The organism is Neobacillus sp. S1115, from assembly GCF_055385565.1.
The window spans coordinates 518529-576199 of record NZ_AP038275.1 but is presented as its reverse complement, the minus strand read 5'-3'; the positions used below and the strand labels follow the sequence as shown (position 1 = coordinate 576199).

Here is a 57671-nt window from a genome sequence, read left to right as displayed (position 1 = left end):
TTCAACCAGCTGTTTAATTCCAGACGGGTTGTGACCGGACGAACACATTCACTTTTACCAAAATCACCTATCGTGTCGATGGCATATACTCGATAGTTTTGGGACCAAACGGGAGCATTTGCAAACCACATTGTCGAACTCACGGTCATGCCGTGAAGCAGCACAACCGGCTGGGCATCCGTAGGCCCGCAGGCAATCACATGTGTTTTCCCAAAAGCCGTTTCGATATAAAAAGTCTCTACTTCCATGTTCCATTTTTTTAGCGAATGGTCATATTGCTTGTAATATAACTCTCTCTTGACCGGATCTGGAAAGGTCAAATTTTTCATGTTTCACCTCATAATTTTTTAGGCCTTTTCTAATAGTTTGATGCTTTCAATCTGGAAATTGGGAATATTAATCTTTCATAACGACCGGGGCGTTGATTTCCCCATATGATCGGGCGTTATAAACTTCCCATAACGACCGGGGCATTGATTTTTCCATATGTTCGGGCGTTATAAACTTCTCATAACGACCGGGGCGTTGATTTTTCCATAAGTTCGGGCGTTATAAACTTCCCATAACGACCGGGGCGTTGATTTTTCCATAAGTTCGGGCGTTATAAACTTCCCATAACGACCGGGGCGTTGATTTTTCCATCTGTTCGGGTGTTATAAACTTCTCATAACGACCGGGGCGTTGATTTTCCCATAAGTTCGGGCGTTATAAACTTCTCATAACGACCGGGGCATTGACTTTCCCATATGTTCGGGCGTTATAAACTTCTCATAACGACCGGGGCATTGACTTTCCCATATGTTCGGGCGTTATAAACTTCTCATAACGACCGGGGCTATCGCTTTTACAGTAGTTCAGTCGTTTTGAACCTCCCATAATGACCGAAGCAACATGACACGATCCATCCCCAAGAAATCCTACCTCAATTTCCACAAAAATGTAGTGCGGTACACAAGAAACACAACAAGATTCACGAGCCCTGCCAGAAGAAAAATCGTGGCAGCCCCCCAAACATTTATCACCCAGCCCGACAGATAGACCGTGACCGGCATCCCCACTCTGAAAAACGTTCCGGTTATTCCGCTGATCCTTCCAATCAGTTCGGGAGACGTTTGTTCAAGCCTGAACGTATAAGCACAAACAGAGTAAAATGATGTCGCCATTCCGCTGATAAATAGTGCTATAATCAAGATATGGTAATTATTCGAAATATACATCAACAAATAGGCAGCCGAGTGGAGAATTGCGGATACGCCAAACAACACACCGAGCCCCCACGACTTTCGAAGCTTACTAGATAACAAACTGCCCGCCATTCCGCCAATCCCGACAGCCGAGATTACCAGCGCCACTTTTGATGAAGCAAGGCCAAGGTCTATTTTTGCAAAAATAACCACTGTTGTCTGGACCACGACCATGGTCGAATTTAATAACATGATAAACATGGTCATCATCCAAAGAGCTTTGTTTGCCCTGAAGGCATCCCATCCCTCACGAAAATCGGCCAGGAAACCGGAACTTGCCAGACGGGGAGTTTCCAATTGATGCGATAATCGGGACATGATGACAAAGCAAAGTACATATGCAAAAGCGGTCACCAACACGCCATTATAGAAAAACGGCAGCAGCAGCATTAACCCCGAAATGACCGGTCCCATCACACTGACAAATGTCTCAATGAACGAAAACTTGGCATTCGCTGAATTAAAATATTCGGGCGGGATGTTCATTTTCACAAGCCCAACCTGAGCATTGAAATAACCGTAATTACAGGTCATCAGCAAGAATCCAATTAGGTAATAGGACGCCAGCCAAGCGGTTTCTATTTTCAGCATATAGGCCAAACACAAAAGCAGCCCAGCTTGCAGACCAATTGACCAGAGGGCAAGCTTCTTTTTATTCAAGCGGTCCACGAACACGCCAATAAAGATGCCAAACAGCAAATTGGGCAATAACTCCGCGGTCCGCATCGTGGTGACAGCAACTGAAGAATTCGTCAATTCTAATAGAATCAATGGGAGCAGCAGTTCATAGATACGATTGGCAACGCTAAGTAAAAAAGTGGAACTCAGCAGAATGAGGAAGGATTGATTCCTCCAAATAATCGCTGTTTTTTTGTTCACCTTCACAGTTGATATCGACACGATTCCATCCCCTTCCGATCTTTGCTTTTATTGTAAGGGGAGTTTTCAATCGTAAAAATAGAAGAAATGATACGGTTTTATTTCGAGTTTTTAGGAGGGAGAAAATGAGATTAATCGAGGACTACAAAGCCATTCGTGATTTTTACCAGCATCACCCCGACCAAGCACCCTTTCCAACCACGATGGAAGAACTCGCAAACATTCTGTTTTGTTCACAGCGTAATGTAAAGTTTATCCTAACAAAGCTGGTGGAATCAGGCTTTTTATCCTTTTCACCCGGCCGCGGGCGTGGGAACAAGTCTCATCTCACCTTTTTAAAATCGGTTGACGAAGCTGTTTTTGCTGAAGCGGTTGTTCTTTTTAAAACCGGACAGATTACGGAGGGCTTGGAGCTTGCCGCACGTTTCGGCACTCCTGCTTTAAAAAACCGGCTTTTGCAATGGCTGACTCATTTTTTCGGATACGAAAAACAAGAAGTGAAGGATATCATCCGGCTTCCGATGTTTCGCACCTTCAATTCCATGACTCCATCAAAAGCTTTCTTTGACTTTGATGTCCATCTCATTAGGCAGGTCTATGACACGATTGTTGAATATGATTATTCTTCTGAAACAGCGGCAGGAAAACTGGCCCATTTTTGGGAAGGCAGCGAGGATAAGACTAAGTGGACGTTCTATCTAAAAAAAGGAATTCTGTTTCACAACGGCAAGGAGCTGACTTCGAGTGACATATATGACACGTTTTCAATGCTTACCCGACCGGATTTTAAACAATTCTGGCTTGTCGAGAATATCCATTTCATCGAATGTTTGGACCCGTATGTAGTGCGATTCCATTTGCACAAACCCAATGCCCTGTTCCTGCCCTTCCTCAGCTTTCCGGCTCTTTCGATAGTTCCCTCGGGAAGTTCAGGCTATATCGGAACCGGTCCTTTCATGGTTCATACATACAATAAAAATTACTGCGTTCTCGAAGCCAATCCCCATTACTATGAGGGAAGGCCCTTCGTCGATCGGTTTGAGATTTTGAATGTGCCAAAAGAATACGAGAAAGAATTGTTGGAGGATAAAAGCAGTATTTTTGTCAACACAGGCGAAAGCCATTACTTTGGCAAATCGGGCCATGAACTAATAGAAGGAAGCTATGAAGGTAGCAGCTTGTTTACATTCAATTTGCGAAAAAGGACCGGGCCTCAGCAAAACATTTATTTTCGGCAAGCTTTAAACAAATTGATTGACCGAAAGAAACTGATTGCGGAGCTTGGACCGCCTAGGATGATCCCTTCCTATAGTTTTGAAATACACCAATCTCGGGTTAAGGCTTTCGATAGCGTAGAAGATCAGGAATTCCAGGCTCTTTTGCAGTCATCAGGTTATCTCGGAGAAACTGTTCACCTTTTCACCTACGACCGTCACCGATCCGATGCGGAATGGCTCAAGGCCGAAGCAGCCCAATATGGAGTCTTGATGGATGTCGCGATTCTCGGCTGGAATGAAATACTGAAAGAGGAATACATCGATCAAGCGGACTGTATTTTATTTGAGGCCGTGTGGGGAGAACAAGAATTGTCGAAACTCGAACTCTACCAATCCGATTATAGCTTTTTACGGAGGCATCTTAGCCAGAGCACCGCTGATTTGATTGATCGAAAAATAGATGCCATCCTCTCAACGCCAAAGGGAAAGGACCGTTCGCTTCTTTTTTCAGAAATGGAGTCACTACTCCATTCAGAACAGGCAGTCGTCTTTCTGGTCCATAAAAAAATCGAGTCATCCTTTGATTCATCCATTAGAGGAGTACAGTTAAATGCCCATGGACAAGTCGATTTTAAAAATATCTGGATTAAACCGGAGCTTGCGAAAAAGAGGAAATAACTACAACCATTATTTCGTCTTTTTCTTGGTCGGTTATAGATATACTTATTTTGAATGGAAAATAGTCACTTTCAAAATGACAGGAATCTGAAAATGATTATCGAGGAAATTGAGGGGTCTTTTTGGATTAAAGTAGGTTCACGGGGACGGTTCTCATGCATCAATTTATGTCTTTTGACGAAATGATGGAGCAGAATCGTCCAAGAGCACTGAAAAAATACACCTTATTTCATTTATTAAAGACAAGACAAAACCGCTTTTGTATATGGGAGAAATGTCTTTTAAACGCCTTATTAAAGACAAAATCGCTCCTGTGTATGGTCAAAATGTCCTTTAAGCGCCTTATTAAAGACAAAATCACCCTTGTGTATCACAAAATGTCTTTTAAACACCTTTTCAGAGACAAAAATCACTCTTGGGTATCGAGGAAATGTCTTATATGCGCCTTACATCTTTTCTCGCTGGGCAAAAATGAGGCATGAGAACCGTCCCCATGCCTCACTTACCTTATGAAACCGCCGCATGAAGTGCGTTTGCATTTACCGCCATCAGTACCAGCTCTGATATATCAACCACTTTGATCTGGTCCTCTACGCCAAGGGAAGCGACTGCTGCTGTATACATAACCATATCTTTTGGACAACTTACAACAAAGTGAGTAACCCCTGGTAATGTTAAGGCTTCTTTAATCCGGCTTTCTGAGGGGCGCTCTTGGACTCCTGATTCATTCATCCACATTCGTCCGCCGCCAGCGCCACAGCATAAGCTTCCTCCGCGATTCCGCGGCATATCTACAACCTCAACGCCGCAACGATTTAGGACTTCCCGCGGCTGTTCGAATATTCCATTCCACCGCCCGATATAACAAGGATCATGGTACGTTGCCCGAATTCCAAGCGGGGACTCAACGGAAAGTCTTCCCTCATTGAATAATTCTAAAAATACCTGGCTGTAATGATAGACCGGCTTATCTAGCCCAAGCTTTTGATAATCGTTAGCAAGCGCGTTGAAACTATGAGGGTCTGTAGTAAGAATCCGATCAAAGTTTGCTTCTTTTAACGAAGCCATGTTTTGATTTGCCAGCTGTTCAAAAAGCCCGATTTCCCCCATGCGAAGTGCATCATTTCCTGAGCTTACCTCACTGTCAAATAACAAGCCTACATTTAAATCGGCCTTTTTAAGCACTGAACTTACTGAATGAATCGAATTTAAAACACCCGGGTCCGTCTCAAAGGATGCTACATCTCCCAAAAACCACAGCCAATCCACCTTTTCATTACGGGCGTCCTTGAAGCAGTAATCAACCGAAGCAGCCCAGGCTGGTCTCAGCTTATGGTCTTTTCCATACACATTACCATGATCAATGAGACCTTCCAGCGTTGCTTGTGCCCGTTCTTCTAAGAATCCATTCTCAACCAATGAAGCACGCAGCCCGACAATTTTTGGTACATGTTCAATGAATACCGGACAAGCCTCCTGGCATGCACCGCAAGTGGTACATGACCAAAGCGTTTCAGCGGAAATCACATTTCCGGCAATTGCCCAATCTTCATTCATTGCCGGCTTATCTCCATGCAGCTGTTCTAGATGAGCATCCCTTAGGTTTAGGATAAGCATCTTCGGTGATAAGGGAGACCCTGCTGCATGGGCAGGACATACGTCTTGACAGCGTCCACATTCCGTACAGGTATATAAATCCAAAATGTCTTTCCATGTAAAGTCTTCATATGTTTTAATCTCCTCCAAAGACTGATTTGAGTCATCTTGTGAGACTAATTGGCCGGGCGGGTCCATTTTCCGGAAGAAGATCGCCGGTACTGCAAAAAAGACATGCAGGTGTTTCGACGTTGGCAAGTACATCATAAAAGCAAAGATGATTCCGATATCCATTAAATAACCAATTGTATAACCAATAGCGGGTATATTGGTTTGATCCAGACCTAGGGCAATCCAAACCTTAGAAAGCATAATCCCAAGAAAATGGCCATCTTTCATTTCATCAATCCCGTATAACGAGTCTGCGACAAGCGGAAAAAACGATGTATGGATCACAATGCCAATCATAATAGCGGAAATCATTCCAAGGATTATTTCTCCATCGCGCTCATCTGACCCTTCATAGCGCTTCGGACGGATGATGCGGCGCTGGTAAATAGCCAGAACAACGCCAGTCAAAACTAGTAAAACCCACAAATCGATAACAGCTTGAAGTACCACCCCTACTGAAAATGTTGGGGAAATGACTTGCCCAATCGCTTCAATAATATCCAGCATCAGGATAACAAAACCGCTGAATATAAATAGGTGGATAATCCCCGCCAAACGGTTGCGCAACAGCCGTTTATGTCCAAATACCTGGACTACCATCGAGGAAAGCCGCTTACCTATCTGATCCATCCGGTAAGTATGCCGGCTCCGGCGCATTGCCAGCAAAATAGGTTTCAGTCTTAGAAGCATCAATACTATCGAAAAGCTCGCCAACAAAATGGTCAGCAGGCCTAAAAATTGTTGTAGAGTCATTCGTTTCACCATCCCCTCGCTGTTCAATCTAAATAGATAGACAGATAGTCTTACAGAAGTTTTTCAGGAAGCAGTTCCTTCTTCTTCAGAAATTCAAAAATCTCCCGAACAGCCTCTGACGGTGCCGCTTCCACCATTTTTTTATCCTCTTCCTTCCCCGCTTTTGCAGTTTGTGCGGGGCCGCCGCCCCTTAGGAATTTTAATCGGTCAGCCGCACTTTGACTTGAGTCGATAGCAGTCCGTTTCGTCCGCGGTTTCGGCGCTTCCACCGAGATTACCTTTGTTCCCGGCAGCCCGTCCCACTCCGGATTTACCACTTTGATCTGGACATGATTTTGATTGGCCCAGTTTCTGCGTTTGACGGAAACATATTTGACAGGAAAGTATCCAGGCTGGACCGATAGCAATGCCGGCATGCTTACCGAAAGTATTTGACGCCAGCCACCTTGGAGGCGCTGTCTCACTTCTAGGGTTTTCATGTCCCGTTTTTTGACGAAATCCACACGTGGTATACTTGGCATGCCGAGATAGGTTGCCAGTATCGCCGGCAGTGTTCCGGTACCGCCAGCATTACCGCATATAATCAAATCAAACGACTGCTTCCTTAGCCAATTAGCGAGAATAGTAGCCGTAACCGTAGAATCCTGCCCGACGAGGCCTGGAATTCTACTAATCTGAACAACCGAGTGAACCCCGTAAGCTAACGCATACTCCAAAGCCGCTTCACTAGATTCACCGCCAAAGCTAACGGCAATCAATTGATCATCTTTCCCACAGAGTGAACTTGCCAGCTGGATTGCCGCAACACTCGATGGTTCAATCATATATTTGACTGATGTTTGTTCATCGAAATACGTTTGTTTCACAGTCTCCAGTGTGGTACTTTGCAGCGATAAGAACGAATCGATGCATACAGCCACCTTCATATGTCATCCCCCACTTAATTGATCAAACTGACAGCTTTCGGCCTTTTGTCCGCAGCCTGTGATTTCCCGCCCGTTTCTAGTTCAGCTATTAATCCCCTTATGATGGTATCGGCATCACCGACAATTCCTAAATGGGCGATCTTAAATATATTTGCGTTCTTATCCGTATTAATGGCAATGATCACCTCAGAATCACGCATCCCATCGACATGCTGAGAAGCACCCGCTATCCCAGCGGCGATATACAAACGGGGTTTGACAATCTTCCCCGTTTGCCCCACCTGTCTAACATAAGGAACCCAGCCTAAATCTACCGCTACCCTGCTTGCACCAACTGCCGCCTCAAGAAGAAATGCCAGTTCTTCCAGGGCTTTAAAGCCTTCCGCTCCCTGAATGCCGCGGCCTCCGGCCACAATCCGTTCTGCCTCAACCAGATCAAGCTCGCTTGGGTTTGGCGGTAATAACTCTACCGTTTGAACGATCTCTGTTTGCTTCTTGCTAACATCCTGGCGCAGGATTTGTGCCTTTGCCTGCGGTTTCGTCTTTCCAAGGCCGGCTACTCCAGGCTTCAGACATACGCACCATGGATGATCGTCAGACATGCTGATTGTCATTTGTCCTTTGTTTTGCCATATGGATTGAATGACCTCAAGCTTGTTATCTGGAGTAAGTTTAAAACTGATGGCATCACGGGCGATTACTCCATCCCAAGCACCGATCAGACGGCAAGCGCATTCAACCCATAGAGGGGTGGACGGACACAACAACAGCCGGGGGGATTGACCATTCATGCTGTCAAGCAAAACCTGGCTATACCCCATAATTGAGCCTGGTTTGCCAAATTCCGCATGTTGTAAAACAAGAACTTTATCCGCCCCATTTGCAGCTAATTGATGGCAATCTTGATCCGAGATCATCTCAGACTTTCCAAACACAATCGCCAGTGTTTTCCATCCAGTCTTTTTGGCCAGCACCTGGGCATCTTGAAGTAATTCCAATGTGATAGTATCCCACTGCTTTCCCGTCCGTTCAGCAAGCACCCAAATCTGTGAATCCTCCGCGAATCCGATGCTACTTGTTTTTTCAGGCACAAATCCCACCCCTTTTCACTTAAATCTGTCTAGCGACCCTTGTACCTTCTAATAGCGCATTATTTAAACCGCGTGCAGCAACGGCATCGCCAACAAGGTGAAGATCAGGCACTTTTCCTTTCAGTTCTTTCCATAAGCCGTCATTTGCAACTCCTTTTGCAGCAACTACCACAGTATCGTATGGTCCCATTTCCCATTCACGGTGTGATAGATAATGTTCAACTAACACGGTTTTGTCCTCATTGATTTCTTTGGCATTTGTTACAGGAGTAATCTGTACACCCAGGCCATCCAAGCGGGCATATAAGTCAGGACGCATCGTTCCGTCAATTTCTTCCCCTACAACCCAAAGGCGTGAAATCACTTCAACAACATGTCCTCTTTCAGCAAGGAACTCCGCTACAGATAAACCTTCTTGATGGTGATGTTCATCAATAAACAATACTCGTTCTCCGATTTGGGCGGTTTCGGCCAAGGCTTCTCTGGCTGTAACAACAAATGGTAAATCCGTTCCCGGAATATCGAGCCTTCTAGCTGTCGAACCAGTTGCCACAACGACGGAATCAGCACCAAATGCTACTACATCGTCTACAGTAGCGGTTTTACCCAGTTGCACCTCAACACCTAACTTGCGGCACTGCCCTTCCAACCAGTCAACGGAACTTGCCCAAGCTTCACGATTAGGGGCTTTAGCTGCCAAACGAATTTGTCCGCCCAGCTGGCCGCTTTGTTCCCAAATTGTTACATTATGTCCTATCTCTGCAGCCATACGTGCCGCTTCTAATCCGCCTGGGCCTCCGCCAATGACTAATACTTTTTTCGCAACCTCTGCAGGCTTCCATTCCAGCAATTCGCTTTCACGGCTGATGAGAGGATTTTGGACACAAACCATTGGTTTGCCGATATAAATTCTGCCGATACAGCCTTCATTGGCCCCCATACAAATTCTGATATCATCTATTTTGCCTTCCTGTGCCTTCTTAGGAAGGTCAGGGTCTGCGATAATGGCACGGTTCATTCCGACAAAATCCGCTTGCCCTTCTTCAAGAACTTGGTTTGCCTGCAGCGGGTGAACAATTCTTCCACAGGTTAAAACCGGTACATCACATCCATTTTCCTGCAAATAGGAGCGGATGGCCCCGGCAAAACCGGTAAAGATTCCAAGAGGATAGTTCATCGATGGAACGGTCAATGCTGTGTGATATTGTGTCGCACCCACGGACCCGATGACATTGAGCAAGTCAATTTTTCCACTCTTCACACTTCGAAGCGCAATTTCCTGCATATCTTCATTGGTAAGACCGCCTTCAATCAGTTCATCACCTGTGATCCTTAACGCCACTAGGAAGTCATCCCCGACGGCGTCTCGAACGGCGTCAATCACTTGATTGCCAAATCTCATCCGGTTTTCCAAGATACCGCCATATTGATCGGTCCGGCGATTAGAAATAGGCGACCAGAAGTTATCAATCATATGCCCGTGGGCTGCCGAGATTTCAACTCCATCAAATCCGCCTTTTTTCAGTCTTAATGCTGCCTGAACATAGGCATCCACTAACCAATCAATATCGTCAGGCTGAACAATATGCGGCATATGATAATGGTTTGGTTCCGGTATATCGGACGGGGCATAGGTTGGGAGCCATGTAACATCATTCCAAGTACGGCGCCCACGGTGTGAAATCTGGGCCATCAGTACGGTGCCATATGGTTTAATTTTTTCTGACATTTTTTTGAAATAAGGAATTACACTATCATCCCAGTTGTGAATTCCGCCCCAGTCGGAGTTCGGAGAAGTAGGATGGACGGAAGATGATCCCATCGTCATCAGCAATCCTACACCACCCCGGGCTTTGGCTACATTGTAATCGATGAATTGATCAGACGGATTACTTGTAGGGTTAAAAGCGGTTGCATGCGCGGTAACCGCAATCCTATTTTTGATTTCAATGTGACGAATTTGTTTTGGGCTAAACAGCAGATCCAGATTTTCCATTTTCTCATCTTCCTCCCTGAATGTTTCGTAATTTTTTTAATTTTATAAATTCCTTACTTGGTTTTAATTATAAAAATTCTCCCTGTTCTTTTCTTCGTATAAAATACAGAAAAAAAAGAGGCAATTTTTGCAAAAATACACAAATGCCTCTACGTTAAAAATTTTTCAGTTTTTAGGTCAAAATAAAGAATTAACTTTTGCATCGGATCCATTAAATCGATTTCCCCGATTTCCTCTATTCTCTTTAAGCGGTAATTAAGAGTATTGATATGAATATGCAGCGCACTTGCGGTTTCTTTAATATTGTCATGTTTTAAATAGATTTCTAGCGTTTTCAGCAAATTAGAATTTCCTTGCTGGTCATATTCGCCGATTTTCTGCAGAGCCTGATTCTGATAGGCTTCATCGGCATTTTTTTCTAAAATGGCGGGGATAAATCGAAAAAAACCTAATTGAGGATAATGGAAAATACCTTTTGTTTCCTCTGGAAGCTTTCGTTTGATCCCAATTACTGTTAAGGCTTCTTGGTAGCTGGTTTGGATTTTCCGATAATTGGAATAGACACACCCACAGCCCCCGATAAACCCCGAAGCCCCTAGTTTTTCCGTCATTTGCGAAATCGCACTCGAAATAAAGCTGCTGCAGTTTTTATTTGGAGTACCTTTCCGGGCATCAGGATTGACTAAAAAAATAAGCCTTTGGCCCTCATTACTACTCATGATGACCTGCACCGATTTGAAAGTGTTCGCTAAATAAGCAATTTGCCTGTACATGCTTTCACTTATTTCTTCTGGAGATTCAAATACAATGACACTAAATTCGGAAGGAAGGGAGACTTTTACTTGGAGCGCCCTCTCCTTAATTCTTTCCTGAGTATTGATCTCACCCGATAGAATCTGCTGGAAAAACTTATGGTATCCTTCGTGTTCATTTTTTCTTCTAGACCGAAGCTGCAATAGTTTGATGCCCACTGCTTCTGCAGCCTCTTTCAGCAATTGGGTCTGCCACTCTTCATCAGCATGTCCGGAGCCAATCACCCAAATATGGCCCAACAGATCATTTCCATTCCTTACAGCAATCGCAATTCGGCTGCCAAAACCGGCCTCGTCGATGGGAGAAACACGAATGGGATTGTCACTGTTTTTCAGTTGTTGAATGACACCATCCCTCCATAAACCATTAATGATAATTTCCGGTACTTGGCGATTAATGATCGTCGCAATCCTGCCGGCGTCTGTGACCTTTTCATGCGAGCTATAGGCAAGAAGCCGGAAATTGACATCCTCCACCGTAACGGGACAACCAAGCAGATCACTAATCGTATCCACCAATTCTTCGAGACTATCAATGTGAACAAATGAATTACTATCTTTCCCCATCTACCTAACCCCTTTTTAGTCGAATTCTATCATTACCCGCTAAGGAAGTTTTCCAATCCCTATTTTATTTAAACCATGTTTAACTGTTCCCTACCAATGACGAATATCACATATTCGCCCTTATTTTTCCATCAATTGCGAATTATTTGAAAAATAAAAACCCTGGCTAGGCCTAGGGTTCAAAATAGAATTTGTTTATTTTTCCAGCCACTCAGTATGGAAAATACCTTCTTGGTCAACACGCTGATACGTGTGTGCACCAAAGTAATCACGCTGTGCTTGAAGGAGATTGGCCGGCAATGTTTCTGAACGATAACTATCATAGTAGGCAATCGCGCTCGAAAAAGCGGGAACTGGAATACCGGACGTAATGGCCACTGCCACTACCTCTCGTAACGAAGATTGATAGCTTTCGACAATCTCTTTAAAATAAGAATCTAATAATAGATTCGTAAGTCCTGGATTCCGGTCATATGCCTCTTTAATTTTTTGTAAGAATTGCGCCCGAATAATACAGCCGCCGCGGAAAATCATGGCGATATCGCCATAACGGAGGTTCCAATCATATTCTTCTGACGCAGTCCGCATTTGGGCAAATCCTTGTGCATAAGAACAGATTTTACTCATATACAAGGCTTTTCTTACCGCATCAATGAAATCCTCTTTTTTGCCTTCAAAGGCAGTTGCTTTTGGCCCCTTTAACAATTTGCTTGCCTGCACACGCTCTTCTTTCATAGCAGAAATAAACCGGGCAAATACCGATTCAGTGATAATCGGAAGCGGAACTCCCAAATCCAGGGCATTCTGGCTTGTCCATTTACCAGTGCCTTTTTGTCCGGCCGAATCCAAAATGACATCGACAAGCGGTTTGCCGGTTTGTTCGTCCACTTTTGTAAAAATATTCGCCGTGATCTCAATTAAATAACTGTCTAATTCTCCTTTATTCCACTCTAAAAATACTTCGTGAAGCTCCTGTGCAGTTAAACCCAACAGCTGCTTCATAATAAAATAGGCTTCCGAAATTAACTGCATATCACCATATTCAATACCATTATGTACCATTTTGACATAATGTCCGGCCCCATTTGGTCCGATATATGTGCAGCAAGCATCTCCTTCTACCTTTGCGGAAATCGCCTCCAAAATGGGTTTCACCAATTCATAGGCTTCTTTCTGGCCGCCAGGCATGATGGAAGGACCCTTTAATGCACCTTCTTCTCCTCCTGAAACACCTGTACCAATAAAATGAAGGCCTGCTTCCGCTAATTCCTTATTCCGTCTAATCGTATCCTGGAAAAACGTATTGCCGCCATCAATAAGTATGTCCCCTTCTTCAAGATACGGTTTTAAAGATTGGATCGTTGCGTCTGTGGCCGTACCCGCTTGAACCATTAACAAAATTTTCCGGGGTCTTTCTAATGAATGTATAAACTCTTCCACACTATATGTTCCGACAATCTTTTTACCTGCTGCTTCTTTGGTTAAAAAAATTTCTGTTTTATCCGAGGAACGGTTGTAAACCGAGACGGAATATCCCCGGCTTTCAATGTTTAATGCAAGGTTTTTCCCCATTACAGCTAAACCAATTACACCAATCTGTTGTTTTGGCAAAATATTATTCTTCCTTTCTAGTTAAGATTAAAGCATATGGCAGAGTGATTCCAATCCCTTTCATCTCTATGCCAATTACCTTTTACCTAAATTGGCAGCAGCTGAACCTGTTTATTTTTCTCCAAATTCTGAACCATCACATACCATGAGATTGGTTTGTTTGGTAAAACGGTATAATATCGTTTTAAGAATTTCACAATAAGGTTTGTAGGCAGTTCTTTCAGATTGCCATCGGTCGGAAGAAAGCAAAGATCGAGGCCGGTTACAGGCTCGCCGTCATTATTCCAGGATGGATGGACATAAGGAAAATCAAGGCGTTTATAGCCGAGATGCGCCAATACCTCGCGGCGGACATAGGGATCCATCGGCTTAACACCGCCGAATCCATAATCGTCTACTTGGTATGGATCATAAACTTCGGCAAACATACCATATAATTCTTCCCCGTTTTCTGCCGCTAAAGCTTTCAAATCTGCAAACCTCTTATTTGCCAAAAAAGGACCTATCCCCAGCCCGGCTTGACCAATAATGGTAAAATCAGTCATCGCAATATTAAAGTCTTTATAATAACGATATTCCGTCGCTCCTACTACTTTATTATTTTCAACTGCCACAAAAACCCGTATATCTGGGTCTTCCAAAGGCTCTTTCCACAAATTAAATTCTAGTACTTCTTCCGGCGGGAACACTTCTCCCATCAATTGATGCAACTGTTTAAAATACGGATCTACTATATTTGTTATTCGATGGTATTCCACTTTTTCTTCACCCCTATTATTGATTTAATCAGCTTTTGCCAACTACAAATAAAAAAGATTGAAAGATTATTTTTATTATTAAGTACAGATTGAGTTTTAACAAGTACACACTTTTTTGTTAGATAGTGAGAAAAAAAACACCTAATTTGTAAGATGGTGCCAAGATTTAAGGCAGGTTCAAAGGTCTTTTCGGCACGTTTTTACAGTGTCATTTTTAACACTATATGAAAAAAAAGTGCATACTTTGTTTTTGGAAAATTGCAAATTATAATGAACATTGTAGCAACCAAAATATTAAAGGAGGAACAAAAAATGGAATTACAATTAGCTCTAGACCTAGTAAATACTGAAGAAGCAATTAAATTAGTGGAAGAAGTTAAAGACTACATTGATATCGTAGAAATCGGTACACCAGTAGTTAAAATTGAAGGTCTTCAAGCAGTAAAAGCAGTTAAAGAAGCATTCCCACAATTAAAAGTACTAGCTGACACGAAAACAATGGATGCAGCAGGTTACGAAGTTTTAAAAGCAGCCGAACATGGTGCTGATATCGTTACGATTCTAGCAGTTGCTGAAGACGAGTCGATCAAAGGTGCAGTTGCAGAAGCGAAAAAACAAGGCAAAAAGATTCTTATTGATTTAATCGCTGTTAAAGATATTGCCAAACGTGCCGCAGAAGTTGACGCAATGGGTGTAGACTATATCTGTGTTCATACAGGTTACGACCTGCAAGCAAAGGGCCAAAACTCCTTTAAGGACCTTGAAACACTTAAAAGTGTCGTAAAAAATGCAAAAACTGCCATCGCAGGCGGCATTAAATTAGAAACACTTCCAGAAGTTCTTAAATCAAACCCTGATCTTGTCATTGTAGGCGGCGGTATTGCGAACCAAGCTGATAAAAAAGCTGTTGCGGCTAAAATGCAAGACATGATTAAGCAACATGCTTTAGTGTAAGAAGGGTATTTCCATTATGACAACTCTTAAATATGCTTCAGAAATTGTAAAAGAGGTAGATCGGACAATTGGCCAAATTGCCGAAGAGGATTCTGAAAGATTAGTAGACAGAATTCTTGAGGCCAGAAAAGTATTTGTAGCCGGGGCCGGAAGATCTGGATTTATGGCCAAATCTTTTGTAATGCGCTTGATGCATATGGGGTTAGATGCTTATGTTGTAGGTGAAACGGTAACCCCCAGCCTGCAGGAAGACGATATTTTAATTATTGCATCTGGATCGGGTGAAACCAAAAGCCTCGTCTCAATGGCAGAGAAGGCTAAATCAATCGATGCCACGGTTGCAGTTGTTACCATTTCTCCGGAATCAACGATTGGCAGATTAAGCGATGTAGCCATTAAAATCCCGGCCAAGCCAAAAGCTGGTGCGGATGGTGATTACAAAACCATTCAACCGATGGGCTCATTATTTGAGCAGACCCTCTTACTTTACTTCGATGCGACCATCTTAAGGATCATGAGCAAGAAGGGTTTAGAATCTGGCGTTATGTATGGCAGACATGCAAATTTGGAATAGAATTCAAAACAGCTTCACCATCCGGTGAAGCTGTTTTATTTCACTAAGTAAACAGCGATTTAAAGTTAATTTCAACTACCTTGATTTGACAATGATTCAAGGTCGAGCGCGACCTTAATCCAAAATTGACAGCTCGTAGATGACAGGCTGTCCCCGATGAGTTCCTCAATCCGTTCAATTCGATACCTCAAGGTATTCCGGTGAATATGCATGGCTTTAGCGGCACTTTCCCGGTTGTACTCAAGCGAAGCGAGACATTTTAGCGTCTCATAGAATATGAAACCACGTTCGGTAAGCAATTCCTTTGGCAGGATTAAGTTCCGTAATTGCTCAGCCCTGTCCGAACTCATTGCTCCATAAATAAGCAGCTCACGCCTAAATCGGCCGGCAAAATATGGCCCCTCTGATTGACTTTTGTATAAAACGATGGGCACTAAAGCTTTGGCCTCACGGTAGCTTTCAGCAAGAGATGACACGTGCTGCTTTGTTTCCCCCAATATAAGTACCGGGGCTGCTTCTTGACTGCTTTTATTTATGTTGTGTTGTAAGCGCTTTAGTTCCTTTTCGATTAAATTCTGATCTCCGCTAAAAGACAGGATTAAGACAAACTGATTCTCATATATCTCGCATAATCCGTCAACTTCAGCTGTATCCTCAATCCATTGTTCACATTCAGCCAGCAGCTTGTCCATATCTTCCCGCTCCCGAGGTCCATGCTTATTTTCATCAAAGAGAATCAGACCCGCAAGCCAATTTGTGCTCCGTGAAAAACCCAGCTCTTGTACTTTTTCTTCCATAATGGCGGGGGCTTCTTGCGGATTTTCGATTAGAAACTCCAGTAATTCCAAACGTAACTGTCTATTTTTCAGCTCCGTTTCCTTGTTATGTAGTACCTGATCGATAAGGAGAGCTGCCGCAAATTCGAGGATAGGAAGCTGTTCCTCCGTCAAGTCATTACCTGAGGGTAAAAGCCAAAGAGCTCCCCAAAAATCCCCTTCTATTTGAAGAGGAACAACAAAAGCATCCGTTTGTTCGCTGATTACCTGTACTTTAGTATCTATCGGTCTATCGTCAAGCAGACAATCAGATAAACCTTTTTGGAAGATTGGAATAAGGGAACCAAATACTTCTGGCAGGTTCATGCTGGTTTCTTTTGGAACTGATTGTTCTAGTACTTTGTTCGCAGAATCAGTAATGACGGCTGGACAGTTCAAATGTTCACTCAAAAGCTCGCAAACTTTTATTCCGCTATTTGCCTCTCCTAATTCATTTGCAAGTTTACTAGGCAGTTGTGCGGCTAATTCTCTTTTTTTAATTTTGCGGTTCATAATTTCAATATGAATCGCATGGGTTATTTTCACAAATGGTACATGATAGGGTGCTTCTAAAACAGGAATCGCATATTTTTCTCCAAATTCCAAGGCAGCCGGAGGACATTCTGTTAAGTAACGCCCGGTCGCAAATAGAATGCCTGAAATTTGATAACTCAAATATCCTTCAAGAAGTTTACTCTCCAATTCCTTATCTTTCGGCCAGCTTTGTCCGCTAGTTAAAAGCAGTTCCCCTCCCTCCAGGAAATGCTGCACATCATCATATTCAAAAGCGTGAGCCCAGCGTACTCTTCGATACAGTCCTTTTTGCCCTGAACGGACGGTTATACTGCTCAACTGCGACAGCTGTAATGCCTCTTTAACTGTTAACACGCAGTTTTCCCCCTTTGTGCCAGATGTATAGAAAATTCTAAATTTTATTACAATATTTTAGCATTATAGTACAATTGTGCAAAATATTAAATAATGCTAATCTTATTAAGCTACTATTTTATGATAAAATAGTGTAGAGCAATCTAGCTTTATACTTGTAATTTTCCCAATCTTTCGATAATACTTACATATCTATTCTATCACTTTAATAAGTTTTCTGCACTTTCAGACCCCCTGATATGAAAGCGCTATATATATGAAATTAAATAAAGGAGGATTGCTATGATTACAATGAGAGAAGTCTTACAATTTCCTGAACTCCAGAAAGCGGTGGTCCATGCCGGAAAAGGCGGTTTAGGCCGTAAGGTCCGCTGGGTTCACGTCATGGATACTGAGGACGTGGGCCTCTTTTTAGAGGGTGGAGAATTTCTGTTGACGTGTGGACAAATATGGCCGCAAAATAAACAAGCGGAAGAAAGACTTCTCAACTCCTTTCTTCGCAACCAAATTTCTGGTATTCTCTTTGCCACAGGACGATACTTAACTGGATGCCCTGCCGCTGCATTAGAATTTGGTGAAAAAAACTCCATTCCTGTAATCGAAGTTCCATATAATGTCCCGTTCGTGAAAATTACCGAACAAATTCATCTGGAAATCATAGACCGACACTATAAAAAAGTGGAGCGATCTGCACGGGTTCCAATTGAACTTAGGGATAAATTACAATCTTCTCCCAGTTACTCGTCCATTTGTGAAATTCTTGCCGATTATCTTCATTGCCCAGTTGCGATAACGGATACTGCCAATCAAATCTATGTAAAGGCGTCTCCAAACGGAGGAGAGCGTGTTAATTTTCAAAAGTGCATCAATACTTTTATTCAAAACAAGCAGTCCCATCAGCTGATGAATAATACAAAAACCGTTTATTTATCTGATAATCCCCCATCCTATATTATGAACGTTCCGATAAAGATAGAGGGAATAAAAAGGGGTGCTCTTTGGCTGATCAGTCCCGGGCAAGAAGTAAATGAAGAGTTTGCTTATAGCCTCGATTTTGCCGCAGACCTCCTGGTTGATATCGTTTTAAATAAGCAAGATCTCGAAGCAAGAGGCAGACAGCTACGTCTTGAATTACTGGAACTTCTGCTTGAAAATCCTGAAACAGCCTCTATCATTATTGAAGAAAGAATTCAGGAGCTTAGAATCGAACAACAAAAGCATTGGCTGGCAGGACTGATTCTTGTCGGGGTAAACAATCTTACCTCTCCCCTATCAATTGGGATGGAGTCAATTCGTGATGAATGTAAAAAGTGGATTGATGAAACCGAAGGGCTAAACGGCTTTTGCGAGATCTATAAAGAGCAGTTAGTGCTTTTTCTAGCATCTAATCTGGATAAAGCTTCTATTAAACAAGCAGTCCATCATTTACAAGATAATGTAAGAAATACAACAGCTCACACAGCTCCAGTCGTGGTTTTAGGAGAGATTAAACAGCATGTTTTGTCTTTTAAAGAAAGTTACCAGGAGGCTAAAGCTTTGGCGCCTTTAGTTATTCATCAAAGCCATTCGGGGGGAGCCTACTTTTCGGAGCAATTGAAACGTGAAATGTTTCTTTATGGGGGGCTAAGCCCCAAGAAAGCAATGGAATTTAGAAATATCATCTTACCAAAGGAATTACTGACTGAACATGGAACCACCCTATACGAAACGTTAAAATGCCTTGCATTAAATAACTATAATCGCGATAAGGTAACAAAAGATCTTCACATCCATCTTAATACTTTACGCTATCGTATTAAAAGAATTGAACAACTTTTTGAAGAAAGTTTAACGTCGCCACGGTGCCAATTTTGGATTCAGGTAGCGCTTGATCTTGAATCATTGGCCACTGAATACAAGGAATCGGATCTGAAGAACGAATCAGAAGGCGATATAGCGATAATTTGAAAAAAGGTCTAATGGCGACTCCCATTAGACCTTTTTCACGCTAATCCAGCTTAGTTATTTCAGGCTTAAGAATGTTGGCATTAATTGAATTTTTCTTGGATATGTTCGTTTTAATAGCATATAAGATGACTACTACAATGGCACTAAGGATGCTTAAGGTAAACTGAGACCGGGTACTAGCGTTAAAAGCCATTGTCGTGATGACCGCGATGATTGATAAACTGGCCAAAATTGTCAGATACGGGTATGCCCACATCCGTAATTTAAGACGCTCAGGCGCTTCACGCTCGATCTTTTTGCGAAGTATTAGCTGCGAAATTGCGATTAATAAGTAGACGAACAGCGCAATAGCTCCAGAAGAGTTCAATAAGAATTGAAACACTGTATCTGGTGATACGAAAGCCATAATAACGGAAATGAATCCAAATATCGTACATGTCAGGATTGCTTTTAACGGGACTCCTCTTTTTGTCACTTGTGTAATCCATTTAGGAGCGTCTCCTTTATCCCCCAGAGCAAATAACATCCTCGAAGCAGTGTATATGCCGGAGTTCAAACATGAAAGGACGGCTGTTACAACAACTAGGTTCATAATCGTATCCGCGTATGGCATCCCCATTACTTTAAGTGCACTAACATACGGATTTGTAAGTGCTTTTGCATCATTCCAAGGAATAACACTTACGATAATAAAGACGGACCCTACATAGAATGTCATGATCCGGACAATAACAGAGTTGACCGCTTTTACGACTGCTTTTTCAGATTCAACTGACTCAGCTGCGGCAATTGTTACGATTTCGGAACCAACGAAGGAAAAAATAATGGTGGCAACAGCGATAAAGACGATTCCAGGTCCTTTAGGAATAAATCCGCCATGTGCCGTCAAGTTAGATAAGTGCATTTCTGTACCAGGCAATAAACCAAAAATGTAGGCACCACCAAGGGTAAGGAATAACGTGATAGCAACAATTTTTATCAATGAGAACCAATACTCAAATTCACCATAGGCTTTAACTGAAAAGATATTCGTGACCGTTAAGGCTACAAGCAAAATGAGATTTAATGCCCATAAAGACATATTAGGAAACAACCAATCTCTTAATATTTGAGCACCGGCAATGGCTTCTACTGCAATAACAATAACCCAGAAATACCAGTACAGCCAGCCCACGGTGAAACCCGCCCAATTCCCCAGCGCCTCACGTGCATAATCAGAAAATGATCCTAATGATGGCTTAGCAACAACCATTTCCCCGAGCATTCTCATAACAAGGATGACTAAGATCCCCGCCAATAATGCTGTAACGACAGCAGCCGGTCCTGTCATCTGAATGATGGCCCCGCTTCCGACAAATAAACCCGCACCGATTGAACCGCCAAAAGCAATCATTGTTAAATGCCTAATCTTTAGGCCTTTTTGCAGTTGTCCTTCCTGACTCATAAAATCTCCCCTTATTAAAGATTATTTTTTGTTCAGATGTAAAACAAACAAATGGAGACTATTTAAAAGTGACCAAATCTAAGGAGAATTCTTTTTTCAAAAAGGAAACGATTGTTTTTGTTGCATCTTCTACGATTAGTTTCCCTTTCTCAGCAGAGCTGGATCGTGCTGAATGCAAGCATCCTGTAGCCGGAATAAGAGATTTAGATGGAGGAAAGCTTTGATAGGTTGGAGGACTTACCATTCCATCATCCGTAATCAAATCTTCATTAACAAGTTCTGGTGAAAGATGCATCATTAAGGATGTTTCGGAAATTGCCGCATGTTCCAGGGCCCAGCCCGGGAATTTTACTTCATCAAATACTCTTGACACTGTTTCAGATGATAGATTATCCCACCAATTGCAAATTAAAACCTTAGGAAACTCTTCTGTTTGATTTCGAAGCAAGAGATCACAAGCTTCCGAAAGAAATGCCTCATTCTCATAATGGGCGCTGAAAATGAGAATTTGCTTCCAGCCATCAGCCACGAACTCTTTCAATAAATCGTATACTAATGAGGTTAAAGTAGAGCCGTTTAGATCAATCGTTCCTGGGAACATCGGCCCGCCGCCTGAGGCCGGCAGTGATTTATACCCATAGGATACTGTTGGGGCTACTACCGCATTCACTTCCCCGGCGATAGCCAAACTAAATTGTGTTGCGATAATCGTGTCAACACCAAGCGGCAAATGGGGCCCGTGTTGTTCTGTAGAGCCGACAGGTAATATTAAGATCCCATTCTCTACTTTGTCACGATATTCTTTCCAGGTCATTTTACTAATAAGACGATTCATTCCTCTACTCCTTTCAATTATAATGACCTTCTGCTTCGAGCTGAAACTGCCTTCATTAATCTAAGATCCTGTTGTTACCTCCCATCTTCTGTCATGTATTCTCTAAGCTGCTATTGGCTTTGTTTTTTAAATCTTAACACCCTATGAAAGCGATTACTATTGACCGAAAGTGCTGAATTTTTGGAAAATTACACATAATTTTATATCTATTTTAGACAAATACAACAAAATAACAAGCAAAAGATGAGATTTCTACAAACTAGCTTTCAATGTATTGGAACGAACTTGTACTGCGTGCACAAGATATCCCCTGTTTTTAAATCAAATATTAAGCATGAACATCCAATTGTTAACACGGAATATCGGTTGTAAGATGAAATTATATCAGGTAGTTTTCAAAATATTAAAAAATTGGTGGTGGTTGCTATAAGTACATAAGAATAGAAGATTTATAGTTTCCAGGTTAGCAAAGCTTAAAAATAAATTTTATTATTAGGAAGGCAGGAGAAGAAACATGCAACAAATCACAGATCTTGAAAGAACGAAAATTCTGCACAACGGCGAAAAGTTTAAAGGAACTTTCTCAAAAGCGGAAATGGAGCGCCGTAATACGAACTTGCGCAATTACATGGCTGAAAAGGATATTGACGCTGTATTATTCACTTCTTACCATAACATTAACTATTACAGTGACTTCCTATTTACTTCTTTCAACCGGAATTATGGACTAGTTGTTACCCAAAACAAACACGTAACAGTCAGCGCCAACATCGACGGCGGAATGCCTTGGAGAAGAAGCTTCGATGAAAATATCGTTTACACTGACTGGAGAAGAGACAACTACTTCTATGCCATCCTAAAAGTTTTGGAAGAATCCGGAGTTAAAAAAGGCCGTTTAGGCATTGAAGAAGACCATGTATCCGTTGACCTTCGCAAAAAATTTGAAGATGCATTTCCAAACTTTGAATTAGTTGATGTTTCTCAAGACATTCAGAGATCACGTTGGATCAAATCTGCTGAAGAAATCCAACACATTAAAAATGGTGCAAGGATCGCTGACATTGGCGGTTATGCAGTTGTTGAAGCAATCCGTGAAGGTGTGCCTGAATATGAAGTAGCTCTTGCCGGAACACAAGCAATGACGCGTGAAATTGCAAAATTATATCCGCAGTCTGAATTAAGAGACACTTGGGTATGGTTCCAGTCTGGTATTAATACCGATGGTGCTCATAGCTGGGCTACATCTAGACAAGTACAAAAAGGTGATATCCTAAGCCTTAACACATTCCCGATGATTGCCGGTTACTATACTGCTTTAGAGCGTACAATGTTCTTGGAAGAAGTTTCTGATGCCCATCTTAAATATTGGGAAATTAACGTTGCCGTACACAAGCGCGGTATTGAATTAATCAAGTCTGGTGCAGTATGTAAAGATATCTGTGCAGAGTTAAATGAAATGTTCCGCCAGCATGACCTAGTTAAAAACCGTACATTCGGATATGGCCACTCATTCGGAGTTCTATCACACTACTATGGCCGTGAAGGCGGGCTAGAATTCCGTGAAGATATCGAAACAGTTCTTCAACCAGGAATGGTCGTTTCTATGGAGCCATGCTTCAATATTCCTGAAGGACAGCCAGGTGCCGGCGGCTACCGTGAGCATGATATCTTAGTTATTAACGAAGATGGTACTGCTGAAGATATCACTGGCTTCCCATTTGGCCCTGAATATAACATTATTAAGAAGTAATTCAGGCGCTTAATAAAACAAAAGTTTGCTAGAACTGGGGGTTCATCGCCCCCAGTTTTATTCGCTTATAAAGCAGGAAACTTTTTTGAAGCAGACACATAGATTCTAACAAAAGAGGTTGCTATTAATCTATGCAGAAAGGAGCATTAGAAATAAATGAAGAAAAACCAGCAAATTTGGAAGTATGCCTTAACATCCACATTAGTATCTTTATGTGTAATTGGCTTCGGCAGGATGTCTTATGGGATTCTAATGCCCTTTATGAAAGATAGTTTATCACTTACTTACCAGCAGGCCGGATTATTGGGCACAGTTACTGCTGTCGGCTATTTGAGCCTAGTTCTCTTTGTTGGCATATTTGCGGCGAAATGGGGATCGAGGAAGTTAATCATCATCGGGACCTTGCTTGTCACCTGTGGTTTAGTCTATTTAACCTGGACGCAAACTTTTCTTAGCTGTTTAGTTGGAATGGTGCTGTTAGGGATCGGGGCTGCGTTCACCTATACCCCGCTGGTAAATATCGTGGTGGGATGGTACCCGCAGCAAAGAGGAATGATGATTGGCTTTATTATTAGCGGTTTAGGATTAGGGTCACTGATTTCAAGCATACTAATACCAGTCTTTACTGATTGGTTCTCCACCAATGGCTGGCGATATCTCTGGCTTTTATTCAGTTTCGTCACTCTTCTTTCTTCCATTGTTTCCTATAGAATCCTTCGAGACCCTCCAACAGTGTTACATAAAACTGCTCAAAAGGGACATTCTTTTGTTCATGATGTGTACCTAAATAAAAAAGTTGTCCTGGTTGCAGTCATTTATGGGTTGATTGGATTTGCTTATTTAATTCCACAAAGTTTCCTATTTAGCTTTTTATTGGACTCACATATTAATCAATATTCTGCCGGCCATATCATGTCTTTGGGCAGCATTATGTCCATCTTTAGCGGGCCGTTATGGGGAACGATTTCGGACAAAATTGGCAGGAAGACGTCCATGCTTATTACCCTTTTTCTTGGCGCCATCTCGATGATCATCCCGATTGTATTTCCGGTATACCTTGGGTTTGTCATCTGTCAATTCCTGTGGGGGATTACGTACGTCGGAATGCTTTCGCTTATTCAAGCTCTTTCAACAGAGCAGGTTCATCAATCTTACGCACCTGTTGCATTAGGTTATGCCACTGTTTATTTTGCTGTCGGACAATTTATTGGCCCAGGCCTTGGCGGCTGGTTTATCGACTATCTTGGCGGAATCCCTTCTGCGTTATATCTTTGCAGCGGGCTACTTCTCGCAGCCTTTGGATTATCTACACAATTAAATAAAAAAGTAAAAGGAAAGCTGGTATTCGAAAAGCATCATGAATTAATGGAAGGCCATGAGTGAATTCCTCATAGAAGAAGGGTAACCCAAAAATACTGGGTTACCCTTTTACTAATTAGGCATGTAGTTCCTTCCCCTCAACGGCCAGTGCCGCTTCACCAATCGCTTCGGCTAATGTCGGATGAGGATGGATGGTATGAGCAATCTCCATCGATGTTGCATTTAGAACCTGAGCTAAGCCCAGTTCCGTAATCATATCGGTTACATGTGGTCCAATCATATGTGCCCCTAGCAACTTATTAGATTCTTGATCAACAACCAGTTTGACAAAGCCATCTGCTTCCCCAAATACGAGCGCTTTACCGATTGCCCGGAATGGGAATTTACCTGTTTTCACCTGATAGCCTTTCGCTCGAGCCTCATCTTCTGTCAGCCCGACACTTGCTACCTCCGGGCTTGAATAGATACATTTTGAAACAAGCGTATAATCGAGTGGTGCCGGTTTTTCACCCGCCATATGTTCAACTGCAATAATGCCTTCATGGGAGGCTACGTGGGCAAGCTGCAAACCGCCAATTACATCACCAATGGCATAAATATTCGATTCACTTGTTTGATAGAATTCATTTGTCCTGATTACACCACGGTCAACTTCAACAATAGTATTCTCAAGACCAAACCCTTCCAAGTTGGCCAGTCTTCCGACTGATACGAGCAGTTTATCAGCGGAGTATGGAACTTCCTTCCCTTTTTGTTCCGCCTTAATCGATACACCTTCGCCTTTTTCTAATGTTTCTGGCAGCACCTTTGCCCCAGTGACGATTTTTACGCCTTTTTTCTTCATAAGGCGCTGTGCTTCCTTCGAAATTTCCTTATCCTCTGTCGGCAAAATGCGGTCGGCATACTCGATGACTGTTACCTCTAAACCAAAGTCAATTAACATAGAAGCCCATTCGATCCCTATGACACCGCCGCCAACAATCAGAATCGAACTAGGCAATTCTTCCATTTGCAGTGCTTCGTCGGATGTCATGACATACTTCCCGTCCTCTTCCAAGCCAGGCAGTGTCCTTGGGCGGGAACCTGTTGCGATTAAAATATTTTGACAGTTTAAGAGGATTTCCTCCTCCTCATTATTCAGTTGTACTGAAACATTACCTGCCCCTATAATCCTGCCTTTGCCTTCATAAACATCGATTTTTCCTTTTTTCAGCAAATGCTGGACTCCCTTAAACAAGCGGTCCGTGATTTCTTCCTTCCGGGCCTGGACTTTTCGAAAATCAAGGCTGACTTCAGGCGCAATCACCCCGAATTTTTCACCATTTTTTGCATTAGCAAATACTTCCGCACTTCTTAGCAGTGCCTTGCTCGGAATGCAGCCTGCATGCAGGCATGTTCCGCCGAGCTTTCCTTTTTCCACTACTGCCGTTTTTAACCCTAATTGGGACGCCCGAATGGCTGAAACATACCCGCCTGTTCCTCCGCCGATAATGACAACATCATATTCCTGTGACATTCTATATATCTCCTTTTATATCTATTTAAATCTCAGGTGGCACATGCACTTGAGCTAAAGCTTTCGCCAACTTGAAAACCATGTTCCTCTGTATAATCAATTTGTGTTACTTCATCTAAATAACGTTTTGTAAAATGGTCAATTCGAATCTGAATTCCTTCATATTCGATCACCGTATCATTCCGCCGCATTTCATCAAAAATAAGAGTAAATTTAACTGAAATTCCGCATCCGCCGGCAATATCGGCATCAATCCTTGGGAACTGATCTTCTTTTGTGTTTATTTTTTTCAGCTTGTTCACTGCTGCTTCTGTTAAGCTGATCACCATTTATCTCTCCCCCTTTATCGTCTTATGCGATAACTTACACATTCACTTTTATCGCATTGACCTGTTCATCTGCATGATAAGAAGAGCGAACGAGTGGACCTGCTTCACAGTGACTGAACCCTTTTTGCATGGCGATTTCCTTTAATTCGTTGAACTCTTGCGGACTCCAATACTTTTGGACTTTTAAATGTTGTTTTGTCGGCTGCAAATATTGGCCAATTGTGATGATGTCCACATTGTTAGCACGAAGATCGTCCATCGCTTCAATAATTTCTTCTTTTGTTTCTCCAAGGCCAATCATAATGCTGGATTTTGTCGGAATGTTTGGGTTTATTTCTTTTGACCTTCTTAAAAACTCAAGCGACCGTTCATATGTAGCGCGGGCACGCACTTTTGGGGTCAAGCGCTTTACCGTTTCAATGTTATGGTTTAATATATCGGGCCTTGCATCTATTAATATTTTTAAATTTTCATATTCTCCATTCATATCGGACGGAAGAACTTCTACACTGCAAAATGGGTTCCGGCGCCGGACTGCACGAACGGTCTCGGCGAAAACGCTCGCGCCTCCGTCTTTTAAATCATCTCGGGCAACCGCGGTGATGACAACATGCTTTAAACCCATTTGCTCGACCGATTCAGCTACACGTTCCGGCTCCACCAAATCCAGCTCTGTCGGAAGCCCGGTTTGCACAGCACAGAAACGGCAAGCCCGGGTGCAGACACTTCCTAATATCATAAATGTTGCGGTTCTTCTTACAGCCCAACATTCATGAATGTTAGGGCATTTCGCCTCTTCACAGACTGTATGAAGCTTTTTTTCACGCATCATTTTCTTTAAACCGGTATATTGTTCATTCGTATTTAATTTAATTTTAAGCCAATCAGGTTTGCGAACGTGTTCCACAGTCATTTCATCTACTCCCATGAACGAATCGAGTCAAATTTACGATACATTTATTTAGTTTGTATTACATTTGATTTAGATCACGCCTGTATACGTAATCGCTTGTTCATTCTTTTTCTTGAGCACTTGACCCATCTAAACTAACAAGCTTGTTTTGGTATAAAAAATAGATACAGAGAAACACCCTATATCTATTTTACCTTTCAAAATTTCGCCAGTTCCCGCTGTTATATACGTTTATGCACTCGGAAAAGTCGCCGGTTAAGCAACCAAAACAGGGTATGGGTGACCCATACCGAGGAGAATCCTCCTGTTCGGTAACCAATAATGGGTATAGGTGACCCATACCGAGATGAATCCACCTGCTCGGTCATCCATAAAGGGTATGGGTGACCCATACCGAAAAGAATCCTCCTGTTCGGTAACCAATAATGGGTATGGGTGACCCATAACGAGGAGAATCCTCCTGTTCGGTCACCCATAAAGGGTATGGGTGACCCATACCGAAAAGAATCCACCTGTTCGGTAACCAATAATGGGTATGGGTGACCCATACTGAGGAGAATCCTCCGGTTCGGTCACCCATAAAGGGTATGGGTGACCCATACCGAAAAGAATCCACCTGTTCGGTAACCAATAATGGGTATGGGTGACCCATACTGAGGAGAATCCTCCGGTTCGGTCACCCATAAAGGGTATGGGTGACCGGAATCGAGAAGAATCTACCCGTTCGATCACCAATAAAAAGTACGGCTGACCGAAACTTAGCAAAATCGACCGGTCCGAAACCAATAATATGGTTTATTTTTTACCCATATTGGATTAAGATTTTACAGTTTCTTTGCTTGCTTCCTTTTTATAGCGCAAGATTGGCTGCCTTGCCGCCTGTACCTCATCCAATCGTCCAATCACGGTTGTATGCGGGGCCTCCAGCACCACGCCAGGATTTTCTTCGACTTCTTTAGCAATTTGAATCATCACATCAGCAAAAGCATCCAATGTTTCTTTTGACTCTGTTTCTGTCGGCTCAATCATCAGGCATTCTTCTACATTCAACGGGAAGTAGATGGTCGGCGGGTGATAGCCGAAATCAAGCAGGCGTTTAGCCATATCAAGAGTTCTGACACCAAGCTTTTTCTGTTTGGATCCCGATAAAACAAATTCGTGCTTACAAACTTGTGAATATGGAGCCTCAAAATACGGCTCAAGTTTCTTACGAAGATAATTTGCATGAAGCACAGCGCTTTCCGATACTTGACGCAATCCTTCTGGCCCCATTGTCCGAATATAGGTATACGCGCGGACAAGAATGCCAAAATTCCCATAATAGCCTTTTACCCTGCCGATTGACAATGGCTGATTCGTATCCAGCACATAGCGGTCGCCGTCTTTGTCAACACGCGGTACAGGCAGGAACGGAATCAGCTTCTTCTTGACACCGACTGGACCTGCGCCAGGACCTCCGCCTCCATGAGGGGTTGTAAAGGTTTTATGAAGATTTAAATGGACAATGTCAAAGCCCATTTTGCCTGGAGTCGTTTTCCCTAAAATCGCATTCGCATTGGCTCCATCGTAATACAATAACCCGCCTGCTTCATGGACAATCTTAGCAATATCCAGGATTTCTTTTTCAAATAATCCAAGTGTATTCGGGTTTGTCAGCATTAATGCGGCTGTGTCACCATCGACATGTTTCTTTAATTCTTCGAGGTCGACCAACCCATCTTTATTTGATGGAATGGTTACCGTTTTAAAACCAGCAACGGTTGCACTGGCAGGGTTGGTTCCATGGGCAGAGTCGGGAACAAGTACCTTTGTTCTCTTTTCTCCCTTTTGCTCATGATAAGCTTTTACCATCATCAACCCGGTCCATTCGCCTTGAGCACCGGCAGAAGGCTGCAATGTAACGGCATCCATTCCGGTAATGACAGCTAATTCTTCCTGCAATTCATATAGAAGCCTAAGAGCACCTTGTACGGTTTCAACCGGCTGATAAGGATGAATGCGGCTAAAGCCGTCAAACCGTGCCACATCTTCGTTAATTTTTGGATTGTATTTCATTGTACAAGAACCAAGCGGATAGAACCCATTATCGACCCCGTGATTTTTATTCGAAAGTGCTGTATAATGGCGTACCAGCTGAAGTTCTGATACTTCCGGAAGCTCCGCTGCATCTTGACGGATCAAATGCTTTGGAAGCAGTTCTTGCAAATTGACTTTTTCCACATCGCTTGCCGGAAGGCTGGAACCAACACGGCCCGGGCGACTGATTTCAAAGATTAACTCATTATACTCAACCATTTACAACTGCCTCCAATACATTGATAAATTGGTCAATCTCCTCTTTTGTCCGCTGCTCAGTTACAGCAATTAGCATTTGATTTTCGAACCCGTACTCACTTCCCAAATCAAACCCGCCAATGATGCCTGCTTCAAGAAGTTTCGCATTTACTTGCTTGACCGGAAGCGGCAGCTCAACGATAAATTCATTAAAGAATGGTGCTTGATTTTCAATAATAAAGCCTTTTTCTTTTAACCGTTTGGCCATATAAGATGCTTTCTCAATGTTCAGCTGGGCCATGTCACGAATCCCTTGTTTTCCAAGTGCCGACATACAAATGGCAGAAGCAAGAGCATTCAATGCCTGATTGGAACAGATATTGGAGGACGCTTTGTCACGGCGAATATGCTGCTCCCTTGCTTGCAGGGTCAACACAAAGCCGCGTTTCCCTTGATCATCTGACGTTTGCCCGACAATCCGGCCCGGGACTTTACGCATCAACTTTTTATCAACGGCAAAATAACCACAATGCGGACCGCCAAAGGACATTGGGATTCCTAATGGCTGCATATCACCGATCACAATATCCGCCCCGAGATTTCCCGGTGCCTCCAAGAGTGCCAGCGCAAGCGGGTTGGCACTGACAATAAACAGAGCCCCTTTTGCCGCTGCAATTTTCTTAATTTCCGCTAAATCTTCAATTGAACCAAAGAAATTTGGGTATTGGACAATCACAGCCGCAGTGGTTTGGTCTACTTGTTCCTCAAGCTGCTTTAAGTCTGTTACATCACCATCAAGACGAGTTTCTTCCATTATATATGTCTGTCCCACAGCTACCGTTTTCAGAACGGCGCAGGATTCAGGATGAACGGCCCCTGACACAATTACTTTAGAGCGCTTCGTATGAGCAACTGCAAGTGAGGCTGCTTCAGCCAATGAAGTAAACCCATCATACATCGAAGAATTGGCTACATCCATTCCTGTCAGTTCACATACCATTGTTTGAAATTCAAAGATTGCCTGCAGTTCACCCTGGCTGATTTCCGGCTGATAGGGTGTATAGGCTGTATAAAATTCAGAGCGGGATATCATGTGATTCACTACACTTGGGATGTAATGGTCATAGGTTCCTGCACCAAGAAACGTCGGGTATTGATTGGCATTTATATTTTGCCCAGCAAGCTGTTGCATTTTTTTCAACAAAAGCGGTTCAGGAACTGCTTCCGGTATATTTAGCTCACCATCGAGACGAATCTCCGCCGGTAAATCCTCGAATAAGGCATCCACAGACGAAGCATTTAACAATTCAAGCATTTCCGCTTGATCTTCTTTTGTATCAGGAAGGTATCGATAAGTCGCTGTCATCCTATTCCTCTCCTTCATTAATAAATGCCTGGTACTCAGCCTCATTTAAAAGCGATTCTAATTCTTCTGGATTGGACAATTCTACCTCCACCAGCCAGCCGGCATCATATGGTTGTTCATTAATCGTCTCAGGAGCGCTTTCCAGTTCCTCATTGACACTTACAACGGTACCGGATACAGGTGAGTAAATATCAGAAACTGCTTTAACCGACTCAATTGTCCCGATTGTTTCGTTAGCCGTTAATTCATCGCCTTCTGCTGGATTCTCAACGAAAACGATATCCCCCAACTGGTGCTGTGCATAATCAGAGATTCCGATTCGCACCCGATTTTCACCCAATAATAATACCCACTCATGCTCCTTGCTATATAAAAGGTTTGCTGTTGCGTTTGTCATATGAACCCTTCCTTCCACCCTAGTTTTCAAAATTTAGTCATTCCTGTAAAACCAATCAATCTCGGAAAAAATGAACCTAACTCTTTTTATAAAAAGGTGTTTTCACAACAACTGCCTCAATTTGCTTATTGCGAATTTCTACCTTAACCTGAGTTCCAACTGCTGCAAATTCTGCACTTAAAAGGGCAAGGCCTAAACTTTTCTTCAATGTCGGGGAATGGGTTCCCGATGTAATGAAGCCGATTTCCTCTCCGCCTTCAGAAAATACTTTATAGCCATGCCGCGGGATCCCTCTCCCTGTCACTTCGATTCCGACTATTTTTCGTTTTAAACCTTCTTCTTTTTGCTTAACGAGTACTTCCTTACCTAAAAATGCTGATTCTTTGTTTGTTTTTACGGCAAACCCAATGCCTGCTTCCAAAGGTCCGATGTCGCTGGAAAGCTCTTGACCATATAGTGCCAAGCGGGCTTCAAAGCGAAGTGTATCCCGGGCCCCAAGTCCGCAAGGCTTTAAGCCATCTTCTGTTCCTGCATCTAACAGCCTCTCCCAAAGCGCTTCCACTTTGTCTGCCGCTAAATAAAGCTCAAATCCGTCCTCTCCCGTATAGCCGGTGCGTGAGACTAGTACACCAGAGATCCCGGAAACCGTGACATGATCAGCAATATGGAAAAAGCCAATTTCCGCTAAATTTGTATCGGTTACTTTTTGTAAAATTTTTTCGGCTTTTGGACCTTGAATGGCAAGCTGGGCAGTGTCAGAAGAAATATTTGTTAAGGCTACATTCCCTTGTGCCTGCTGTTTCATCCACTCGTAATCTTTTTCAATATTTGCCGCATTAATCACAAGCAGATACTTTTCACTCGCTAACTTGTAAACTAGTAAATCATCGACTGTTCCGCCGTCCGGGTAACACATGGCCGTATACTGTGCCTGGTTGATCTGAAGCTTGGTTACATCGTTTGTTACGAGGTAATTAATATAGCTCTCAGCATCTTTTCCTTCTACAAGGACCTCACCCATATGTGAAACATCGAACAGGCCTGCTTCGTTACGGACTGCCTCATGTTCTTCTAAAATTCCGGAAAATTGAACCGGAAGCTCCCAGCCTCCAAAATCAATGACCTTTGCGCCGTACTTTTTATAAGTTTCAAAAAGCGGTGTCCGCTTTAATACTGTATCTGTACTCATCTGAGCCCCTCCGTCTTAAGTGTTTCTGCAAAGTAACCGATCTTTTAATTTTATTCCCGTGTCCGTCATGGCTAGGCCGCCGAGTGCCGTTTCCCTTAGTGTTCGCGGCATTTCCTTGCCTATTTTGTACATTGCCTCAATGATTTCATCACATGGGATCCTGCTTTCAATTCCGGCAAGCGACAGGTCGGCTGCTGAAAAGGCAATCGAAGTGCCGATCACGTTCCGCTTAATGCAAGGAACTTCCACGAGACCGGCAACCGGGTCACAAACTAGCCCTAAAAGGGATTTCATCGCGATCGCGGTGGCGTTGACGACCTGCTCTGGTGTCCCGCCCTTTAATTCAACAATTGCGCCGGCCGCCATTGCGGTGGCCGAACCAACCTCCGCTTGGCATCCTCCTGCCGCTCCAGAGATAAAGGAGCGGTTGGCAATCACATATCCGAGTGCACTTGCGGTAAACAAACCCATGACTAAATCTCGATAGGAGGTGTCGTCATTCTTTCGCAGTGAAAATAAAACCCCCGGTAAAATACCGGCTGCCCCGGCCGTTGGCGTCGCCACAATCACGCCCATCCGTGCATTGCTTTCAGATGTTGCCATCGAGAACGTCATTGCATCGTTAATATATGGACCTGACAAGCCCTTCCCGTTATTTACATATTCGCTCATCTTGACGGCATCACCGCCGGAAATACCGCTTGGTGCCGGGGAAGCATCTTCTACACCGGTCTCCACTGCTTGCTTCATTTTAATTAACCGCTCTGCCATCATATCGATGATCGTCTCTTTGTCACGGCCGGACTTTTCCATTTCCACCATCAGCATCATTTCGCCAACTGTTTTCCGTTCGCGGTTACAAAGTTCAATAAGCTCGTTCATTGACCGAAAATCCATCATACACCCTCCAAGATCGCTTCATGAAAAGGATTGGAACGAAATTTTGCTGCAATTTCTGAAAAATCATCACTTGTGCTTAATCGAATATCAACTATTTCATCATCAATCATAAAGATTTTTGATAAACCGCCGCCTAATGATACACCGCCTACTTTAACAAACTGGCCCGCACGTCTTGCCCTAATAACAGTTGTATTGGGATGATCGTAATAAGGACAGCGATCTTCAAATTTAAATTCATAGTGAAGCCCGTATCGTTTGGTTAATTCAACCGCATATCTAATTCTGGTATCATCTGTATTCATCCCAAGCAGGCCGCCAAGAAGCGCTTTATCTGTTCCGTGTCCCTGGTATGTTTCGGAGAACGAATCATAGAAAGTAATATCCGCCCTTTGCGGGGATCCTCCAAGCAGCTCATAAACAAATTTCCCAATTGATACAACACCGGCGGTATGAGAACTCGATGGCCCAACCATAATCGGGCCGATGATGTCAAAACAGCTTTGATACTCCATTAAGTTACCCCTTTCTTACACAGTGATTGGCTGTTGAAATAATGGAAATCTCCCGCAAATTGCTTTTGTCGTCTTTCTTCCCTGCTCGATCACGGTTAAATCCCCTTTGCTCTTAAGAACGGCTGCGATCACTTTTGCGATTTGCACCATTTCCTCTTGTTTCATTCCACGTGTGGTTAACGCGGCTGTTCCCATGCGGATTCCGCTTGTCACAAACGGGCTTTGCGGGTCGTATGGAATGGTGTTTTTGTTAACTGTAATCCCGACTTCTTCAAGCAATTTCTCTGCTTCTTTTCCTGTTAAATCCCATGGACGCACATCGAGGAGCACAATATGATTATCAGTCCCGCCGGATACAAGCGCTGCCCCTTCCTGCTTTAATGCCTCTCCCAGTGCAGCTGAATTTTCAATAATTTGTTTGGCATATTCCTTAAAGCTTGGCTGCAATGCTTCATTGAAAGCAACTGCCTTAGCGGCAATGATATGCATGAGCGGCCCGCCCTGAATTCCTGGAAAAACAGCTTTATTTATTTGTTTGATTATTTCTTCATCGTTTGTTAAAATCACTCCGCCTCGTGGGCCGCGCAATGTTTTATGAGTGGTGCTGGTCACAACATCCGCATATGGAACCGGAGAAGGATGGAGACCTGCAGCCACAAGTCCAGCAATATGTGCCATATCAACCATCAGTTTTGCGCCAACCTGATCGGCGATTTCTCTAAATCTCGCAAAATCAATAACTCTCGGATAGGCGCTTGTACCGGCGATAATTAATTTTGGTTGATCTCTTTTCGCAACTTCTTCCAGCTCATCGTAATCAATCAGGTGATTGTCTTCTCTTACCCCATAAGAAACGACATCGAACCATTTTCCTGACATTGCTACCGGGCTGCCGTGAGTTAAATGGCCGCCATGCGATAAATTCATCCCCATAATCTTATCGCCTGGTTGAAGCAGGGCGAAAAATACAGCAGTATTGGCCTGTGCACCGGAGTGAGGCTGGACATTGGCAAATTTGGCGCCGAATAATTTGGTCAGCCGTTCAATCGCTGCCTGTTCTGCGACATCCACAAATTCACAGCCGCCATAATAGCGCTTACCGGGATAACCCTCGGCATACTTATTCGTCATCACGCTTCCCATTGCTTCCAAAACATCCGGGCTGACAAAGTTTTCTGATGCTATTAATTCCAACGTATGAAGCTGGCGGTTTTTCTCACTTTCAATCGCCTCAAAAATTGTTGAATCGTTTTGTTGTAAACTCATTGATTATTCCTCCAATTTCTCCATATTGCTTTTAAAAAAAACAAAAAAGGACAGAAAAGGGGTGTAGAATCATCCCTTCTCTGTCCTTTTACCTGAGAGTTAAACTCCAATCTTTATGGAGCATTCTCCTTTGGTGGCATTTTCAAATACGCTCTCCAGAGGTGCGTCCTGTTATGGTTCTTTTACCTGAGAGATTGGTTCCAAGGGTTTTTTTGGAACTTGCTCCTTCGGTGGTAGATGTAGATAATACACTCTCCCACAACAATCATCCGCTCTATTCAATTTTATTATTTTCAGAATAATCATTCTGTTTGTAATTGTCAATGCCTTTTTTGATAAGGTTGGTTATCACAAATAAGAAGGATTTGCTTCTACATTTTTGAAGTAAACCACTTCGCCATCACTTTCACCATCGAAAATAACCGTTGTATTAGGGGAGAAGACTAATACGTCCCCTACTTCTGCCACATATTTATTTCCTTCTACATCGCGGACAACCATTTTACCTTTGGTCACAACTTTAATTTCGATAAACGTAAATTCTGCAGAATAATCAACCGAAGGCTGGAGTGCATAGTAACCCATTGTTAATACTTGTTTTTTATCTGTAATCGGCACATCAAGGATTTGCCCCTTTAACTCAGGTGTTCCCCGCAATACGCTTAATTCATTTAATTTATAGGTTCCTGCTTTAATTAATTGAATGCCCGGTTTTGCATCTAAATAAGTTAATTGGCTTTGGGTTAATGTTTTTTCGCTCATTTTTGCACCTCTAAATTTATTATTTTTTTAATCGTTCTAGGATAATGGCAATTTAATAATCTATTAGATCTTTGCTTTCTGTTTTAAAGCAGGGCGATTGATAGAGAAAAGAGAAATATCATGTTCGGTTTTGCCAGTTGTCACTAGTTGGCTTAGCGTTTCACCAACAACACTTGAGAATTTAAATCCATGGCCGGAGAAGCCTGCTGCGATTGCCACATTGGAGTACTGCGGATGCAAATCAATCACAAAATGCTCATCAGGTGTTTTTGTGTACATGCAAACTGCCCCTCTTTTAAGCGTTCCAGTAGCACCCGGCATGTATTCTTCTAGGAATCTGCGAATATTTCCTTCATCCTCCGTATAGATACCAAATTCACGATTAATTGTATCCGGGTCGATTTTTTGACCGAATGTATGGTATCCTATTTTCAAACCGCAGCCGCTGAAGCTTGGGAACCCGTAATAGATGCCTGTCGGTACTTCAACCATGAAGGCCGGGAAACCATGTGTATTGCTATACTGTGATTCTTCGCATTCGAAGAACCCAACAACTTGGCGGTAAGGCTGTAACGGAATATCAATATTTAATTTTGATAGAAGTTTGCTGTTCCAAGCCCCCATGCTCAAAATCAACTTACTGCCGGTAAAGGAACCAAATTCAGTTTGGATTTTGACAGAGTCCTCGGAAATCTCAAAATCCTCAACCCTTGTATGTGTTAACACTTTTGCACCATTTGCTTCTGCTAGCTCGCGATAGGCGCGAATGCAATTTTCACTGAATAAGACGCCAGAGTTTTTTTCATAGATTGCGTTAAAGTTTTCAGGGACGGTTACACCCGGCCAGCGCTGATGAATTTCTTCGCCTTCTAGTAAATCAACATCCAACCCATGAATGCTAGCAGCTTCTATCGTTTCAGCAACGAAGTCAGATTCACCTTTAGGTCCAAATACTAAAACACCGGTTTTTGTAAAAATCTTATGATGTGTTTCTCTCTCAAGTTCATACCATAACTCTTGGGCTCTTAAGGCAAACGGTACATACTCCCGTCCTTCACCATAGGCATGGCGGATAATCCGTGTGTCACCGTGATGGCTGCCATTCGTATGAGGCGGATCAAATGCATCTACCAATAATGTTTTCACACCTTGTTTGGCCAGGTAATAACCTGCTGCCATTCCCATCGATCCTGCGCCAACTACAATTACATCAAAATCTTTTTTGCTCATCGTTTCTGCTCTCCTTTTGCAATAATTTAAATTTTCTTAATTCTTTAATAACATCTTACGACCTTTCTGCCATCATGTAAAATGATTAAAAGAGATACTATCTATCTCTATTAGAAATACTTTCTCTATTAGCAATGTGGTAATAGGAACAACAGATTGATACGGGGGAATAGCCATGGAAATTAAGGATTTGCGGATTTTTCAAAAGGTAGCTGAATTCGGAAGCATTTCAAAGGCCGCCAAAAGCTTAAATTATGTTCAATCCTATGTAACCGTAAGGATCAGGCAGTTGGAGGAAGAACTTCAAACCGAGTTATTTCACCGCTCAAGCCGCGGCATGGTTATCAATTCGGAAGGGAAAAAACTATTGTTTTATGCTCAAAAAATTATTTCCATGGTCGATGAGATGTTAAAAGTGGTTCAAGACTCGGATAACCCGGTTGGCACCCTTGAAATAGGCACTGTTGAGACATTATACAAACTTCCACTGATTCTATCCGCCTATCACAAGAAATATCCCAACATTGACTTATCTCTTGTAAGTGGTGTAACAGAGGATCTAGTCGAGGCTATTCTCAGCTATAAACTGGACGGAGCATTTGTGACAGGAAATTTTAATCATTCACAAATTGCTCAATATGAAGTCTTTGAAGAGGAGTTGGTTTTAATCTCCAACCAGGAAGAGGTTCCTTTTGAGGAATTAAAAAACAAGCCGCTCCTTGTTTTTAAACAAGGGTGCAGCTACCGTTCAAAATTGGAGGGCTGGGTCCGCGATGAGGGAAGAATCAATGCGAAAATCATGGAATTTGGCACATGGGAGACGATTTTGGGCAGTGTAATAGCCGGTTTGGGGATTACGATTATCCCAAAATCTACGGTTAGTCTCTTGGAGGCAGATGGGGTTGTTCGAATCTATCATATTCCCGAAAAATACTCCAAAATCACAACGGTTTTTATTCGCCGGGCAGATTCATTCCTGACAAATACAATGCAGAAATTTATCGAAACAATCCAAAATGTTAGTGATCAAGAAAAAAAGGTAGAAGTATAAATATAGTCGTGAGCGTAATCCCCCTGCATAACGGAAGAGGGATTACGCTAGTTTACAAGATATAGAGTGTTCCGCTAAAATTTTTTTCCGTTTCGATTGTTCTTGATGATGAATCATAATTTTTATATCCTGGAATTCACTTTTTCCACATATACCGCAAATCGATTCTTTTGAATAGAGCGTTCTGCAATGAATGCAATATTTTTTTTCCAATATGGCCACTCTCCTATTCTGAATTTTGAAGATGGATATTTTCCTTAAATAGATAGGCTTCTGGCTAATTCGTAAATGGAAAGATCGATCTTGTGTCGGTCTTTTTCTATTTCCGTAAAGGTTGTATGGGTTAGTTGGCCATTTTTCACCCCTACCATTACACCTTTTTTCCCCTCTATGATTAAATCAACGGCTAGTGCCCCCATTTGGCTGCTCATCATTCGATCGTAGGCGCTTGGAGAACCCCCTCGTTGAATATGCCCTAGTATGGTAACCTTTGTTTCAAATCCGGTTTTTTCTTGAATCTCTTTCCCCATTTGCAGCCCTTTGCCAACACCCTCTGCCACTACAATAATGCTGTGTCTTTTTCCGCGCTGATGCCCCTGCTTGATCCGATCAATCACATCTTCCAAATCATAGTCGGCTTCTGGGATAATGATGGACTCCGCCCCGCCGCACACACCTGCCCATAAGGCAATATCCCCTGCACCTCGGCCCATCACCTCAATGACATACGTGCGTTCATGGGAAAATGCTGTATCGCGAATTTTATCGATTGCTTGAACAGCTGTATTTACGGCCGTATCGAATCCAATCGAATAGTCTGTCCCTGCAATATCATTATCAATTGAGCCCGGAATACCAACCGTCGGGAAGCCTAACTCTGTTAATTTTCTTGCACCCCTGAAAGAACCATCCCCGCCGATGACAATTAATCCCTCAATCTCGTTTTCTCTTAATCTTTGAATTGCCTGCTGCTGTACGATTGTGTCCTTAAATTCCTCACACCTGGATGTTTTTAAGATGGTGCCGCCTCGATGAATAATATCCCCTACACTTCCTAGGCTCATTGGAGTGAAATCGCCCTCAATCAAGCCTTTGTAACCATTTACCACTCCATACACATTTAATCCCTTGTGTATCCCTCTGCGAACAACAGCACGAATGGCTGTATTCATTCCAGGTGCATCCCCGCCGCTCGTTAATACCGCTATCTTTTTCATGCAAAACCCTCCATAAAAAGGGCAGATTCAAAAGCTTGAAGTCTGCCCTTATCCAAATTGTTCATAGAACCTTATAGAAGCGCTTTAAACTGGGAAACAATATTCTTAACGGTAAATCCATATTCCTCCATTATTCTCTCGGATGGTGCTGAAGCACCGAATTGGTCTGCAGCAATGACGCTTCCGCAATCACCAACGTATTTATGCCAGCCCAAGGAAGCACCCATTTCAATTGCAAGCCGCACGGGAATATTCTTGGGGAGCACACTTTCTTTATATTCCTGCGATTGCTTTTCAAAGCGATCCCAGCTTGGCATGCTTACCACAGAAACACGAATTCCCTCTTTTTCAAGTGCCTTTTGCGCCTCAATGGCAAGCGGTACCTCTGAACCGGATGCGAGTAAAAGTCCATCCATATTTTTCGATTTGGAAACAACATAGGCTCCCTTTTTAACACCTTCATAGGCTGTCTTAGCATCAGCGATTGTTGGCAAATCTTGACGGGAAAGGATGAGCGCTGTCGGTTCTTGTGTACTTTCTATTGCAAGCCTCCATGCTGCGGCTGTTTCGTTTCCGTCTGCCGGGCGGATCGTTGAAAGTCCAGGCATTGCCCGTAAGGATGCCAATTGTTCAATCGGTTCGTGCGTCGGACCGTCCTCCCCGACGGCAATGCTGTCATGTGTGAATACATAGATGACCGGCACTTTCATTAGCGCAGAAAGACGAATTGCCGGTCGCAGGTAGTCAGAAAAAACGAAGAAGGTTGCTCCGAATACCTTTACGCCGCCATGCAGTGCCATGCCATTTACAGCTGCACCCATTCCAAACTCGCGTACTCCAAACCAAATGTTTCTTCCGCTATAATCTGCTGCACTAAAGTTTCCTTCACCTTTCAACAAGGTCTTATTGGAAGATGACAAATCGGCCGAGCCGCCAAATAATTGCGGAACTCTTTTCGCAAGGGCGTTTAACACCTCTCCGCCTGAAGAACGAGTTGCAAGCGTATCTTTGCCAACTTGATATTGCGGAACATCCTCATCCCAGCCTTCAGGAAGCTGCCCGCTAATGGCAGATCTTAATTCGTTTGCAAGAGATGGGAAGGCTTCCTCATACTTGGCAAACAAGTTATTCCAATCCTGTTCCTTCTTCCCGGATGCCTCCTCCAGCTCCTTAAAATACAGTTTTACATCTTCTGGGATATAAAAGTCCCCTTCAAATTCCCAGTTGTATTGCCCTTTTACAAGTTTTATTTCTGCTTTCCCAAGCGGGGCACCATGAGAAGCAGACTTGCCGCCTTTATTAGGAGAACCATAACCAATGGTTGTTTTCACTTCGATTAAGGTTGGCTGTTCTTGATTAGCCTTGGCAGCAGCTAACGCTCCCGCTATTTTCTCAACATCATTCCCATCTTCGACCCGCAATACTTGCCAGCCATATGCTTCGAAACGCTCCTGAACGCTTTCACTAAATGACATATGGAGATCGCCGTCAAGGGAAATATCATTTGAATCATATAACACAATTAAACGGCCAAGTTTCAAATGACCGGCAAGTGAAGCTGCTTCGGATGCTACACCTTCCATCAAATCCCCATCACCGCAAATACTATAGGTGCAGTGATCAATCACATTGAAATCAGGGCGATTATACACGGATGCCAAATGTCTTTCTGCCATAGCCATCCCAACTGCCATTGCAATTCCCTGCCCAAGCGGTCCCGTTGTTGCATCAACCCCGGCCGTATGGCCAAATTCAGGATGCCCAGGTGTTTTACTTTGCCATTGGCGGAAATTTTTCAAGTCATCTAATGACAAATCATAACCTGTTAAATGCAATAAGCTGTATAGCAGCATCGATCCATGACCAGCGGATAATACAAAGCGATCACGGTTAAACCAGCCTGGATTTTTTGGATTATAATTCATAAATTTCGTCCAAAGGGTGTAAGCCATCGGCGCTGCCCCCATCGGCATGCCGGGATGGCCTGTTCCGGCTTTTTCAATTGCATCAATGCTTAACGTTCTAATCGTGTTAATAGATAGCAGATCCAAATCTACCTTTTGATCAATCATCATGCTTCCCCTTTCTCCTTATATCGGCCCCTTAGTTTGTCACCAAGCTGGCTTCCGCTTGTTGAGCTTTTCCTGAAGAACCGAATTCACGCATTTTGCCTTTCACTGTATCTTTAATTGCTCCACGTGCAGGTCCCAAGAATTTGCGTGGGTCGTATTCTTTTGGCTTCGCACTTAATACTTCACGAACTGCTTTTGTAGCTGAAATTTGACTTTCTGTATTGACATTAATTTTTGCTGTTCCAAGCGAAATCGCTTTTTGAATGTCCTTTGTTGGAATTCCTGTGCCGCCATGAAGAACAAGCGGAACACCTGTTAATTCTTTCACTTCTTTCATCCGATCAAAACCAAGTCTTGGCTCACCTTTATATGGGCCGTGGACGGAACCTAACGCCGGTGCAAAGCAGTCTACGCCAGTTTCGCGGACCAATTGATCACATTCAGCAGGGATCGCATACATCGCTTCGGCATCTTCAACGCTTAAATCGTCCTCTTGCCCGCCAATTCGGCCAAGCTCAGCCTCAACCGATACGCCAACAGCATGTGCCACTTCCACTACCCTTTTTGTTAATTCAATATTCTTCTCAAGCGGATAGTGCGAGCCATCGAACATGACAGAAGTAAATCCGGCATGAATCGCTTTAATACACATTTCAAGACTTGGACCATGATCAAGGTGAATCGCGACTGGTACTGTCACCTTATAGGCTTCCATCAATTCCTTCACCATCGTAACAATCAGCTTAAATCCGCCCATATATTTGGCAGCCCCTTCGGATACGCCTAGAATGACCGGTGAATTTTCCTCTTGGGCTGCTTGTAAAATGGCCTGCGTAAACTCCAGATTATTAATATTAAACTGTCCAACTGCGTAATGGTTTTCTTTAGCATGAATCAGCATTTCTTTCATTGAAACTAATGGCATATTATTACCTCTCCTTTTTTCAATTCATTTTTTTCAACTGGCAAAAAAATCTTATTTCCAGAACGAATGGTATGCTTCCACCAACTGATATCTTTCATTTACCCCTTTGCCGGTAATGAACGAATGGGTTAGCATTAAACCATTTTCTTTCTTCTTTACACCCCGCATTAGCATCCCATCTGTAATGCCGGTTGCGGCAAAAAAGCAATCATCTGATTGGACCATTTCATCTAATGTGAAGACCTGTTCCGGATCTTGGATTCCCATCTTTATACAGCGATTAAATTCTTCCTGATTTTGCGGGGCCAGCTGACCTTGGAAATCGCCTCCCAAGCATTTCAAAGCGGTGGCAGCAATAACTCCCTCCGGAGCCCCCCCTGTACCTACTAAAATATCAATACCTAATTCATCAATGGCTGTAGCAATTGCCGCGGTGACGTCTCCATCGGGGAATAGCTTCACTCTCGCTCCGACATCAAAGACCTGTTTCATTAAGTGGTCATGACGCGGCCGATCTTGAATCATGACGGTTAATTCTGATAAATCCTTTCCTAAGGCCTTTGCGACGGAAATCATATTTTCTGTTAAAGAAGCCTGAATGTTAATATGACCTTTCGCCTTTGGCCCGACAGCCAGTTTTTTCATGTACATATCCGGTGCATGTAAAAGACTGCCCCTCGTTGCTACCGCGAGAACTGTGATCGAGTTTTCCTGTCCCTTTGCCAAAAAGGTTGTACCTTCCACTGGATCAACGGCAATATCCACCAGCGGGCCCCGGCCTGTTCCCAGCTCTTCGTTAATATAAAGCATTGGGGCTTCGTCCATTTCCCCTTCACCGATCACAACCCGTCCGCTCATTTCAATGAGATTCATGCGTTTGCGCATCGCTTCTGTTCCGGCGTGGTCGGCATCATGTTTATTGCCTTTCCCGATCCAAGGATAGGCAGCAATCGCTGCTTGTTGTGCGACAGAAAGAAAATCCTTTGCCAGGGTATGAACTCCTTCTTTTACAACACTACTAGTACCCAAAACATCACCCCTTTTAATTGTTGTATTTTCTACAGTCAGAATACACCGTAAATTCTGAATCATCTGTACAAATATGATTATAAATAGTATAATACCTTTATGTAAGTACGCACTTTAAGTTCATATAGTATCAATTAATATACTAATAATGATTTTGGGAGGATTGATGATGGGCCATATTGATAGTAAGACCTTTAACTGTGAAAAAGAATTGACGCTGGAGATTATCGGCGGAAAATGGAAGATGCTGATTTTATGGTATCTTGGCAAAGAAGGAACAAAACGATTTAATCAACTGAAGTCTTTGATGCCGGGAATTACGCAAAGAATGCTTGTCAATCAATTGCGCGAATTAGAGGATGATCAGATCGTCCATCGTGAAGTTTATCCTGTCGTCCCTCCAAAAGTAGAATACTCATTGACCGAGCAGGGGAAGACCCTTTTACCTATTCTTGAATCAATGTATGAATGGGGAAAGAACTACATGGATACAGTATTGGTTGAAAAAAAGAAATTGATTGAGGCAGATTGATCGCATTGTTAAAATAGCATTTTCATTAGAAATCCCTGTAAATCCCTACGGTAGGAAGGATTTACAGGGATTTTAATATGCTATTTCACCTTTACTCTTGCTGCTTTTTCCATTTTTTCAGCCACAAATTTCACAAGCTCGACAACCCTGACCGAATAACCCCATTCATTGTCATACCATGCCAGCACCTTAATTTTCCTTTCATCAATCACCATCGTGGATAATCCATCGATAATGGACGAATGAGAATTTGAATTAAAATCAATGGAGACTAGCGGCTCGGTTGTGTATTCCAATATCCCGTTTAAATAGCTGTTCGCAGCATATAGAAAGGCAAGATTAACGTCATCAACAGTTACATCCGTTTTTAAATCAACAACTAAATCAACAAGTGAAACGTTGGGAGTTGGCACACGAAGTGCAAGGCCATGCAGTTTACCTTTTAAATGTGGCAATACGAGCGAAAGTGATTTTGCCGCACCGGTTGTTGTCGGAATAATACTCTGTCCGCAGGCACGGGCCCGCCGCAAATCCTTGTGCGGATTATCAAGATTATTTTGATCGTTCGTATAAGCATGGACAGTTGTCACTAAACCATTTTCAATCCCAAACTGGTCATCCAGTACTTTTACAACAGGTGCAAGACAATTTGTTGTACATGAGGCATTGGAAATAATAAAATGCCGCTCAACATCCAACTCATCTTGGTTGACCCCCATCACGATCGTTATATCCTCATTCTTCCCGGGGGCGGTTAACACCACTTTCTTTGCCCCTGCCTCTAAGTGAAGTACTGCTTTTTCCCTGGAATTAAACTTCCCGGTTGCTTCGACAACGATGTCTATTTCATATTCCTTCCAAGGAAGATATTTAGGGTCCCGGCTATTTAATAACTGAATAGTGCGGCCGTTTACAATCAGGTGATTGCCTGAAGGAATCACGTCGCCATTAAATTTGCCATGAATCGAATCATGTTTGATTAAGTGCGCCAAGGTTTCAGCCGGATAGCTGGCATTGATTGCCACAACATCAAGTGTATCGTCCATAATCGCCTTGCGGAAAACCAGCCTGCCGATTCTGCCAAATCCATTGATGGCTACTCTTGCCTTCATTTCTTCATTCCTCCAGTCCTGTCTTTCACTTGTTTTTGCTTACCACCAATTAAATCCATCTTCCTCCAATAGTTGATCTGCTGCCCTTGGACCCATTGTTCCGGCTGAATAACCATGAAGCGGCAAAGCATTTTGCTCAAACGCTTCCAAAATAGGCTGCACCCATTTCCAAGACAGTTCTACCTCTTTCCACTGTACGAAGAACGTGGAATCACCATTTAGAGCGTCAAATAACAAGAGTTCATAAGCCTCCGGGACATCCTTTTTATTTGCAGAAAAGGTTACCTTAATAGGCTCAATTTTGCTGTTATTTAACGGGTTTTTGCTATTAAATTGCAAGGAAACACTTTCATTTGGACTGATTTCAATGATTAACAGATTAGGCGGTGTTTTCTCATTTTTTTCTTTATATAAATCTGTTAATGAATTTTTAAATTCAATGACGATTCTAGTAGACTTCTCCTTCATTCTTTTTCCTGTTCGGATATAGAATGGTACGCCGCCCCAAAAAGCATCATCAATCCAGAGACGGGCAGCAATAAATGTATCATTCATGGATGTTGGCTTAATTCCAGGTTCTGCCGTGTAGGACGGAACTGGTTCTCCATTGATCTCCCCAAGACTGTATTGGCCGCGGACCAAGTTTTTTCCGACATCGTCCATATTTAATGGCCTCAAGTGTTTTAATACTTTAATCTTCTGCTTGCGAATCTCGTTTGCACTTATTTTTTCTGGCTGCTGCATGCCAGTCATCATCACTAATTGAAGCAGATGATTTTGGACCATATCACGAATGGCACCGGCCTGGTCGTAATAACCCGCTCTTTCCTCAACCCCGACCGTTTCGCTTGCGGTAATTTGAATATTGGAAATATGTTTATTGCTCCATAACGCCTGCAGCATTGGGTTTGCAAACGCCAAGGCTTCGATATTTTGAACCATCGGCTTGCCGAGATAGTGATCGATCAGATAGATTTCATCTTCTTCAAAGGCTTCTCTTAATTTTGCATTTAATTCTTGGGCAGACTTCAAATCATGCCCAAATGGCTTTTCAATCACCAAACGCTTCCATCCCTTGCTTGACCCTAATCCGCTTTTTTTGATATTAAGGGCAATCACATCAAAAAACTCAGGGGCAACGGATAAATAAAAGATGCGGTTTTCAGGAATACTCAACTCTTCCTCATATTTTTGAATGACATTTAGTAATTGCTTATAACCTTCTTGCTCCGTAACATCTAAAGCTCGATAATGAAAAAACTGTAAAAATTCCTTTATCTTGTAAGCGTCTACATTATTGGAACGTTCAGAAAATGATTGCAGTGATTTTTCAACATGTTTTTGAAATGCTTCATCGGACCATTCTCTTCTGCCTAATCCAATGATGGTTACTGAATCGGGCATTTTTCTATCCAAAAATAAATTAAACAGCGAAGGAAATATTTTTCTCTTTGCCAAATCACCGGTTGCGCCAAACAAAACGAATGTCAACGAATCCAATTTCGCTGGCTTCATACTGTTGAAATCACTGACGACCGTTTTAAACTCCTTAGGAATCATTACACCATTCATGCTTTCCCCTCCTGATTTTTAGATTTCCAAAACCCTTTTATCAACAAATTTACCAGTAGTTTGTTATTGTTTCTTATGAAAATAGTATAATCTCAAAAAATTTTGTTTGTAAGTACGCACTTTTTTATTATATAGTATAGAAAAATACACTTAATTCTGATAATTCTGACTTGAGGAGAGCAAGGAGGAAGACAAAATGGGCCATTTATGTGAGAAAATCTTTAATTGTGAAAAGGAATTAACATTATCGATTATTAGCGGCAAATGGAAGATGCTGATTATGTGGCATTTAGGGAAAGAGGGAACAAAACGGTTTGGTGAATTAAAATCTATGATTCCGGGAATTACTCATCGGATGCTTGTAAGCCAATTAAGGGAACTTGAGGATGACCTGATCATTTCACGGGTAGTGTATCCGGTTGTTCCTCCGAAAGTGGAATATTCACTGACAGAACGCGGAAGAAGTCTTTTGCCGATTCTCGAGGCAATGCATGAATGGGGAAAGCAATATATTGAAACCGCTTTACCAGAACAATCAAACAAAATACTAAATTCTTTTTAATGAACAACAATAACGTAAAACTAATCCCCATCACTAATTTGAAGGATGGGGATTAGGCTATGTTTTATTAAATTGTTAAACCTTCTGCACTAGATTGGTAGTCGAATCCCTAATTTCTCTAATTGCCTTACCGCGATCAGATTGATTGTATATCGCTGATCCAGCAACAAGGACATTCGCTCCTGCCTCAATGCAGAGTTTGGCTGTTTCCGCGTTTACTCCGCCATCTACTTCAATTTCAACATCCAAATTTTTCTCTCCTACCATTCTTGCAACTTGTCTAATTTTTGGCAGAACAGAATGTATGAAAGATTGCCCGCCAAAGCCTGGATTTACAGTCATCAGCAATACAATGTCGATATCATCTAGAATATGTTGAATTAAAGAGACTGGGGTGTGTGGATTTAATACTACTCCTGCCTTTACGCCTGCCGATTTAATTTGGTGAATGACACTATGCAAATGTGTGCATGCTTCAACATGAACTGTTATAATATCGGCACCTGCTTTTACAAACGCTCCAATGTATCTTTCGGGATTTTCTATCATTAAATGAACATCTAATGGTAATTTTGTGACTGGCCGGATTGCCTCTACAATTAGTGGGCCAATTGTTATATTTGGGACAAAATGACCATCCATAACATCAACATGAATATAATCGGCTCCGCCCTTTTCAACATCTTTTATTTCATCTCCAAGCCTTGCAAAGTTGGCTGAAAGAATGGAAGGTGCAATTTTGATCATCCAAAAATACCTCTACTTTCTATTAAATTTTTATTTTATTCGTATCTACAATACTCTTCTCACCATATTCTTTTTGCCAATCTTCAATAAATACTTTAACATTTGCTTCCGTTGCACGATGTGAAAAACATAATCTTAAAATATCTGGAGGGATCGTAACACCGTGAGCCCCAACTAGACAAACATCATGCACTTGTTGAACATTTTTAAAGCTTGCAGCAAGTACTTTACTGTTAAAGTGATGTTTTTCTATTATTTGTACGATCTCCTTAACCACATTCACAGCATTTCCTTCAAGTTTTTCTATACGATTAACATATGGTGTAATATACGCAGCACCTGCTTTTGCTGCAATATATCCTTGTAATGGTGTATATATGGTTGTAGCCATTGTTCTTACACCAGCTTCGCTTAATGCTTTGATTGCCTTGATTCCTTCTTTCGTCACAGGGACTTTAATCACTAATTTATCGAGTATACTCTCACGGATATATTTTGCTTCTTTCACTATTTCTTCTGCATGATCAGCTAGTGTTTGAACAAATAACTCTCTATTACATCCTATTACCTCTCTGATTTCCTCAAGTAATTGCAAGAAGTTCTTTTTTTCTTTTACAATAATGCTTGGGTTTGTTGTAACCCCATCAATTGGATAATAGTCAACAAGTTCCCTAATTTCATCTAGATTAGCTGAATCAATGATTAATTGCATAATTACAACTCCTTTATTAGTAGCATTCAAAAATTTCTTCCTGAACTTCAAATTGAGTTGGTTGACACCGCCAGATCGGCTGGATAGACAAGTCCAATTTGTTTCCGTGCCTCGTCCATAACTTCTAGTGTAATTAGCGAATTTTTAAAAGAATTGATGGAAGACTCAAATTGGTTACGATTAATTAAATCAATAAATTCTTTAACCTCATAATACATTGAATGATCTTCTTGTAATTGAGTAATATCTTCAAAACTTCCATCCTGGTAACGAATTTGCACATTTGTCGGGGTTTCAATTTGATCGATTATGATGCTTCCTAGTTCTCCCTGAATTTCTGACGGGATATAGGAAGTGGTTATTTTGGAGTGTACGACAATGGCTTCGCTTTCTTTATATTTACAAAGGATACTTCCTTCACCATCTACTCCAGACTCAAGCAATAAACCATTGGCTTTGATTTGTAAGGGTTTTCCGAATAAAGCAACCATTGGATATATACAATAAACGCCAATATCCATTAGAGAGCCATTGGAGAAACTAGGATTAAATGCATTTAAAATGGTTCCTTCTTTATAAGCATCATAACGGGAGGAGTATTTACAAAAGCTTGCAATATACCTGCGGATTTTTCCAATTTTATGTAAGTTGTTCTGAATACTTTTAAAATTGGGGAGACATGTTGTTTTTAAAGCTTCCATTAACAATACTTTATTATTTTTTGCTGCGGTAATCATATTTTGTAATTCTGCTATATTCGATGCAATCGGCTTTTCACAAAGAACATGTTTACCATTATTCATACATATAATGGCCTGTTCTGAATGAAAAGAATTAGGGCTAGCAATATAGACCGCGTCAATTTCCTTACTTCTTGCCATCTCTTCGATATCCGTAAAGATGGTCGTAACTCCATACTTTTCGGCAAACTTTATAGCAGTTTCCTCAGTTCGAGAATACACAGCGGTTAAGGAAAAACCCTCTACCAAACTAGCTGCTTTAATAAATTTCTCGGTAATCTGATTTGTTCCAATAATTCCAAAACGTATCATTGACTGCCTCCTTGTAATTTGCATTTAATATACAAGTCACCCTTACCTAGTATACTTATTATAAATTGGATAATATCACGATGTAAGTACGCACTTTAATATCAAATAGTGTTTAAGGATATACTATGGGGACGGTTCTCATGCACCAAATTTGTGTCTAAAAAAATAGTGCCTGCCACGCCCCGAATCATGTCAAAGAAATAGACAAAATGCGGGAGGTGACAGGCACTTATTCTATATGTGAATTACTTTTTAACTAGTTCCAAAAACGAACAAATCGTCAAAATGCCTTTATCAAAGTTCTCCAGGTTAAAATGCTCATTTGGAGCATGAAGATTTTCATCCGGCAGTCCGAAGCCCATTAAGACAACAGGAACATTTAGGGCTTGGTTGAAATCCGATACAATTGGAATCGAGCCGCCTTCTCTTTTGTAAACAGGCGCCTTTCCATACACTTTTTCATACGCTTCAGCCGCTTTTTGAATCATCGGGCTGTCGATTGGCGTTAAGAATGGATTACCTGTATCCTGTAGAGTCACTTGTAATGTGCAGCCTTTTGGTGCATGCTCTTCCAAATGATTTTTGATTAAGCCCTGAATCTTTTCAGGGTTTTGATTGTGGACGAGACGGCAGGTGATTTTGGCATGTGCCTCATTCGGGATGACTGTTTTAGTCCCTTCCCCCTGGAATCCGCCCCATAAGCCGTTTATTTCTAATGTTGGCCGGGAACTGATTTTCTCAGGGTATGGGTAATTGTTTTCCCCGCCCGTTAACTCCGTTAACCCTAACGATTTTTTCAGCTTTTCTTCATCAAAGCCCAACGCTTTAATTTGTTCCTTTTCAAATTCTGTCAGTTCCTCGACGTCATCATAAAAATGGTCCACATTCACCTTACCATTTTCATCATGAAGGGTTGAAAGGAGCTGCACCAATAAATGATTGGCGTTCTGAACGCCCCCGCCGAACATGCCTGAATGCAAATCAGAATTAGCTGTTTTAAGGGAGAATTCTAGTGCACATAGACCTCTTAATGAATAGGTGATCGCAGGAACGCCTCTGTCCCACATATCAGAATCAGAAATCACGACTACATCACAAGCTAGTTTTTCTTTATTTTCGGATAGATACTGTGGTAGATGTGGACTTCCGATTTCCTCTTCTCCTTCGATGCAGAATTTTACGTTCACCGGCAATTTTTCATTTAAAGCTAGCAGGGTTTCCACTGCTTTGATATGTAAGAACGTCTGTCCTTTGTCGTCTGTTGCCCCTCTGGCAAAAATCTTTTCATCGCGGATCGTTGGTTCAAACGGAGGGGTTTCCCATAAATGAACTGGGTCAACAGGCTGTACATCATAATGCCCGTATACTAACACAGTCGGAGCATTTTCCTGATGAAGCCAGTCAGCATAAATAATCGGATGCCCTTTTGTCTGGACGATTTGCACATGTTCCATGCCAATGCCTTCTAATTTATGGGCAATCCATGTAGCTGCTTTTTGGATGTCCTCTTTATGCTCAGATAAGGAACTAATGCTGGGAATCCGGAGCAATTCTTTTAATTCCTCGACATTTTGATCATGATGGCTGGATAAAAACTCAGATAATTGACTCATGTTCTCACCTTTTCTATTTTATTTTCTCTTCTTTATTTTATCGAAAACTGGAGAAAACAAGCAAATTGAGGCATGAGAACCGTCCCCATGCCTCAACCTATGCCTTACAGCCTAACTTCCGCAAGGGTTTCTTTTCTTTTTCCGTGCATGATGTAGTAGAGAACTGTGCAGGCTAGGGCGACGATGGCCATGATGAGATATAGGTTACGGTAGCCGGTTAACGGGATGATGAAGCCAATCACGTATGGACCGAATCCCAGGCCTGCATCGAGTGCGATAAAGTACGTAGATGTGGCCAATCCCATCCGCTCAAGCGGTGTGACTTTCACGGCAATCGCCTGTGAACAAGATTGGATATTTCCGAATCCGAATCCAATCAGGACAGCGGCAAGCAAGAAGATGGTGCCGCTGCTAGCTGAGCTTAATAAGAATAATCCTGCTGCAAAAAGAAGAAAAGTAGGATACATTACATAGTTGGCGCCTTTCACATCCATTAATCGTCCCGTGATTGGGCGTGATACCAGGATAGCTACAGCATAGACGATAAAGAAGAAGCTCGCCACGCTTACTAAATTAATTTCAATCGCATAGAAATTAATAAAAGATAGAACGCTTGCGTAACAAATGCCGGCTATCAGTGTGACAAAGGCAATTGGCAGCGCTTTTGGCTCAATATAGTTGGAAAGCTTGAATCCTCCTTTAACCGCCGCTTTTTTGGCAGATGCTTTGACTTCCGGCACTTTCATAAACAAAGCAATGATGAAGCTGATGAGACCTAAAGCTAAACAGAAACTAAAAATAGCTGAATAGCTTGTATGCTGACTCATGTATAATCCAATGAAAGGGCCGATGGCGGTGGCCATTGTGGTACTCATGCTATAGTAGCCAATCCCTTCGCCTTTACGAGCGTTCGGGATAATCTGGGCAACAATCGTTCCTGTTGCGGTACTGGCTACCCCTAAAGCTAAACCATGTACAAAGCGGGTAAATAGTAAAAAGGTTACTCCTAAATCGATGTAATATAATAAGGATGTCAAAATAAAAAAGATGAGACCCAACAGCATCGTTTTCCTATTTCCAACGGATTCGATGATGCGGCCGATCACGAGTCGGCCAATCAAGGTTCCGATAATGAAAATTCCCGTCACCAGTCCCGCCTGGCTTTCACTGGCATGATAATGATTGACGGCGTAAACCGCGATGGTCACCAATAATAAATAAAAGATTAAGTATAAGAAAAAGTTTGCAGCCGAAATAATGATAAAATCCTTCGTCCACAATTTAGGTCTCGCTTGTTCCAACTTCTCCATCTCCCGATTGAGTTATATTTTTTCGGATCTCATCCATTACACGGATGGCCGTTTTCAGATCCTCTTCTGAAATCCCTCTTAAAATTTCTACTTCATAGGCATCAACCGTCTCGCGGACCTCTTGGTATAACTGTTTGCCAGCCTCCGTTAATTGCATCCGCTTTTCGCGCTTATCCTTTCCACGAACCTGCTCGACGTAGCCCAATTCTTCTAATTGGCCGACTGTTCTGGTAATCGTCGGTTTCTCGACGCCCTGGTAATTGGAAAGTTCAACAAGGGTGGCAGGATTGAAGTTTTCCAAATAATAAATGATTGTCCATTGCGCCCTGTGCAGTTCATGCTTCCCGAGCTCAGTATTAAGCCTTTTTTCAAAAGGACGATACAGCATTAATAGTTTATGGAAAAATTTCCGTGAGTAATTAATGTAAATCACCGCCTAAAATAGTTACCAATGGTAACTGTTATCAAAAGTAACTATATTACCTTATCAGGATTTAATAAACCTGTCAATATTTTGAACACAAAAAGTGCCTGTCATGCACCCCATTATCTTGAAAAATGGCGGCGTTGACAGGCACTTATTCTAAACTAAGTTCTATCAGGGAGTTCACAGATTTTACTTATCTCTTGTTCAGTACAGGTACGAAACGAGGCAGAACCTTCCCTTTACATCTCCCAAATCTAACGCGGACTCTGTTTGATTATGCTTAAGAGTGATACAATAAATAAAATAATTGGGTTATTATACCCCCACTGATCGAAGTTTCTCTTTATATAGGGAGGGCTTTTTTTGCGATATTTAGGTTTACTAGTTTTTCTAACACTCCTGCTTTTCCCTGCCTTCCCACAATTGGCGGCAGCGCAGGATTCGCATGTGATACGAGTCGGATTTGATAAAAGCTTACCGCCCCTTTCCTATTTGGATCAAAATGGCGAAGCTGTTGGATTTGACATTGAACTGATCCGGAAAGTGACCGAACACCAGGGATATCAACTCCAATTTATACCGCTTGAGTTGGAGGATGCCATTCAAATGCTAAAGGCTGGTCAGCTTGATGTGATGGTGGGATTAAAATATACCAGTAGCCGTAACTCTTTTATTGACTTCAGCGATTCCTATCTAACGATGTCGGACGCTGTCGTGATTCCCTCCAGCATTGGGGATATTTCCGGTATCAATGATTTGAAAGGAAAAGTCGCAGCAGTTCAGCGGGAAGATGCTGTCATTACACAACTGGAAGGTATTAGAGGAAGTCAAATACTAGAGGCCTTTAATCAACCTGATGCGCTCGACATGCTTTTTTTAGGAAGAGCGGATGTATTCTTGGGGAACCGTTGGACGGCTGAATACGTTCTCCAAAATGTCGACAAGCAAAAACACTACCGAATTAGGACGGGACTTATCCCGCCAGCAGATTATGCTTTTGCCGTACGGAAAGGCAATTATAAACTATTAAACATATTGAACAAGGGTTTGGCAGAAACCCATCAAAACGGTACATATGAACGCCTATATTCCCAGTATCTTGAACCATATAGCGGCTTAGCCATTGGCTGGTGGCGAAATCTGGTCTATGGGCTGCTCATCGTGACGGGAATCATATTTACTATTCTGATTGGAAGCTTTATTTGGAATAAAAGATTACAACAAGAAGTTAATAGACAAACACAAGCATTAATAGCACAGGAAAAGATGCGGGCTTTAGGTCAGCTCGTCGCTGGTATCGCTCATGAACTGCGCAATCCACTTACCGCGATTAAAACTTTTGTTGAGCTGCTTCCTAGAAAAATAGATGATCCGCGGTTTCGAACTGAACTTGTCCGCCATGTCCCGGAAGAAGTAGGAAGGATGAACCGAATTATTGAGGATTTACTAGATTATTCGAGGGAAAAACCTATGCATCGCGAATGGGGAAAGCTGCTGGAACTGGTTCAATCGGTCACGGATCTTTTTATGAAACAAATCCGAAGTGAAGGGATCATGTTAGAAATTGATATTCCCCCAACCTTGGAAGTGTTTATGGATCGGGGGCGGATTAAACAAGTACTAATCAATTTAATCCTTAATGCTATCGAGGCAATGGCAGACGCGAAGGAAAAACGATTGACTTTTCATGTTTCAACCGAGGGGTCCATGCAAATTCTCAAGATTGCTGATTCGGGGAAAGGGATTAAGGATGAGGATGCTCTTCATCTTTTTCAGCCTTTTTATACCACTAAGAAGCAAGGAATAGGATTAGGCCTGTATATTAGCCAAAAGATTATGAAGGAGCATGGAGGACGGATTGAAGTGAAAAGCGCCAAAAATACCGGAACAACTTTCAACCTATTTTTTGCTAATGAAGGAGATGCTTCGTGATGAATATTTTAATCATTGATGATGAACAGGCTATTTGCTCCTCTCTTTCGTTCGCTCTTGAGGATGAATACACAGTTTGGACAGCTTCTAATGCGGAGAACGGCCAAAAATTGCTGGAAAGCGAAGCAATTGATGGCGTTTTGCTCGACCTTAATTTAGGCAGATCGAGCGGAATGGATCTTCTTCGGATTATCAAGGAAAAGTGGCCGGATACGGTTGTGATTATGATGACCGCCTATGGCACAATCGATTCCACCGTTGAAGCCATTAAAGAAGGTGCCTATCATTATCTAACAAAGCCCCTAAATCTGGAAGAAGTTAAATTAATGTTAAAAAAGGCCCTTACTTTTCAGCAGCTGCACCAGCAGGTTCAAGTGTTGGGCCAAGCGGTACGCCAACGGGAATCCTATGCTGGTTTAATCGGTAAGAGCGAATGTATGCAGAAAGTATTCCAATTAATTGAGAAGGTGAAGGATATTCCCTCCAACATTATGATTACGGGGGAAAGCGGAACGGGCAAAGAATTAGTGGCCCGTGCGATTCATTTTCAAGGTATACGCCAACAAAATGCATTTTCTGTCATTAATTGTGCAGCCATTCCAGAATCATTGCTTGAAAGCGAACTGTTCGGGCACGAAAAAGGCGCGTTTACAGGTGCTTATCAGCGCAAACAAGGCCTTTTTGAACAATCCGATGGCGGTACCATCTTCCTGGATGAAATCGGTGAAATGCCACTTGCCCTTCAAGCGAAGATTTTGCGGGTGATTCAGGAGAAGGTGTTCACTCCACTTGGTTCTCAAGCGGCAAAGGAAGTGGATGTGCGAATTATATCCGCGACACATCGAAATCTTCTAGAAGAAGTGGCTAAAGGGAACTTTCGCGAGGATCTCTACTATCGCTTGAACGTGATTCCAATCCACGTTCCTCCATTAAGGGAGCGAAAGGAAGACGTTCCGCTTCTCATCGACCATTTTTTAGCTTTCTATTCTGCTAATATGAATATCCGGACGAAGTCGTGCAGCCTTGATGCAAAAAGGATGCTTTACCACTACTCCTATCCTGGTAACGTTCGGGAACTTTCCAATATAGTAGAATATGCGGTTGCCCTATCTGATAACGATGTGATCCAGCTTTCAGATCTCCCTGAAGCCGTTTATCGTAAAGATATTCCTTCTATAGAATCTCCTGATGAGAATGGTCTATTCCTTCCGGAAGGCCTTTCGCTTGCGGAAGTAAATAGAGAATATATCCTTTATACTTTGGAAAAAAATCAGGGTCACCGCATGAACACGGCTAAACAATTAGCCATCAGCGAGCGGGGATTACGCGAAAAATTGAAGCAATATTTGAGGGAATCAGAATGAGAAGGTTCTTTTTAATGGCGGGGATTGCGCTGACTCTAGGGGCTTTTACACTTGGATGTACGAAACAGCCAGAAAAAACATCTCATCATCCAGCAAACGAACAAAACTATTTAACGATTGCAACCGGCGAGGTTTCTGGTCCCTATTTCACCATTGGGGAGGCATTAGCGAAAGTGTATAAAACGAAACTTGGTTACAATACAGCCGTCCGGTCCACAGACGGATCAGTCGAGAATGTGAGCCTATTGGAGAATCATAAGGCGGACCTGGCTTTTGTCATGTCCGATACAGCTGCCTTCGAGCTGGACCGCTATGTAAAATCTAGGGATGCAAGATCCAAGCAACCGCCATTTAAAGCAGTAGCTGGACTTTATTTTAACTATGTTCAAATTGTTACACTGCAAGATGAAAACATTCAGTCCGTTTACGATTTAAAAGGAAAGCGAGTCGGTGTAGGTGCCCCGAATAGCGGGGTTGAGAGGAATGCGCGAATGATTTTGCAGGAACATAGCATCACCTATCAGGATATACAGCCTGAATACCTTTCCTATGCTGAAGCAATGGAACAATTAAAAAACAAAAAAATAGATGCAGCCTTTGTTACTTCCGGCCTTCCCAATAATGCTGTCTTGGAGTTGCAGAAATTGAAAGACGTTGCGATTGTTCCTATTCAAGCTAACATTATCGATCATTTAATGAAACAGTATCCATTCTTTGAGAAGGCAGAACTGCCGACCGGTGTCTACCAAAATAACCAGCCCATCCCGACAGTAGCCATTCGTAACATACTTCTAGTTCGTTCCGATTTAACAGATGCTCAGGTCTATAAAATGACCAAGACATTCTTTGAAAACTTGAATACAGTGCAACAAGCGCATCAAGCTGCAAATAATATTAATCGAAATGGAGCAGGAAAAGGCCTGGTTGTCCCCCTCCATCCGGGAGCAATGAAATATTTT

48 protein-coding genes and 2 riboswitches (2 of these 50 cut by a window edge) are annotated in these 57671 nt (G+C 42.4%); of the genes, 12 read left to right on the top strand and 36 right to left on the bottom strand.

Annotated features, from left to right (window positions below):
• Positions 1-329, bottom strand: partial view of an alpha/beta fold hydrolase gene (locus tag ACZ5B7_RS02805; protein ID WP_464492552.1) — the 5' end (the start) only. 553 nt of this gene lie to the left of the window's left edge; only the first 329 of its 882 coding nucleotides appear in the window; its start codon is at positions 327-329; its stop codon lies beyond the left edge, outside the window.
• Positions 330-917: 588 nt separating this feature from the next.
• Positions 918-2144: an MFS transporter gene (locus tag ACZ5B7_RS02800; protein WP_464492551.1), complete on the bottom strand. Its 1227-nt coding sequence runs from the start codon at positions 2142-2144 to the stop codon at positions 918-920.
• Positions 2145-2248: 104 nt separating this feature from the next.
• Between ACZ5B7_RS02800 and ACZ5B7_RS02795 the strand changes: the two genes are divergently transcribed.
• Positions 2249-4018, top strand: coding sequence for an ABC transporter substrate-binding protein (locus tag ACZ5B7_RS02795; RefSeq protein ID WP_464492550.1), 1770 nt, complete (start codon positions 2249-2251; stop codon positions 4016-4018).
• 507 nt (positions 4019-4525) lie between these two features.
• On the opposite strand, the gene ACZ5B7_RS02790 is transcribed toward ACZ5B7_RS02795, so the two are convergent.
• The 7 genes from ACZ5B7_RS02790 to ACZ5B7_RS02760 form a co-directional block, all read right to left on the bottom strand.
• Entirely contained in the window at positions 4526-6538 is a 2013-nt protein-coding gene (locus tag ACZ5B7_RS02790) for a (Fe-S)-binding protein (protein WP_464492549.1), read from the bottom strand.
• 50 nt (positions 6539-6588) lie between these two features.
• Entirely contained in the window at positions 6589-7464 is an 876-nt protein-coding gene (locus tag ACZ5B7_RS02785; protein ID WP_464492548.1) for an electron transfer flavoprotein subunit beta/FixA family protein, read from the bottom strand.
• Positions 7465-7478: 14 nt separating this feature from the next.
• Positions 7479-8555 carry an electron transfer flavoprotein subunit alpha/FixB family protein gene (locus ACZ5B7_RS02780; protein ID WP_464492547.1) on the bottom strand — a complete coding sequence of 359 codons (1077 nt, stop codon included), beginning with the start codon at positions 8553-8555 and terminating at the stop codon, positions 7479-7481.
• Positions 8556-8574: 19 nt separating this feature from the next.
• Complete coding sequence (locus ACZ5B7_RS02775; RefSeq protein ID WP_464492546.1) at positions 8575-10551, bottom strand: oxidoreductase; 1977 nt, start codon at positions 10549-10551, stop codon at positions 8575-8577.
• Between the two features lie 149 nt (positions 10552-10700).
• The gene (locus tag ACZ5B7_RS02770; protein WP_464492545.1) at positions 10701-11930 is read right to left on the bottom strand and encodes a PucR family transcriptional regulator; all 1230 of its coding nucleotides are present in this window, start codon (positions 11928-11930) and stop codon (positions 10701-10703) included.
• 195 nt (positions 11931-12125) lie between these two features.
• On the bottom strand, positions 12126-13541 hold the full coding sequence (gene gndA, locus ACZ5B7_RS02765; RefSeq protein ID WP_464492544.1) for an NADP-dependent phosphogluconate dehydrogenase: 1416 nt from the start codon (positions 13539-13541) through the stop codon (positions 12126-12128).
• Positions 13542-13627: 86 nt separating this feature from the next.
• Positions 13628-14299 carry a GNAT family N-acetyltransferase gene (locus ACZ5B7_RS02760; protein ID WP_464492543.1) on the bottom strand — a complete coding sequence of 224 codons (672 nt, stop codon included), beginning with the start codon at positions 14297-14299 and terminating at the stop codon, positions 13628-13630.
• Between the two features lie 312 nt (positions 14300-14611).
• Between ACZ5B7_RS02760 and hxlA the strand changes: the two genes are divergently transcribed.
• Both hxlA and hxlB read left to right on the top strand, forming a co-directional pair.
• Positions 14612-15253, top strand: a complete 642-nt coding sequence (hxlA, locus tag ACZ5B7_RS02755) for a 3-hexulose-6-phosphate synthase (protein ID WP_378588400.1) — start codon at positions 14612-14614, stop codon at positions 15251-15253.
• A gap of 16 nt (positions 15254-15269) precedes the next feature.
• Positions 15270-15827 carry a 6-phospho-3-hexuloisomerase gene (gene hxlB, locus ACZ5B7_RS02750; RefSeq protein WP_378588397.1) on the top strand — a complete coding sequence of 186 codons (558 nt, stop codon included), beginning with the start codon at positions 15270-15272 and terminating at the stop codon, positions 15825-15827.
• A 71-nt stretch (positions 15828-15898) separates the two neighbouring features.
• On the opposite strand, the gene ACZ5B7_RS02745 is transcribed toward hxlB, so the two are convergent.
• On the bottom strand, positions 15899-17530 hold the full coding sequence (locus ACZ5B7_RS02745) for a PucR family transcriptional regulator ligand-binding domain-containing protein (RefSeq protein ID WP_464492542.1): 1632 nt from the start codon (positions 17528-17530) through the stop codon (positions 15899-15901).
• A 282-nt stretch (positions 17531-17812) separates the two neighbouring features.
• Here ACZ5B7_RS02745 and ACZ5B7_RS02740 point away from each other — a divergent pair, with 282 nt between their 5' ends.
• On the top strand, positions 17813-19477 hold the full coding sequence (locus tag ACZ5B7_RS02740; RefSeq protein WP_464492541.1) for a PucR family transcriptional regulator: 1665 nt from the start codon (positions 17813-17815) through the stop codon (positions 19475-19477).
• 40 nt (positions 19478-19517) lie between these two features.
• Here ACZ5B7_RS02740 and ACZ5B7_RS02735 read toward each other — a convergent pair whose 3' ends face one another.
• A complete protein-coding gene (locus ACZ5B7_RS02735) occupies positions 19518-20921 on the bottom strand; it encodes an amino acid permease (protein WP_464492540.1) in 1404 nt (467 codons plus the stop codon).
• A 58-nt stretch (positions 20922-20979) separates the two neighbouring features.
• Positions 20980-21756 (bottom strand): creatininase, encoded by a 777-nt coding sequence (locus ACZ5B7_RS02730; protein ID WP_464492539.1) that lies wholly within the window; start codon positions 21754-21756, stop codon positions 20980-20982.
• Between the two features lie 514 nt (positions 21757-22270).
• Between ACZ5B7_RS02730 and ACZ5B7_RS02725 the strand changes: the two genes are divergently transcribed.
• Positions 22271-23506, top strand: a complete 1236-nt coding sequence (locus tag ACZ5B7_RS02725; RefSeq protein ID WP_464492538.1) for a M24 family metallopeptidase — start codon at positions 22271-22273, stop codon at positions 23504-23506.
• A gap of 156 nt (positions 23507-23662) precedes the next feature.
• A complete protein-coding gene (locus ACZ5B7_RS02720) occupies positions 23663-24889 on the top strand; it encodes a YbfB/YjiJ family MFS transporter (RefSeq protein ID WP_464492537.1) in 1227 nt (408 codons plus the stop codon).
• A gap of 52 nt (positions 24890-24941) precedes the next feature.
• Here the strand turns inward: ACZ5B7_RS02720 and lpdA are convergent, their stop codons facing one another.
• From lpdA to solA, 12 genes are all read right to left on the bottom strand, one after another.
• The gene (gene lpdA, locus ACZ5B7_RS02715) at positions 24942-26342 is read right to left on the bottom strand and encodes a dihydrolipoyl dehydrogenase (RefSeq protein ID WP_464492536.1); all 1401 of its coding nucleotides are present in this window, start codon (positions 26340-26342) and stop codon (positions 24942-24944) included.
• Between the two features lie 32 nt (positions 26343-26374).
• Positions 26375-26671, bottom strand: coding sequence for a HesB/IscA family protein (locus ACZ5B7_RS02710; RefSeq protein WP_464492535.1), 297 nt, complete (start codon positions 26669-26671; stop codon positions 26375-26377).
• 34 nt (positions 26672-26705) lie between these two features.
• Positions 26706-27584, bottom strand: coding sequence for a lipoyl synthase (gene lipA, locus ACZ5B7_RS02705; RefSeq protein WP_464492534.1), 879 nt, complete (start codon positions 27582-27584; stop codon positions 26706-26708).
• An 816-nt stretch (positions 27585-28400) separates the two neighbouring features.
• Entirely contained in the window at positions 28401-29879 is a 1479-nt protein-coding gene (gene gcvPB, locus ACZ5B7_RS02700; RefSeq protein ID WP_464492533.1) for an aminomethyl-transferring glycine dehydrogenase subunit GcvPB, read from the bottom strand.
• On the bottom strand, positions 29872-31224 hold the full coding sequence (gcvPA, locus tag ACZ5B7_RS02695; RefSeq protein WP_464492532.1) for an aminomethyl-transferring glycine dehydrogenase subunit GcvPA: 1353 nt from the start codon (positions 31222-31224) through the stop codon (positions 29872-29874). Before gcvPA ends, gcvPB begins: the two co-directional genes overlap by 8 nt.
• Position 31225: 1 nt before the next feature.
• On the bottom strand, positions 31226-31621 hold the full coding sequence (gene gcvH / locus ACZ5B7_RS02690) for a glycine cleavage system protein GcvH (protein ID WP_423800643.1): 396 nt from the start codon (positions 31619-31621) through the stop codon (positions 31226-31228).
• Between the two features lie 76 nt (positions 31622-31697).
• Complete coding sequence (gcvT, locus tag ACZ5B7_RS02685) at positions 31698-32810, bottom strand: glycine cleavage system aminomethyltransferase GcvT (protein ID WP_464492531.1); 1113 nt, start codon at positions 32808-32810, stop codon at positions 31698-31700.
• 15 nt (positions 32811-32825) lie between these two features.
• The gene (gene sdaAA / locus ACZ5B7_RS02680; protein WP_464494423.1) at positions 32826-33707 is read right to left on the bottom strand and encodes an L-serine ammonia-lyase, iron-sulfur-dependent, subunit alpha; all 882 of its coding nucleotides are present in this window, start codon (positions 33705-33707) and stop codon (positions 32826-32828) included.
• Positions 33707-34225: a serine dehydratase beta chain gene (locus tag ACZ5B7_RS02675; RefSeq protein WP_464492530.1), complete on the bottom strand. Its 519-nt coding sequence runs from the start codon at positions 34223-34225 to the stop codon at positions 33707-33709. The genes sdaAA and ACZ5B7_RS02675 overlap by 1 nt, the downstream gene beginning before the upstream one ends.
• A 15-nt stretch (positions 34226-34240) precedes the next feature.
• The gene (gene glyA, locus ACZ5B7_RS02670; RefSeq protein WP_464492529.1) at positions 34241-35491 is read right to left on the bottom strand and encodes a serine hydroxymethyltransferase; all 1251 of its coding nucleotides are present in this window, start codon (positions 35489-35491) and stop codon (positions 34241-34243) included.
• 78 nt (positions 35492-35569) lie between these two features.
• Positions 35570-35652: riboswitch (glycine riboswitch) on the bottom strand.
• Positions 35653-35655: 3 nt separating this feature from the next.
• Positions 35656-35760: riboswitch (glycine riboswitch) on the bottom strand.
• A gap of 79 nt (positions 35761-35839) precedes the next feature.
• Complete coding sequence (locus ACZ5B7_RS02665; protein ID WP_464492528.1) at positions 35840-36253, bottom strand: hypothetical protein; 414 nt, start codon at positions 36251-36253, stop codon at positions 35840-35842.
• Between the two features lie 63 nt (positions 36254-36316).
• On the bottom strand, positions 36317-37483 hold the full coding sequence (gene solA, locus ACZ5B7_RS02660) for an N-methyl-L-tryptophan oxidase (protein WP_423800638.1): 1167 nt from the start codon (positions 37481-37483) through the stop codon (positions 36317-36319).
• Between the two features lie 175 nt (positions 37484-37658).
• Here solA and ACZ5B7_RS02655 point away from each other — a divergent pair, with 175 nt between their 5' ends.
• Positions 37659-38534, top strand: a complete 876-nt coding sequence (locus tag ACZ5B7_RS02655) for a LysR family transcriptional regulator (RefSeq protein ID WP_464492527.1) — start codon at positions 37659-37661, stop codon at positions 38532-38534.
• Between the two features lie 257 nt (positions 38535-38791).
• On the opposite strand, the gene pfkA is transcribed toward ACZ5B7_RS02655, so the two are convergent.
• The 4 genes from pfkA to glpX form a co-directional block, all read right to left on the bottom strand.
• Complete coding sequence (gene pfkA, locus ACZ5B7_RS02650; protein ID WP_378588351.1) at positions 38792-39751, bottom strand: 6-phosphofructokinase; 960 nt, start codon at positions 39749-39751, stop codon at positions 38792-38794.
• 71 nt (positions 39752-39822) lie between these two features.
• The gene (tkt, locus tag ACZ5B7_RS02645; protein WP_464494422.1) at positions 39823-41823 is read right to left on the bottom strand and encodes a transketolase; all 2001 of its coding nucleotides are present in this window, start codon (positions 41821-41823) and stop codon (positions 39823-39825) included.
• A 31-nt stretch (positions 41824-41854) separates the two neighbouring features.
• The gene (gene fba, locus ACZ5B7_RS02640; RefSeq protein ID WP_464492526.1) at positions 41855-42748 is read right to left on the bottom strand and encodes a class II fructose-1,6-bisphosphate aldolase; all 894 of its coding nucleotides are present in this window, start codon (positions 42746-42748) and stop codon (positions 41855-41857) included.
• 51 nt (positions 42749-42799) lie between these two features.
• On the bottom strand, positions 42800-43777 hold the full coding sequence (gene glpX, locus ACZ5B7_RS02635; protein WP_464492525.1) for a class II fructose-bisphosphatase: 978 nt from the start codon (positions 43775-43777) through the stop codon (positions 42800-42802).
• A 169-nt stretch (positions 43778-43946) separates the two neighbouring features.
• Here glpX and ACZ5B7_RS02630 point away from each other — a divergent pair, with 169 nt between their 5' ends.
• The gene (locus ACZ5B7_RS02630) at positions 43947-44309 is read left to right on the top strand and encodes a winged helix-turn-helix transcriptional regulator (protein WP_423800633.1); all 363 of its coding nucleotides are present in this window, start codon (positions 43947-43949) and stop codon (positions 44307-44309) included.
• An 80-nt stretch (positions 44310-44389) separates the two neighbouring features.
• On the opposite strand, the gene ACZ5B7_RS02625 is transcribed toward ACZ5B7_RS02630, so the two are convergent.
• Both ACZ5B7_RS02625 and zwf read right to left on the bottom strand, forming a co-directional pair.
• Positions 44390-45421: a glyceraldehyde-3-phosphate dehydrogenase gene (locus tag ACZ5B7_RS02625; protein ID WP_464492524.1), complete on the bottom strand. Its 1032-nt coding sequence runs from the start codon at positions 45419-45421 to the stop codon at positions 44390-44392.
• A gap of 39 nt (positions 45422-45460) precedes the next feature.
• Positions 45461-46921: a glucose-6-phosphate dehydrogenase gene (gene zwf / locus ACZ5B7_RS02620; protein ID WP_464494421.1), complete on the bottom strand. Its 1461-nt coding sequence runs from the start codon at positions 46919-46921 to the stop codon at positions 45461-45463.
• Between the two features lie 268 nt (positions 46922-47189).
• On the opposite strand from zwf, the gene ACZ5B7_RS02615 reads away from it, so the two are divergent.
• The gene (locus tag ACZ5B7_RS02615; RefSeq protein ID WP_423800631.1) at positions 47190-47555 is read left to right on the top strand and encodes a winged helix-turn-helix transcriptional regulator; all 366 of its coding nucleotides are present in this window, start codon (positions 47190-47192) and stop codon (positions 47553-47555) included.
• A gap of 75 nt (positions 47556-47630) precedes the next feature.
• Here the strand turns inward: ACZ5B7_RS02615 and rpe are convergent, their stop codons facing one another.
• From rpe to ACZ5B7_RS02585, 6 genes are all read right to left on the bottom strand, one after another.
• On the bottom strand, positions 47631-48302 hold the full coding sequence (gene rpe, locus ACZ5B7_RS02610; RefSeq protein ID WP_464492523.1) for a ribulose-phosphate 3-epimerase: 672 nt from the start codon (positions 48300-48302) through the stop codon (positions 47631-47633).
• A 22-nt stretch (positions 48303-48324) separates the two neighbouring features.
• Positions 48325-49014, bottom strand: coding sequence for a fructose-6-phosphate aldolase (locus ACZ5B7_RS02605; protein WP_464492522.1), 690 nt, complete (start codon positions 49012-49014; stop codon positions 48325-48327).
• Between the two features lie 47 nt (positions 49015-49061).
• Positions 49062-50066, bottom strand: coding sequence for a Gfo/Idh/MocA family protein (locus tag ACZ5B7_RS02600; RefSeq protein ID WP_464492521.1), 1005 nt, complete (start codon positions 50064-50066; stop codon positions 49062-49064).
• 245 nt (positions 50067-50311) lie between these two features.
• Positions 50312-51679 carry a dipeptidase gene (locus ACZ5B7_RS02595; RefSeq protein ID WP_464492520.1) on the bottom strand — a complete coding sequence of 456 codons (1368 nt, stop codon included), beginning with the start codon at positions 51677-51679 and terminating at the stop codon, positions 50312-50314.
• Between the two features lie 104 nt (positions 51680-51783).
• Positions 51784-52980 carry an MFS transporter gene (locus ACZ5B7_RS02590; protein ID WP_464492519.1) on the bottom strand — a complete coding sequence of 399 codons (1197 nt, stop codon included), beginning with the start codon at positions 52978-52980 and terminating at the stop codon, positions 51784-51786.
• Positions 52961-53422, bottom strand: a complete 462-nt coding sequence (locus ACZ5B7_RS02585) for a MarR family winged helix-turn-helix transcriptional regulator (protein ID WP_464492518.1) — start codon at positions 53420-53422, stop codon at positions 52961-52963. The genes ACZ5B7_RS02590 and ACZ5B7_RS02585 overlap by 20 nt, the downstream gene beginning before the upstream one ends.
• Positions 53423-53779: 357 nt before the next feature.
• Here ACZ5B7_RS02585 and ACZ5B7_RS02580 point away from each other — a divergent pair, with 357 nt between their 5' ends.
• The 3 genes in view from ACZ5B7_RS02580 to ACZ5B7_RS02570 are tightly spaced (each overlapping or abutting the next) and all read left to right on the top strand, a layout consistent with a single transcriptional unit that may run on beyond the window.
• Positions 53780-55348: a transporter substrate-binding domain-containing protein gene (locus ACZ5B7_RS02580; RefSeq protein WP_464492517.1), complete on the top strand. Its 1569-nt coding sequence runs from the start codon at positions 53780-53782 to the stop codon at positions 55346-55348.
• Positions 55348-56712 (top strand): sigma-54-dependent transcriptional regulator, encoded by a 1365-nt coding sequence (locus tag ACZ5B7_RS02575; protein WP_464492516.1) that lies wholly within the window; start codon positions 55348-55350, stop codon positions 56710-56712. The genes ACZ5B7_RS02580 and ACZ5B7_RS02575 overlap by 1 nt, the downstream gene beginning before the upstream one ends.
• A protein-coding gene (locus ACZ5B7_RS02570; protein WP_464492515.1) for a TAXI family TRAP transporter solute-binding subunit crosses the window boundary here: on the top strand, positions 56709-57671 show its 5' portion. The gene runs 21 nt beyond the window's last position; the window shows 963 of its 984 coding nt (coding positions 1-963); its start codon is at positions 56709-56711; its stop codon lies off the right edge, out of view. Before ACZ5B7_RS02575 ends, ACZ5B7_RS02570 begins: the two co-directional genes overlap by 4 nt.

What these genes read in the sequence shown, in the direction of transcription:
- gcvT (WP_464492531.1), bottom strand. Translation starts at nt 32,810, where the DNA reads ATGAGTACAGATACAGTATTAAAGCGGACACCGCTTTTTGAAACTTAT.
- tkt (WP_464494422.1), bottom strand. Translation starts at nt 41,823, where the DNA reads ATGATTGATCAAAAGGTAGATTTGGATCTGCTATCTATTAACACGATT.
- ACZ5B7_RS02575 (WP_464492516.1), top strand. Translation starts at nt 55,348, where the DNA reads ATGAATATTTTAATCATTGATGATGAACAGGCTATTTGCTCCTCTCTT.
- solA (WP_423800638.1), bottom strand. Translation starts at nt 37,483, where the DNA reads ATGAGCAAAAAAGATTTTGATGTAATTGTAGTTGGCGCAGGATCGATG.
- ACZ5B7_RS02625 (WP_464492524.1), bottom strand. Translation starts at nt 45,421, where the DNA reads ATGAAGGCAAGAGTAGCCATCAATGGATTTGGCAGAATCGGCAGGCTG.
- ACZ5B7_RS02725 (WP_464492538.1), top strand. Translation starts at nt 22,271, where the DNA reads ATGCAACAAATCACAGATCTTGAAAGAACGAAAATTCTGCACAACGGC.
- ACZ5B7_RS02795 (WP_464492550.1), top strand. Translation starts at nt 2,249, where the DNA reads ATGAGATTAATCGAGGACTACAAAGCCATTCGTGATTTTTACCAGCAT.
- hxlB (WP_378588397.1), top strand. Translation starts at nt 15,270, where the DNA reads ATGACAACTCTTAAATATGCTTCAGAAATTGTAAAAGAGGTAGATCGG.
- gcvPA (WP_464492532.1), bottom strand. Translation starts at nt 31,224, where the DNA reads ATGACAGCGACTTATCGATACCTTCCTGATACAAAAGAAGATCAAGCG.
- ACZ5B7_RS02665 (WP_464492528.1), bottom strand. Translation starts at nt 36,253, where the DNA reads ATGAGCGAAAAAACATTAACCCAAAGCCAATTAACTTATTTAGATGCA.
- ACZ5B7_RS02600 (WP_464492521.1), bottom strand. Translation starts at nt 50,066, where the DNA reads ATGATACGTTTTGGAATTATTGGAACAAATCAGATTACCGAGAAATTT.
- gcvPB (WP_464492533.1), bottom strand. Translation starts at nt 29,879, where the DNA reads ATGGTTGAGTATAATGAGTTAATCTTTGAAATCAGTCGCCCGGGCCGT.
- fba (WP_464492526.1), bottom strand. Translation starts at nt 42,748, where the DNA reads ATGCCATTAGTTTCAATGAAAGAAATGCTGATTCATGCTAAAGAAAAC.
- ACZ5B7_RS02770 (WP_464492545.1), bottom strand. Translation starts at nt 11,930, where the DNA reads ATGGGGAAAGATAGTAATTCATTTGTTCACATTGATAGTCTCGAAGAA.
- ACZ5B7_RS02735 (WP_464492540.1), bottom strand. Translation starts at nt 20,921, where the DNA reads ATGAGTCAGGAAGGACAACTGCAAAAAGGCCTAAAGATTAGGCATTTA.
- ACZ5B7_RS02775 (WP_464492546.1), bottom strand. Translation starts at nt 10,551, where the DNA reads ATGGAAAATCTGGATCTGCTGTTTAGCCCAAAACAAATTCGTCACATT.
- gcvH (WP_423800643.1), bottom strand. Translation starts at nt 31,621, where the DNA reads ATGACAAACGCAACAGCAAACCTTTTATATAGCAAGGAGCATGAGTGG.
- ACZ5B7_RS02615 (WP_423800631.1), top strand. Translation starts at nt 47,190, where the DNA reads ATGGGCCATTTATGTGAGAAAATCTTTAATTGTGAAAAGGAATTAACA.
- ACZ5B7_RS02675 (WP_464492530.1), bottom strand. Translation starts at nt 34,225, where the DNA reads ATGGAGTATCAAAGCTGTTTTGACATCATCGGCCCGATTATGGTTGGG.
- ACZ5B7_RS02790 (WP_464492549.1), bottom strand. Translation starts at nt 6,538, where the DNA reads ATGACTCTACAACAATTTTTAGGCCTGCTGACCATTTTGTTGGCGAGC.
- pfkA (WP_378588351.1), bottom strand. Translation starts at nt 39,751, where the DNA reads ATGAAAAAGATAGCGGTATTAACGAGCGGCGGGGATGCACCTGGAATG.
- ACZ5B7_RS02605 (WP_464492522.1), bottom strand. Translation starts at nt 49,014, where the DNA reads ATGCAATTAATCATTGATTCAGCTAATCTAGATGAAATTAGGGAACTT.
- glyA (WP_464492529.1), bottom strand. Translation starts at nt 35,491, where the DNA reads ATGAGTTTACAACAAAACGATTCAACAATTTTTGAGGCGATTGAAAGT.
- ACZ5B7_RS02730 (WP_464492539.1), bottom strand. Translation starts at nt 21,756, where the DNA reads ATGAATCGTCTTATTAGTAAAATGACCTGGAAAGAATATCGTGACAAA.
- ACZ5B7_RS02740 (WP_464492541.1), top strand. Translation starts at nt 17,813, where the DNA reads ATGATTACAATGAGAGAAGTCTTACAATTTCCTGAACTCCAGAAAGCG.
- ACZ5B7_RS02595 (WP_464492520.1), bottom strand. Translation starts at nt 51,679, where the DNA reads ATGAGTCAATTATCTGAGTTTTTATCCAGCCATCATGATCAAAATGTC.
- ACZ5B7_RS02710 (WP_464492535.1), bottom strand. Translation starts at nt 26,671, where the DNA reads ATGGTGATCAGCTTAACAGAAGCAGCAGTGAACAAGCTGAAAAAAATA.
- lipA (WP_464492534.1), bottom strand. Translation starts at nt 27,584, where the DNA reads ATGACTGTGGAACACGTTCGCAAACCTGATTGGCTTAAAATTAAATTA.
- ACZ5B7_RS02785 (WP_464492548.1), bottom strand. Translation starts at nt 7,464, where the DNA reads ATGAAGGTGGCTGTATGCATCGATTCGTTCTTATCGCTGCAAAGTACC.
- ACZ5B7_RS02720 (WP_464492537.1), top strand. Translation starts at nt 23,663, where the DNA reads ATGAAGAAAAACCAGCAAATTTGGAAGTATGCCTTAACATCCACATTA.
- sdaAA (WP_464494423.1), bottom strand. Translation starts at nt 33,707, where the DNA reads ATGGATTTTCGGTCAATGAACGAGCTTATTGAACTTTGTAACCGCGAA.
- lpdA (WP_464492536.1), bottom strand. Translation starts at nt 26,342, where the DNA reads ATGTCACAGGAATATGATGTTGTCATTATCGGCGGAGGAACAGGCGGG.
- rpe (WP_464492523.1), bottom strand. Translation starts at nt 48,302, where the DNA reads ATGATCAAAATTGCACCTTCCATTCTTTCAGCCAACTTTGCAAGGCTT.
- ACZ5B7_RS02630 (WP_423800633.1), top strand. Translation starts at nt 43,947, where the DNA reads ATGGGCCATATTGATAGTAAGACCTTTAACTGTGAAAAAGAATTGACG.
- ACZ5B7_RS02655 (WP_464492527.1), top strand. Translation starts at nt 37,659, where the DNA reads ATGGAAATTAAGGATTTGCGGATTTTTCAAAAGGTAGCTGAATTCGGA.
- hxlA (WP_378588400.1), top strand. Translation starts at nt 14,612, where the DNA reads ATGGAATTACAATTAGCTCTAGACCTAGTAAATACTGAAGAAGCAATT.